The organism is Bacteroides sp. K03, assembly GCF_019734355.1.
Lineage (GTDB): Bacteria > Bacteroidota > Bacteroidia > Bacteroidales > Bacteroidaceae > Bacteroides > Bacteroides nordii.
Genome location: NZ_JAASHC010000003.1, coordinates 115,344 through 173,014, shown reverse-complemented (window position 1 = coordinate 173,014; position 57,671 = coordinate 115,344). Strand labels below are relative to the sequence as shown.

Annotated in this window: 43 protein-coding genes (2 of these 43 cut by a window edge); 23 read left to right on the top strand and 20 right to left on the bottom strand. The window is 39.6% G+C overall.

The genetic code is table 11. The annotated features are described in order from the left end of the window. Positions 1–330, top strand: the 3' end of a protein-coding gene (locus tag HCG69_RS03330; RefSeq protein WP_221648840.1) for a DUF4886 domain-containing protein. The gene continues 1,425 nt to the left of window position 1, outside the view; 330 of the gene's 1,755 nt are visible here — the last part of the coding sequence; its start codon lies beyond the left edge, outside the window; it ends in the stop codon at positions 328–330. A gap of 118 nt (positions 331–448) precedes the next feature. On the opposite strand, the gene HCG69_RS03325 is transcribed toward HCG69_RS03330, so the two are convergent. From HCG69_RS03325 to HCG69_RS03295, 7 genes are all read right to left on the bottom strand, one after another. After that, entirely contained in the window at positions 449–2,575 is a 2,127-nt protein-coding gene (locus HCG69_RS03325) for a S8 family peptidase (RefSeq protein ID WP_221648839.1), read from the bottom strand. Between the two features lie 89 nt (positions 2,576–2,664). Continuing rightward, positions 2,665–3,987: a T9SS type A sorting domain-containing protein gene (locus HCG69_RS03320; RefSeq protein WP_221648838.1), complete on the bottom strand. Its 1,323-nt coding sequence runs from the start codon at positions 3,985–3,987 to the stop codon at positions 2,665–2,667. 55 nt (positions 3,988–4,042) lie between these two features. Beyond that, a complete protein-coding gene (locus HCG69_RS03315) occupies positions 4,043–4,858 on the bottom strand; it encodes a hypothetical protein (protein WP_221648837.1) in 816 nt (271 codons plus the stop codon). A 37-nt stretch (positions 4,859–4,895) separates the two neighbouring features. Beyond that, positions 4,896–6,479 carry a RagB/SusD family nutrient uptake outer membrane protein gene (locus HCG69_RS03310; protein WP_221648836.1) on the bottom strand — a complete coding sequence of 528 codons (1,584 nt, stop codon included), beginning with the start codon at positions 6,477–6,479 and terminating at the stop codon, positions 4,896–4,898. 15 nt (positions 6,480–6,494) lie between these two features. Then, positions 6,495–9,932: a TonB-dependent receptor gene (locus tag HCG69_RS03305; protein ID WP_221648835.1), complete on the bottom strand. Its 3,438-nt coding sequence runs from the start codon at positions 9,930–9,932 to the stop codon at positions 6,495–6,497. Between the two features lie 60 nt (positions 9,933–9,992). Next, positions 9,993–10,970 (bottom strand): FecR family protein, encoded by a 978-nt coding sequence (locus HCG69_RS03300; protein ID WP_221648834.1) that lies wholly within the window; start codon positions 10,968–10,970, stop codon positions 9,993–9,995. A gap of 80 nt (positions 10,971–11,050) precedes the next feature. Continuing rightward, positions 11,051–11,665, bottom strand: a complete 615-nt coding sequence (locus HCG69_RS03295) for an RNA polymerase sigma-70 factor (RefSeq protein ID WP_221648833.1) — start codon at positions 11,663–11,665, stop codon at positions 11,051–11,053. A gap of 540 nt (positions 11,666–12,205) precedes the next feature. Between HCG69_RS03295 and HCG69_RS03290 the strand changes: the two genes are divergently transcribed. Next, positions 12,206–12,859, top strand: a complete 654-nt coding sequence (locus HCG69_RS03290; RefSeq protein WP_221648832.1) for a DUF2490 domain-containing protein — start codon at positions 12,206–12,208, stop codon at positions 12,857–12,859. Between the two features lie 186 nt (positions 12,860–13,045). Here HCG69_RS03290 and HCG69_RS03285 read toward each other — a convergent pair whose 3' ends face one another. From HCG69_RS03285 to HCG69_RS03265, 5 genes are read right to left on the bottom strand one after another with little or no spacing between them, the layout of a single operon-like run. Then, on the bottom strand, positions 13,046–13,609 hold the full coding sequence (locus HCG69_RS03285) for a DUF3575 domain-containing protein (RefSeq protein ID WP_221648831.1): 564 nt from the start codon (positions 13,607–13,609) through the stop codon (positions 13,046–13,048). Between the two features lie 16 nt (positions 13,610–13,625). Further along, positions 13,626–15,134 carry a hypothetical protein gene (locus HCG69_RS03280; protein WP_221648830.1) on the bottom strand — a complete coding sequence of 503 codons (1,509 nt, stop codon included), beginning with the start codon at positions 15,132–15,134 and terminating at the stop codon, positions 13,626–13,628. A gap of 19 nt (positions 15,135–15,153) precedes the next feature. Beyond that, complete coding sequence (locus tag HCG69_RS03275; protein ID WP_221648829.1) at positions 15,154–16,173, bottom strand: hypothetical protein; 1,020 nt, start codon at positions 16,171–16,173, stop codon at positions 15,154–15,156. A gap of 15 nt (positions 16,174–16,188) precedes the next feature. Next, positions 16,189–17,259, bottom strand: coding sequence for a FimB/Mfa2 family fimbrial subunit (locus HCG69_RS03270; RefSeq protein ID WP_221648828.1), 1,071 nt, complete (start codon positions 17,257–17,259; stop codon positions 16,189–16,191). A gap of 39 nt (positions 17,260–17,298) precedes the next feature. Then, the gene (locus HCG69_RS03265; RefSeq protein WP_221648827.1) at positions 17,299–18,162 is read right to left on the bottom strand and encodes a hypothetical protein; all 864 of its coding nucleotides are present in this window, start codon (positions 18,160–18,162) and stop codon (positions 17,299–17,301) included. Between the two features lie 1,000 nt (positions 18,163–19,162). Between HCG69_RS03265 and HCG69_RS03260 the strand changes: the two genes are divergently transcribed. The 6 genes from HCG69_RS03260 (at position 19,163) to hisB (ending at position 26,497) form a co-directional block, all read left to right on the top strand. Continuing rightward, complete coding sequence (locus HCG69_RS03260; protein WP_221648826.1) at positions 19,163–20,734, top strand: RHS repeat domain-containing protein; 1,572 nt, start codon at positions 19,163–19,165, stop codon at positions 20,732–20,734. A 14-nt stretch (positions 20,735–20,748) separates the two neighbouring features. Next, positions 20,749–21,240: a PaaI family thioesterase gene (locus HCG69_RS03255; RefSeq protein ID WP_221648825.1), complete on the top strand. Its 492-nt coding sequence runs from the start codon at positions 20,749–20,751 to the stop codon at positions 21,238–21,240. Between the two features lie 237 nt (positions 21,241–21,477). After that, the gene (gene hisG, locus HCG69_RS03250; protein ID WP_221648824.1) at positions 21,478–22,335 is read left to right on the top strand and encodes an ATP phosphoribosyltransferase; all 858 of its coding nucleotides are present in this window, start codon (positions 21,478–21,480) and stop codon (positions 22,333–22,335) included. Between the two features lie 549 nt (positions 22,336–22,884). Continuing rightward, the gene (gene hisD / locus HCG69_RS03245) at positions 22,885–24,177 is read left to right on the top strand and encodes a histidinol dehydrogenase (RefSeq protein ID WP_221648823.1); all 1,293 of its coding nucleotides are present in this window, start codon (positions 22,885–22,887) and stop codon (positions 24,175–24,177) included. 13 nt (positions 24,178–24,190) lie between these two features. After that, on the top strand, positions 24,191–25,228 hold the full coding sequence (gene hisC / locus HCG69_RS03240) for a histidinol-phosphate transaminase (RefSeq protein WP_221648822.1): 1,038 nt from the start codon (positions 24,191–24,193) through the stop codon (positions 25,226–25,228). 144 nt (positions 25,229–25,372) lie between these two features. Then, complete coding sequence (gene hisB / locus HCG69_RS03235; RefSeq protein WP_221648821.1) at positions 25,373–26,497, top strand: bifunctional histidinol-phosphatase/imidazoleglycerol-phosphate dehydratase HisB; 1,125 nt, start codon at positions 25,373–25,375, stop codon at positions 26,495–26,497. A gap of 90 nt (positions 26,498–26,587) precedes the next feature. Here hisB and HCG69_RS03230 read toward each other — a convergent pair whose 3' ends face one another. Next, complete coding sequence (locus HCG69_RS03230) at positions 26,588–28,516, bottom strand: NAD(+) synthase (protein WP_221648820.1); 1,929 nt, start codon at positions 28,514–28,516, stop codon at positions 26,588–26,590. 363 nt (positions 28,517–28,879) lie between these two features. Here HCG69_RS03230 and HCG69_RS03225 point away from each other — a divergent pair, with 363 nt between their 5' ends. The 3 genes from HCG69_RS03225 (at position 28,880) to HCG69_RS03215 (ending at position 30,655) form a co-directional block, all read left to right on the top strand. After that, on the top strand, positions 28,880–29,299 hold the full coding sequence (locus HCG69_RS03225) for a Fur family transcriptional regulator (RefSeq protein WP_122202093.1): 420 nt from the start codon (positions 28,880–28,882) through the stop codon (positions 29,297–29,299). 21 nt (positions 29,300–29,320) lie between these two features. After that, the gene (locus HCG69_RS03220; RefSeq protein WP_002561768.1) at positions 29,321–29,878 is read left to right on the top strand and encodes an NADH peroxidase; all 558 of its coding nucleotides are present in this window, start codon (positions 29,321–29,323) and stop codon (positions 29,876–29,878) included. A gap of 141 nt (positions 29,879–30,019) precedes the next feature. Beyond that, the gene (locus HCG69_RS03215) at positions 30,020–30,655 is read left to right on the top strand and encodes a SagB/ThcOx family dehydrogenase (protein ID WP_221648819.1); all 636 of its coding nucleotides are present in this window, start codon (positions 30,020–30,022) and stop codon (positions 30,653–30,655) included. 115 nt (positions 30,656–30,770) lie between these two features. On the opposite strand, the gene HCG69_RS03210 is transcribed toward HCG69_RS03215, so the two are convergent. After that, positions 30,771–31,241: a co-chaperone YbbN gene (locus HCG69_RS03210; RefSeq protein ID WP_221648818.1), complete on the bottom strand. Its 471-nt coding sequence runs from the start codon at positions 31,239–31,241 to the stop codon at positions 30,771–30,773. 2 nt (positions 31,242–31,243) lie between these two features. Further along, complete coding sequence (gene trxA, locus HCG69_RS03205) at positions 31,244–31,549, bottom strand: thioredoxin (protein WP_007484901.1); 306 nt, start codon at positions 31,547–31,549, stop codon at positions 31,244–31,246. Positions 31,550–31,717: 168 nt separating this feature from the next. Between trxA and HCG69_RS03200 the strand changes: the two genes are divergently transcribed. From HCG69_RS03200 to HCG69_RS03185, 4 genes are all read left to right on the top strand, one after another. Continuing rightward, the gene (locus tag HCG69_RS03200) at positions 31,718–32,524 is read left to right on the top strand and encodes a UDP-2,3-diacylglucosamine diphosphatase (RefSeq protein ID WP_221648817.1); all 807 of its coding nucleotides are present in this window, start codon (positions 31,718–31,720) and stop codon (positions 32,522–32,524) included. Beyond that, the gene (locus HCG69_RS03195) at positions 32,521–33,645 is read left to right on the top strand and encodes a glycosyltransferase family protein (RefSeq protein WP_221648816.1); all 1,125 of its coding nucleotides are present in this window, start codon (positions 32,521–32,523) and stop codon (positions 33,643–33,645) included. The genes HCG69_RS03200 and HCG69_RS03195 overlap by 4 nt, the downstream gene beginning before the upstream one ends. Further along, positions 33,642–33,824: a type II toxin-antitoxin system HicB family antitoxin gene (locus HCG69_RS03190; RefSeq protein WP_002561762.1), complete on the top strand. Its 183-nt coding sequence runs from the start codon at positions 33,642–33,644 to the stop codon at positions 33,822–33,824. The genes HCG69_RS03195 and HCG69_RS03190 overlap by 4 nt, the downstream gene beginning before the upstream one ends. 78 nt (positions 33,825–33,902) lie before the next feature. Further along, positions 33,903–36,569, top strand: coding sequence for a DEAD/DEAH box helicase family protein (locus HCG69_RS03185; protein ID WP_221648815.1), 2,667 nt, complete (start codon positions 33,903–33,905; stop codon positions 36,567–36,569). A 123-nt stretch (positions 36,570–36,692) separates the two neighbouring features. Here the strand turns inward: HCG69_RS03185 and HCG69_RS03180 are convergent, their stop codons facing one another. From HCG69_RS03180 to HCG69_RS03170, 3 genes are all read right to left on the bottom strand, one after another. Beyond that, positions 36,693–38,855: a S46 family peptidase gene (locus HCG69_RS03180; RefSeq protein ID WP_221648814.1), complete on the bottom strand. Its 2,163-nt coding sequence runs from the start codon at positions 38,853–38,855 to the stop codon at positions 36,693–36,695. 105 nt (positions 38,856–38,960) lie between these two features. Continuing rightward, positions 38,961–41,126, bottom strand: a complete 2,166-nt coding sequence (locus HCG69_RS03175; RefSeq protein ID WP_221648813.1) for a S46 family peptidase — start codon at positions 41,124–41,126, stop codon at positions 38,961–38,963. Positions 41,127–41,222: 96 nt separating this feature from the next. Further along, entirely contained in the window at positions 41,223–42,449 is a 1,227-nt protein-coding gene (locus HCG69_RS03170) for an anaerobic sulfatase-maturation protein (protein ID WP_221648812.1), read from the bottom strand. A 230-nt stretch (positions 42,450–42,679) separates the two neighbouring features. On the opposite strand from HCG69_RS03170, the gene HCG69_RS03165 reads away from it, so the two are divergent. The 4 genes from HCG69_RS03165 to HCG69_RS03150 all read left to right on the top strand — a co-directional run bounded on the left by HCG69_RS03165 (position 42,680) and on the right by HCG69_RS03150 (position 46,651). Continuing rightward, a complete protein-coding gene (locus tag HCG69_RS03165; RefSeq protein WP_221649083.1) occupies positions 42,680–43,408 on the top strand; it encodes a DUF4369 domain-containing protein in 729 nt (242 codons plus the stop codon). A gap of 44 nt (positions 43,409–43,452) precedes the next feature. Continuing rightward, positions 43,453–45,195, top strand: coding sequence for a tetratricopeptide repeat protein (locus HCG69_RS03160; protein ID WP_221648811.1), 1,743 nt, complete (start codon positions 43,453–43,455; stop codon positions 45,193–45,195). Between the two features lie 164 nt (positions 45,196–45,359). Continuing rightward, entirely contained in the window at positions 45,360–45,737 is a 378-nt protein-coding gene (locus HCG69_RS03155) for a DUF3244 domain-containing protein (protein ID WP_221648810.1), read from the top strand. A 14-nt stretch (positions 45,738–45,751) separates the two neighbouring features. After that, positions 45,752–46,651, top strand: a complete 900-nt coding sequence (locus HCG69_RS03150) for a hypothetical protein (RefSeq protein WP_221648809.1) — start codon at positions 45,752–45,754, stop codon at positions 46,649–46,651. Positions 46,652–47,928: 1,277 nt separating this feature from the next. On the opposite strand, the gene HCG69_RS03145 is transcribed toward HCG69_RS03150, so the two are convergent. Then, the gene (locus HCG69_RS03145) at positions 47,929–48,687 is read right to left on the bottom strand and encodes a 1-acyl-sn-glycerol-3-phosphate acyltransferase (protein ID WP_002561753.1); all 759 of its coding nucleotides are present in this window, start codon (positions 48,685–48,687) and stop codon (positions 47,929–47,931) included. A gap of 291 nt (positions 48,688–48,978) precedes the next feature. Between HCG69_RS03145 and HCG69_RS03140 the strand changes: the two genes are divergently transcribed. Genes HCG69_RS03140 through HCG69_RS03125 form a run of 4 tightly spaced genes read left to right on the top strand, consistent with a single transcriptional unit; the run spans position 48,979 to position 56,974 of the window. After that, positions 48,979–50,850 (top strand): HAMP domain-containing sensor histidine kinase, encoded by a 1,872-nt coding sequence (locus HCG69_RS03140; RefSeq protein WP_002561752.1) that lies wholly within the window; start codon positions 48,979–48,981, stop codon positions 50,848–50,850. Continuing rightward, positions 50,847–52,808 carry a HAMP domain-containing sensor histidine kinase gene (locus HCG69_RS03135; RefSeq protein ID WP_221648808.1) on the top strand — a complete coding sequence of 654 codons (1,962 nt, stop codon included), beginning with the start codon at positions 50,847–50,849 and terminating at the stop codon, positions 52,806–52,808. Before HCG69_RS03140 ends, HCG69_RS03135 begins: the two co-directional genes overlap by 4 nt. A 21-nt stretch (positions 52,809–52,829) precedes the next feature. Continuing rightward, the gene (locus tag HCG69_RS03130; RefSeq protein ID WP_221648807.1) at positions 52,830–54,086 is read left to right on the top strand and encodes an exonuclease SbcCD subunit D C-terminal domain-containing protein; all 1,257 of its coding nucleotides are present in this window, start codon (positions 52,830–52,832) and stop codon (positions 54,084–54,086) included. Next, on the top strand, positions 54,083–56,974 hold the full coding sequence (locus tag HCG69_RS03125; RefSeq protein ID WP_221648806.1) for an AAA family ATPase: 2,892 nt from the start codon (positions 54,083–54,085) through the stop codon (positions 56,972–56,974). The genes HCG69_RS03130 and HCG69_RS03125 overlap by 4 nt, the downstream gene beginning before the upstream one ends. Here HCG69_RS03125 and HCG69_RS03120 read toward each other — a convergent pair. After that, a protein-coding gene (locus HCG69_RS03120) for a metallophosphoesterase (RefSeq protein ID WP_221648805.1) crosses the window boundary here: on the bottom strand, positions 56,961–57,671 show its 3' portion. Its footprint extends 453 nt past the window's final position; 711 of the gene's 1,164 nt are visible here — the last part of the coding sequence; its start codon lies beyond the right edge, outside the window; its stop codon occupies positions 56,961–56,963. The genes HCG69_RS03125 and HCG69_RS03120 overlap by 14 nt on opposite strands.

The window sequence follows — 57,671 nt, the reverse complement described above, 5'->3', positions numbered from 1 at the left end:
GCTGATAAACGATTTAAAACGCTTTGGATGGAGAAGAATACTGAAGTAAAAGTGCCCATTGGCGAATGGTTTACTTTGGAGTATTATTGTAAAGAAGGAGATAGAGAGAATGGGCGTTTTTACATGACTATTGAGACAAAAGGGGGAGATAAACAAACTGTTTTTGATATAACAAATTATACACATAATAGTCAGGATCCATCACCTGACGGAATTACGGATTTTAATCCATTAAAACTTTATACTTCAAAAGAGATAGCCAATTATATGAAATCGAAGAATAAATATTTACGAATGTATTGGGATGACTTGAAGCTATGGGGAAGATAATTGGTCAGATAGTACTGAAAGAAGATGAACATCGCCTTGGACTTGATTAAAAAAATGTGCCAATTAGTCAGCGAATTTATAGTGTGGCTAATTGGCATAGCTCTTTTAATGTACAGTTTTAATGAAACACCAGTTTGATTGTTTTTGAAAACTTCGAACTTTGTACTCGCATAAAATAAACTCCTTTTGTATTTAATTCTATATGGAATTTATTATTAATGGGGTGATTGATTACTGATAGGATATTTCCTGATATAGAATATATGTGTACTTTTTCTACAGGATCAGGAGAGGTGATTTCTATTTCTCCACTATTTCTATCATAAATATAGTTGAATGCCAGATGTGTTTCTTGTTGGAGTGAGGTCATTTGTAATATATCATAAAGTCCGGCAATGGCATCAAGTTTTCCCATACCATACTTTGCATTAATAGTATTGCTTGTATTTGAATCATGATATGCAGTTTTTTCGATAATCTTTTTTACTTCTTTTAAAGTCAGTTCCGGACATGCTTCCAGCCATAGAGCGAGTGTACCTGTAACTACGGGAGTAGCCATAGAAGTTCCGTTTGCTATCCCCCATGAGTATTTTCTATTAGAAAAAGAATCTGTTACTTCTAAAGTTTTATCGGAAGGCCCTACGCTGTAAGATGCAGCGTATGAGTTGAAGGAGGATATCACGGTTGCGCCGGGAGCTACGATATCCGGTTTGATGCGTTCGTCATAAGTCGGACCTTTTCCTGAAAGAGGATAGAGGATTTCTCTTTCCCAATCCGATTGGTGAAGTGTGCCTGAGATGTCTTTATAAGTCTTTTTAGAAACATATGCTCCTACAGATATAGCTTCATGTCCTGTAGCTGTACATGCTATTGTATAATCTGTGGAACCATTGGTATAGTCATTTTTACCGGCAGATGTAAAACTTCCGTAATCACTGCTAATCATATATTTACCTCCGTCTGATGAGAATGATATTTCCCAAACTTCACTTTCCGGTTTGGTGTATATAAGGTTGATGTTAAAGTAAGGATTTTGATTAATGGGATTTAAAGAAGCAGAAATATTTAATTTGGAATTGTCGGACTTATTTAAACCGAAATTTTGAAAACTTTTACTCCATTGTTCGCCAGATGTGAAAGTTTCAGAAAATCGGTATGTATTTGTTAGTGTATCTTTTAAAGATATGGTTAGATGGCAAATGTGATCTGCCGTACCTTGTATGAAAAGGTTGTCTCTGCCATAAGAGGGGGGGATAAGTAGGCTTTTTACATTGCGCATTGTCGAATTGAATTTACCTGTAAGGGTAGATTTGCGATGTCCTTCATTTCCGGCAGCAATAGCTAATATTTTTCCTTTTCTATCTTTCATAAGGTGATCTGCCAATATAGAGAAGTTATCAGTGCCGTCTTTAAATCCCAAGATTGTTCCCATACTTAAATTGATGGCAAGGGGGCGATTGGCTTTGTCGGAATACTGCAATAGAAAATCGATTCCATCCAATATCCCTTGTTCTGTTTTGTTGACAGAGACAAGGACTATTTCTGCTTTAGGTGCTATACCTCTATATATATTGTTATAACTTCCGGCTGCTATTCCTGCTACATGTGTACCATGTGTATCGCCAGACATATCGTGTTTTACAGTTGCAATCTGTTCTGAAGTAGAATAAATAACTCCATAGCCATACGGAGAGTTAGAGGTGGTAAACAGATTGTTTTGATCCCATACACAAGTAATACGATTTTTTCCGTCAGCATCTTTAAAATTAGGATGTGTGAAATCAAATCCGCTATCTATTATTCCTATAATAGTTCCTTCCCCTTGATAAGAGTGGGAAAGTCCGTTTCCGGCAAATACCGGATCTATATTTGTATATATTCTCACAGAATCCATCATCATTCTGACTTCTGTGCTCGCATCGATATTCATTACTGTACTGTCCCGAGCGAAAGTTCTGAGCTGTTCCATTGGGATAATAGCCGTATAGATTCCACCAGCTCCGGTATTAAGTCGCACTCCGTATTTTTCATTTAGGACATTCGTGTCTGTTTGGGGGATAAGGCGGACATACGCAAATAGAAATTCATTATTGTTAACTCCACGTGTCGTTTTCGATTCATATTGTTGAAGTTGACTAACTGTTATAGCCGATAGTTTAGGTGAATAGTCAGTACATATTGTTTGGGAAAAGCAATGTACTGAAAATAAAAAAGAGAAAATAATTCCGGTGATTATAAATTTCATGAAGGTAGAAGATTTTAATAGAATACAGGATGAGGCTGAAATCAAAAAAAATATTTTGAGACAGCCTCATCCTCATTCTGTAAAGTTAATTATTTAATAACCACTTTGGACGTATATTGTTGACCGTTAATATTAACGGTTACAATATAAATACCACTGTCAGTTATATTGAGAGAGTTATTTTGTAGAAATGTTTGGCTATTGATTATTTTCCCGTTTAAATTGATTACATTCATTTGACAAGGTACGTTTTCGGAACATTCCACAACGATAGATTTGTCTACTACATATATATTACAATCAGTTTTTTCATTTGCATTCTGAATTCCAGTAACCGGACTTGATTGCCATACAAGAATGGGAAATCCTCCGTTTATATTTCTTGTGTCGGCAGTCCATGCTATTGGATTTTGTCCTCCATTAAGTAAGGTAATAAAAGAAGCTGCTTTCATCTCTTCAACACTTTTTTCAGATATACCATTTGTTATCTCTTCTCCAATATTTGTCAGCTCTTTTGAATAATAGCAATTTTTGATAACGAAAGGATCCATGTCTGTTGCTCCGACAATGGCATTGACGAAAAGTGGTCCGTTAGATATCATTCCAATGTTGTAGCTATTCGTTATTGTTCCGGCATACATAAGTCCGACAAGGCCTCCCACAAAAAGACCTGAAGCATTGATCATACCGCAGTTATAGCAGTTGTCTATAGTAAAGTTCTTATCAACATATCCTACGATACCTCCAACGTCACTTACTCCTTTCACCATCCCGGTATTATAACAATTAGCTATTTTACCATATTCTCCGACTCCTATTAGTCCACCGGTACCAAAACTACCCCCGATTCCTGTCACTAATCCTTCATTGTAACAATTTTCAATGATACCTCCTTTCATGTTTCCTACCAGTGATCCAGTGCCATCACCTCCTTCGATAATAGAGTTTTCTCCGATTCCTAAATTTTTTATTGCAGCTCCTGCAGAGATACAGGCAAACAATCCGGTACCACCAACTGATTGTTCATCAATGAAAAAGACATGAATATTATCTATCTTTTTATTGTTACCGTCAAATACTCCTAAAAAGTATTTCGAATCATCGACGATTCCCAGTTCTGGTTTTGATGAGTCGGTATACTCATCAAATACACCAATAGGAGTGAATTTATGATCAGCAGTTGCTCCCATATCCAAATCGTTGTTTAACTTGAAGAACTTATTTTTGTAAGTTTCTCCATTGCGTACTTGTTCGGACAGGTAAGCTAAATGTTGTCCATTCTCAATTAAATAAGGATTTGTACTTGTTCCATCACCTTTGGTCCATGTCATTGCAGTTCCATCCCATACGGATTGTGCATTGATGGTAAATCCCAACATTGTAAATAATAATAATACGTAACACTTTTTCATAAGTTGTAATTGTTTTTGTTAAACATTAATCTATAGTTCTCTGATAATTGTCTGTTTAACGGGCAGGAATAGTAAATTTTTCCTCAAAAGCAGCCCCTGATAATATTCCCCATTGCCCATCTTGTTCAACAAGGAACGTTAATTGCATTATGACGGTGTTGGTGGTTTTGTCCAAAAATCCTGTTCCTACCACATATACTATTCCATAGGCTTCAAGTCGAAAAGCCTTTTGTTGCTCGATGGTAACGTTTCCGTCATTATCCATATCCACACGAATATCTCCGTTTGCTACATAGCAATCTTTTATGATATAGAAAGGGGCTTCTTCGGCTTTTAGTATTGTAACCTCTTTCTCTGTATTTAAAAATCCTGAAGTGTAGATACCTTTTTCTTCAAATTGTTTCCAGGTAGGTTTACGGTTTAAAGACAGGGTCAATGCTGTTTTACCGAAAGTAGAAAAGGGGGCTGTTTCAGTAGCTCTCAGTTTTATCTGGGCTTTAGCTTTAGTCAGATAGTCTAATTGCGAAAGATTTATATTTAGTATTATATTACTAATATTTTCTCCATCTTTAAATTCTATTATGTTGTTCTCTAAAGATATAAACTCTCTTCCGGGGACCTCTGTACCATCTGGATTTTGTTGAAACAACAATTCGGCAATAACTGTCATTATTCCTTGCTTATTTTCGCGATAAACAGGGATAATCAGATTGTTTTCATCTTTTTCTATTTCTTTGTTTAGTTTTTCAGTACGAAAAGATACATAACAATTTGTGTCCGATTCATAAATTAATTTTTCATTATCAGAGTTACAGCCTGTTAGTAAAAAACAACTTAATAATGTGCTGGTTATATATGTTTTGAAATTCATCTTAATCTTTTTTTGAGGTTGGTAGTCAAACAATGGTTTATAATGGATTTTGATCAGCTATAGGATCCATGTTGATATTGCCGTCGAATTCCGTTTGTGGGATGGTTAATATAAAACCTTTATAGTCTGGCAAACGAGTATCGTCGTTTAGCTTAACTACGTGATTAGAGCCTTCATACCCACGATAATATCCGGTTTTTAAACGGAGTATATCGAACAAACGACCTGTTTCTCCCCATAACTCGATACGCCGTTGTAATAATATCTCATCCAAAAGAGTTTTGATTTCCGGAGTTGTACCGGTACCGTATACATCCAGCGTCAATGAATTGTCATCAATAACTTTATCGAGCCGATTGCGTACATAACTCTTTTCACGTATTGTACCGAATGTTTCCATAATACTCCTTGCTTCTTTATATTTTTTTAAATGACATAGAGCTTCTGCTTCTGTAAGGAGTAGCTCTTCTGCGCGCATATAAATATTATCTCCTAAATAGGAAGAATAATCACTAAAACGGAATTTCATTGTACAATAGCTTTTTTGTGCCCCTTGAGTACTCTCTAATGCAGGAGCGATACTTCCTTTCCACCAATTTACCCGGCGAAGATCCTGTAATCCCATTTGTTTGTATAACCATGCACTTATGCATTTGCGATCATATGATCCGTGCATGCCGGCCATAGCATCCATATGGCAAAAAAATGAAGCGTATGCACCGATCTGGTCACTTTTCTGAATTTCGGCTCCCCAAAGTACCGATGACATGTTGATATCGTTGAATCCTCCCACTAATTCGGAAGCATTGGCTGTTTTTAAATCAGGTTTTTTTAGTGCGAGTACGGCAGCATCTACTGCATCCTGCCATCGTTCTTGCACGAGTGCTATTCTTGATTTGATTCCGTTGGCTATATAATAGTCAATGTGTGACTTATGCTTTTGGGTTATACCTCCATCTTCTGCCTGTTTTAATAATTCTATTCCGTATTCTATGTCATTATTGATTTGCATGTATACATTTTCTACAGTACCTCTTGGTTTTCCCGGAGTAGAAGATGTAGTAGGGGTGGTGTATACTGGGACTCCCAAAGCTTGTTCGTGCCCTTTATAGGTTTGTTGATACAGTTGGATTAAATGAAAATAACACATAGCACGCAAAGCATATGCTTGCCCAAATAAGTTTGCCTTGTCTGCAGGAAGTCCATATAAATCATTCTCATGTGCAATTATATAATTTAAATTTGAGATCAAAGTATAGTAAAAATTCCATTCAGAATAGGGGCGGTATAATGTACTTGAATAGAAATTTCTTTCTTGCAGATTGTAATCCATCGAAAACCAACCTTTTACCGATGAAGATACAATCATATCATCACCCATAACCCCGGACACCAACATAGTTGACATATATCCGAAGGCATGTGTAGAGTTGTCCCCAGCCCAGCCGGATGAGTACATCATGCGGTACACGCCATTCATCGCTACCATTCCTCCTTCTACGTCTTTGAAAATGATGTTTCCCGATATCTGGTCGGTAGGATTGGTATTTAAGTTATCACTACATGAGCAAAAGGTAGATAAGAAGATAATAGTTAGCAGTGTATAATATTTTATTTTCATATCGTCTCTGATTTATTAGAATTTAATATCAATACCTATAGAATATGTCCGTGAAGGGGTATAAGTGTATCCCACAGTGCCAGTAAAGTTATATTGGGGATCCATTCCTTTGAGGTGACTGAATAGTGCTAAATTATTTGCTGTGGCATATATTCTGATATTGTCCATTTTGATTTTTGTTAGCCAGTCTTTTGGAAATGTATAGCCCAAAGTAATATTTTTGATAGCAAAGTAAGAGGCATTTATCAGATCTTTATCTGTTACACGTAATTGTTGATCCCACATAATTTTAGGGATATCGGTTATGTCACCCGGTTGCTGCCATCTACGGAGGGCATTTTTATGCCATACGTATCCTTTGTAACCTACATTCATCATACTTCCGTATACTCCATCCAACATTTCTCCACCTATAGAATAGGTAGTCAGTATTGAAAAATCGACTCCTTTGTAACTAAAGTCATTCGTTATGCTTCCATATATATCGGGGATACGGTTGCCGACAATTTCTCTGCTATTGGCTGTTAGGGTTACATCGTCTGTCTTGTACTTAGATACTATGTTATTATTTTTGTCGTGATCAACCCAATAGAGTTGATTACCGGTTAGTGGATCTACTCCTGCTGAAATTGGTAAATAAAATGAGTTGACAGTTTCACCTTCTTTGAAGATATTTGATCCTGAAATAATCTCCGGTTTGTCGGCTAATTTTAGAATTTTATTACGAATATGGCTTCCCATGGCTGTTAATGTCCATTTCAAATCAGAATTTTTAAGAATATCAACAGTTGCAGTGATGTCAAGGCCCATATTTCTCATACTTCCTATATTGGCCGGATATGCATCGAAACCGCTGGAGGTAGCTTTAGGCATATTTAGAAGTAGGTCTTTTGTGTGTTTATTGAAAAACTCGGCTGTCAAAGATAATCTATTAAACAAACGAGCTTCAATTCCGATATTCAAATTCTCGTTTTTCTCCCATTTGAGATCCTTATTTTCTAATGAATTAATTCCTGCACCGTTTAAACTGCCATTGGATAGTCCCATATTATATAAACTTTGGTAAGCATAATAACTACCGATATTGTCATTCCCTTGTGAACCAAAACTGGCTTTCAAGGTTAAATTGTTTACCCAGTCGTATTTTTTCATAAAATTCTCTTCTGATATTCTCCATGAAGTTCCTAATGACCAGAATTTTCCCCATCGGCTGTCTTTATGAAATCGAGAGGAACCGTCGGTTCGGAAACTGGCTGAGAAGTAATATTTTTGGGCAAAATTATAGTTTACGCGGCTTAGGAACGATTCGATAGCATATTTATCTGTTTGTGAGCTTGCCCCACTAAGAGTTGCAGCAGCAGACAGTTCGTACAATCCGCCAAACGGGAATCCTGTTTTTTGTGCTCCCAGAAACTGCTGTTTTAATTCATAATATTCATGTCCTATCATAACATCTAATGAATGGGAACGGATGTTGCGTTGATAAGTCAATAATTGATTAAATGTATAACTTAGTTGGCGCTGTACAGCCTTTGTTAAACTACCTGCAGTTGTTGCTGCATTACCGGTATAAGGATTGCTATAACTCATTTCATGAGTATTGAAATAATCTAATCCCAGGTTGGCCATCAGTGAGAAACCTTTAAATATTCCATATTCATCATCATTTGTAGATAATTGGATATAGGTTCTGGCACTCAAATTATCTCGGGTATTATTTTCTTTATCTTCATGTAATAAAGCTATTGCATTTGAATTGGCAAGGGCTATTCGGTTCTTTCCGTAATCATATATTTTATTTCCGTTAGCATCCGTTTTAACTGAACCATCTGTGTTATGTTCATATACGGGATAGATTGGAGCCATAATCTGACTGGTATACCATAGATTGGATATGACAGAACCAGAAGCACTATTGTAATTGGTACTAGTTTGAGCAAACGAAGCATTAAAACCTGTTTTGAACCAATTTTTTGCTTGGGTATCAATGTTAACACGCCCTGTATAACGTTCAAATTCAGTTGTCTGTAGGAGTCCTACTTCATCAAGATATCCCATTGATATCATATATTGGGTTTTCTTGTTCCCTCCGGTCACTGATAATTGATACTCTTGCCGGAGTGGGTTATGATTACTCAGCTCATCTTTCCAATCTTCATGATATTTTAGTTGGGCTGTCGGATTAATTTTACCAGTAATAGGGTTAATCAACTCTTGTAACGGCATGTTGAAAGGATTATATTCTTCATTATACCCTAACACTCCTTTGGCCATTCCTTTCATTACTTCGATGGCCTGTGTTCCCGCTAATAACGGATCGATTCCTTCTGTATAAATCAGTTCATTTTTGTATGCTTCGAAAGCAAGTTCCAAGTATTCCGCTTCGTTTACTGTTTCATATTTGGGTATAGCTCTTGAAGAAATCCCCCAATTAGCTTTTAGATTTATAGATATCTGATTATCATCTCTTTCTCCGCGTTTGGTTGTAATCATTACAACACCATTTGCACCTCTCGAACCATATAATGCTCCAGCAGATGCATCTTTTAGAACAGTTACTGATTCTATATCATTCGGATTAATTGTGTTCAATGCTCCGTTGAACGGTACTCCGTCTACTACATATAGTGGAGTGTTGGAAGCTGAGATAGAGCCAAAACCACGAATAACCATAGAAGCACCTGAACCCGGCTGTCCGCTTCCTGAAGTACTTTGTACACCGGCTACTGTACCTTCTAATGCTTTAGAAACATCGGCTACAACCCTTTTTTCGATACGATCTTGTTTGACTACTTCTGCTGAACCTGTGAATGAACTTTTTTTAGCTGTTCCATAGGCCACTACTACTATTTCCTCTAATTGTTTAGTGTTCTCCTTCATCACAATTTGCAGGTTTTTCTTTTTGTTTACAGGAATCTCTTCCGTATCATAACCTATATAGGAGATTATCAGTATTCCATTTTCCGGAACATTACTTAATGAAAATTGTCCGTTATAATCGGTAATTGTACCTATTCCGGTGTTTTTTACTTGAATACTTGCTCCGATGACTGGGTCTCCATTATTATCCTTAATGGTACCTGTTATATTTTCTTTTGGGGATTGAATCGGTTGCTTACTGTTTGTTTCCCAGTTGACTGAAATTGTGTTGTTGATTCGTTGAAAATTTAATCCGGTTTGAACGGAAAGCATGTTTAGTACTTTCTGTAGAGGCATGTCTTTCACGTTCAGTGTAACGGATGATGCTTTACTGAGAATAGCTGGATCATAGAAAAAATTGAGGTTTGTTTCTTTATTGATTCTTTTTAAAACTTTCTCTACTGATTCATTTTTTACATTAATGGTTACGGTGTTTTTCTTCACTTCCTGGGCTATACTTACAATTGATGTTCCCCATAGAAATAAAATCAGTAACATGGTACAAATAACAAATTTGTGCTTTTTTCTTGTCATAAATTAATACTATATGGTTAGATTGATTGGAGTGTTATCTTAATGCATTTATTGCTTTCGTTATTGATATAACATTATATAATCTTTTTCTTTTTTATATTTCACACCTGTAGCATGTCCTATTGATTTTAATACTGCTTGTAGGTTAATATTATCGTGTTCACCACTTAAACGATAATTAAACTGTTGATTGGGGGCAAACTTTATCCGACAATTATAGATGCGTTCCAAATCCTTAATTACATCATACAAGGGGGTCTTGTTATAATGTAATGTGTTTTGAAGCCATGCCATTGCATGTTGGTAACTCTCTTTTCTTTTTGTGTATTCATTAGATTGCCGATTTATCTGTAGTTGTTCATTGGCTACCAATTTCATCATTGCTTCTGGTAATTCCACCTGTACCTTTCCGCTTTTTACGCTGACTAATGATGTTTCGTTATTTTCATATGATTTGACATCAAAACATGTGCCTAGAACCTTTACATCAAATCCTGCTGTTTTTATGATAAAAGGTTTTTTATCATCTCTGTTGACTTGAAAAAAGGCTTCACCGGTTAGTTCAATTTTTCGTTCTTTTTCGGTGAATCGTTCAGGATATCTGAGGGTTGTACATGCATTTAGATTTACTTTGGAACCATCGGGCAGTGTCCATTCCTTCTTTTCACCAAATGAAGTTGAAATTTCTGTATACAACGGTTTCTCTATTTGGGTAAATCGGTAACTATTTACTCCTAACCCAATCATTATGATTAGAGTGATGCAGGCGGCTGTCCACATAATTTTTTTGTAGGAGGTGCGTTTGTTTATTTTTTTTAGAAGAGTTGCAGCCTCACGCCGGTATTGTTCATGTTCTATATCATAATGAAAAGGAGGTTGCTCCATGTTTTCCTCCCATAGTTCATCTGCAACTTCTTCGATAATATTTTGCATTTCAGGATTTTGCATATTTTTTAATAGTTCAGTAACTTCTGATTTGCAATATATACCATCTAAATAATGACGCACTTTTTGCTTTATAGCTTTCTCTTTTTTCATAAAGTTATGAATATAATATTCCTGCTTGTATATAGTTAATACACAAGAGAAGAAATAATCTAGGGTGTCTTTAACGTTTATTAATACGAAAAACTAACAGGAAGTATTAATAAGAGTAATAAAAGATCGGCGTACGGACCATTGTTTTTAGTGAAATAAGTTCGTATGATTTTAAGAGAAGTTGATATATGCTCTTGTACAGTATTCACAGATATTCCCAATGTCTCGGCAATTTCTTTATGAGACATTTCCCTGTTTCTACTCATGTTGAATATTTCCCGTTGCCGGGGAGTCAACTTTTGCATTGCCTGATTTATCAGTTCCATGAAGTCTTTAGAATGAATAGTTTCTTCAGTGCTGTCATTGGCATCTATTGCCTGGGCAAAGATATTATTTTTTAGTTGCTGTTCATTTTCCAGATCACGTAACGTGTTCAGAATACGATTTCGCATGATAGTATAGAGATAGGTAGAAAAAGATGCATCGGGATTTATAAATTTACGACTTTGCCAGACTACTGTAAACGTATCTTGAAATATGTCTTCTGCGAATACCTGCGATTTGAGAAACTTCATAGCAAAGTAGATAAGCCTGTTTCTATAAACTGAATATAGCTCACAGAATGCACTTTCATCATCATTAATAAGTCGTAATACGAGTTCGCGTTCTTGCACGGATGGGGTATTGAGATACATATAATAAAGTTTACTACTTTGCAGATTTTGTTCAATCTGAAATGCAAACCTATGTCTTTTTTTTGTAATACACAAATTGTCGATTATTAAAAAAGGTAAAATAATAGTTTCGAAAATAGTTGTTTTAAGCAATAAAAATACACCTTTTCCGATAAAATATTCTCGATAAGATAGCAGATTAAACGAATATTGGTAAAATTGTAATTTTTTTATAATAGAAGATCGTAGCTTATGAAAGGAGCATGTTATACATCTTATTTTTTAACTGTTATTGTTTCTATATTTTGATATACTCTTTGACTATGGTATGAGTGAGGATCTGATATTGCTTGAATTTAATATTATCTGTAAATGATGATTGATTGAGGCTGCTCTTTACGAAGCAATGGAATACTATATGATTACTTTTAAAAAGAACAGGAGTTATTAATATGACAGATGGTTTAATTTTGTGAAAATGGAAATGATTGTAACTATTTGGTGTTATTTCAAGATGTTTTCAGATTTTGCTTCTTATCTTTGTATTTTAAATTTTTTATAATGTACGAAGGAATATTGAAAAAATATAGTTTGTTTTTATTGTTGTTGTGCTACATGTCTCCAGCTTTGTATGCACAGTCAGACGACTTTACAACATGGACTACGATGAAAGTAAGCCATAAACTAACGCCTGACTTTAGTATTGCAGGAAAAGTGGAACTGCGTACAAAAGATTCAATGAAAATGATGGATCGTTGGGGAGCTTCATTATCAGGATCTTATCAGCTGTTCCCATTTCTGAAAGCAGAAGGTGGTTATGAATTGCATCATCGTAATAGGGGAACAGAAGGATGGAAATTCCGGCATCGCTATAATCTGGGAGTCACGGGAAGTGTGAAGTGGCAACGGATGAAGTTTTCACTCAGGGAGCGTTTTCAACAGACCTTTTCGGATGGAAATGCCGAAAATCGGTTACGTTCCCGGTTAAAAGTTGGTTATGAGCCGAAGAAGGGAATGCTTTCGCCTTATTTCTCTGCTGAATTGTATCAGGCAATTGGTGGTGCGGCTTTTTTTGATGTGGCACGTATGCGATACAGACCTGGTGTGGAAATTGAAATTTCTGACAAGTGGTCATTGGATGTTTTTTATTGCTATCAGTATGAACCAGATAAGAGTAAGCATATTGTAGGGATAGAATGCAGCTTTGCATTCTGAGAAGCTTCACCACAGAGTAACACTGAGTTTCACAGAGTACTATTTATCAGTTTTAGATATTAAGAACAAAAGAACATATTATTTGCATAATCCGTCTTTAAGCTCTTATCTCAGCTTTTTGTTCTTATGTCTAAAAACTCTGTGAAACTCAGTGTTACTCTGTGGTGAGATGACTTTTCAATTGAGCTATAAAATATAAATCAGACTAATTCCGAGCTTTGTGGGACCGAAATAGTTTTTATGTCCACTATTTAATTTAGAACCACAGTCGCGGCAATTATAGCGATCATAGCTGACACGTGCATATCCTACACCGATAGTGGCTTCCATACTCCATCTCTTTTTCAATATCCAGTGATAACCGTATGAAATTCCGGCTCCATAAAGATTTCCCTGATAACGGTGGCTTTCTAATCCTGAATAGAGTCCAAATGGTAATTTGATTCCTTTGGCATTGAATTCGGCATAATGTGCATGTATGCCGAAAAAAGATCCATTAAATGTCTCGCACATCCAATAGCGGAGTTCTGGTTGTACAAGCCAGTGTTTGAACTGTTTGTTTCCATTGAATTCCCACGGATTGTAGTTACCCGATATATCGAGGGTGAGTTTGGAGTCTAATGCTACTTCCACTCCCAGGTTAAGAGAAGTGGTAGCGTCGTAAAGCAGATTACTCTTTATTCCTACTACCTGACTATATATATTACAGGAAAGCAGGACGAATGCTAATAATATGAAGGTCTTTTTCATCTGTTTCTGGTTTTATTCAATATTTAGTTACTGCACTCCAACTACCCGATAAGGTCAGATTATCGACTCCTAATAACGGGAGATTAATAGGTACGGATACGACGATATTTCCTATTAGTCCCTTTACGACTCCATTAAGTAGCGGACCAAGTACAGGTATACCTGTTAATATTCCATTTAGATTGGCTATATCTCCCAACCGGACCGATAGTGTCAACGAATGATTACCATCTGTCTGTGCCGTATATGATTTCAGACCCAGATCTACAAATGAATAATCAGCTTTATATCTGTAATTAGTTTCAACAATGGCTTGTATAGGATCTGTGATATCAATAAATGCTCCGTTTAATAATAAAGAGCTGTCTATGATCTGATCAACAACTAACCCAGAGATAAGCCCCTGTTTAATAACGTTTATACGGCGTACATCAAATGTTCCGTTGAATCCTTTGATAAGTATATCCTTTTCGTCATATACACTACCTCCGGTGAAAGTATATCTGAAACGCTGGTCGCCGGTATAATAGTCTTTTACCGTCAGGTTGAAATCCATTGTTTTAGGAAAATTCCGAATGGTGACAATGGCTGTATGTGCCTCATTTGTGGCCCATGGATTTAATAAGACTCCCAAACCTGCCAAGGCTCCTTGCTGGTTGGCATTTCCGGTCAGTGCCATTCCTATCTGATTGGTAAGCTGCTGCAATAATAATGCATGGAGGGCACTGGTGACAGGAACCAGCAGGGCATTCTTTACAAGATTGACTGCCCCGTCCAAGCCTCCTACAACTGCATATACTACATTGCCTACAACACCTAAATCCAATGCTGTTTTCAATAATCCGGGAAGTGCCCCATTGACAGTGGTTTGAATAAGATCATCATATTTCATTTGAGTGATAATATTATTCTCCAATTTGTTCAATGCAGTTTGGGCATCTACAAAATTACGGTGTAAATTCAGCATACTGATGATTCTTTGTAATAATACAGTAGGTTGCGAAGAGGTATCAGAAAAGTTGATTTTTGCCCAGTAATATTCAGAAGTATCGGTAAACTCTGCATTAGGTAATACAATCCGGGCATCGGCCAAGATTGTTTTATAATTAGTCAGTACTTCGGCATAACTGCTACTTCCCCCTGTTCCGGGGATGGGAAACATCGTTTTTTCTACATTGGCCAGAAATACAGCTGTATATTGTCCTTTCGGTAGCGTATCTTTAACTGCGCTAAAAGGCCATGTAGGAACAGGGTTGACGGGTTGAAGTACTACTTTCTCTTTTACATATTCTCCTGTAGATTTATATATTACATAGCGGAGATGCCGGACTCTTCCATCAGGTCCGGTCACTGCCGCTCGGGTAACGTCGTCTTGTCCGGGTGAAAAGCTTACAACAAAATACCCTTCAGGAACATTATCTACTGTTTCTGTTGGTGGAAGTTGCATCTCTTCTGTATCTTTCTCACATGCTGTAAGTAGCGATAGAGAGAGTATACCTGTTGCTATGAATAGAGTTGTTCTCATCTCCGTTTTGTTTTAATAGTTATATAATTCCATCCCAGGCATTATCGTCCAGATTAATGATGCCGGACAAGATAAAAACCAGGCCACTGTTGGTAAAATTGCCGGTTATCTTTACCCAATGATTCGGAGAAAAAATAATCCGGTTGCCCGAAACTACGTTCGGCTCATTGGCTATCTGCATCGTATAACGTTGGGGTATACCTCCATAAGTAACATCCAGATAGAAAAGCGTTTTTCTTGCATCCGGTATAGCCAGTATATATTGGTTGAAATTCACTTTTCCGGCGATAGGTGTCCTACTACCGATAAGTTTACTACTGGCATCGCCGGCTGTTTGCCACACTGTTGGTATGCCGTCGGTGGCACGACTTGCAGTTACCAATTGTTCGGCGGTTAATGAAATAGAGGTGACATAAGCCGGAATATTGGTTATATCCAGTGTAAATCCACTGACAATGCGTTTTAATGTACCTTTGATACTGTTGACTTGCTCTGGTTTAAAGCTGGTTCCTATCAATTGCCCTTTCATATATCCCTCACTTATACAGGTAAAAAACTCCGGAACGACAGTAGGCAACATTGGTTGTAGATGAAAGTTTGCGAGTGTCACGGGTGTTGTAACCGATCCGATACTAAAGCTTCGGGAAGGATTACTTTGATTCGTAAAATCAAAGTCATTTCGATTGTATCCTATGATTAGTATCTTATAGGTTATTGCTGGTGTGAGAGTTAACTTTGTCACTACATTCGGGAAAGTGGCTACGTCGATCTGTTTTGCCGAACCGTATACAGGAATGAAATTAGCATCATCATTAGTCAGCCCTTCATTCGTTTTACGGAAAGGCAATATCAGGATACGGTTTACTGAAGAAGCAACATCTCCTGGTGCACGGGAGAATACCTTATAGTCTCTGATATTGAGCTCTATGGGGATTGTTTCCGTGGAAGCTACTCCGATAGCTTCGTCCTGAGAGCATGCACTCATCAGGACAGCTATCAGAGTGACTATAAGACCATAAATATGTTTTATACTATCCATTCCTTTAGGATTATTTTATTGTATGATCAGGTTATGGATCAGTTCCCAGGCGGGGCTAATGGTTACGACAATATTCTGGTCGGTCAGTAAGTCGATAGGATCATCGTCATCTCCCGGATCATCGGTACCACCATTCACATTTCCTGCCTGTGCTTTCATTCCGAGAGAATAGAAATGATTTGCCAGAATGTTAAAGGTTGTTACACCACCGGTGTCTTTTACACTCCATGTTTTGATAGCGTTTCCGTTGGCTTCATATAATCCGAGAGTAAATGTAACAGAACTGACCGGCATGAAATATGAACCATTCAGTTGCGAGTTGGCAACCTTTACTACCCCTTGTGCGGAGAGATCATTACCTGCGTATATTCCATTGGCTACTGTTTGGGCGGAGAGGTCGAGGTCAATGATGTTGTAAGCAGCCGGGCTGGTATTGACACCCACTCCATTTGTCAGATTCACTTGCTGGTTGGAGTTACTTACGCTCAGACGAAGGAACTTTACTGTTTTTCCGTCTAAGATTTGAGGCACATTTTTGAAGTATCCTAAAACGCCGGCTACTTTACGGGTCATTTCAATGCTCACGCGACTACCTTTATCCAGTACTTGTGCAGTAGTGGTGCCTGAAAAAATTTCCGATTCATTTCCACTCTGAGTAATTGTTGCCATCATGCCGGAGTAGGACTGTCCTGCAGAAGGAGTTGTGACAGTAAACTGGTCTGTAGCATCGCGCCCAATGGCTAAGAATTTGTAATCACCTGCGGGTAGTTTATCACCCTCGGCCACGACATAGCGTTTAAAGGTAGTACCGTCCGACCATCCGCTAATATCGTATGTTTTAGCGTATACATAGTCGGAACCATTATTAAGGAAAGCATAAACCGAAACACGGGTAACGTGCTGGGTGGCTTCTTGGCTGTAGACATTTCCACGGCTCATGCCGTTATTCAGCTTATTTACAGTGGAGATGTCGAAAACTACACTTCCTTCGGGGATGCTGTTGTCAACAATCGGTGAAGGGTCATCACTCTCGGAGCATGCGAACAGAAAAGCGCTCGCCATTGCAAGAAACATTAATTTTTTCATGATGTAAAGTTTAATTAAATGAATAGATAGAAAAACATATTATTTGATATCAAGATGATGGATCATATTCCATTCACCATTGATGAATGTCCATATTTCCCAGGCATTGCCTGGTGCATCATAGTCTACGGCGACAGCCGATATCTCATTACGACGCACCATTATGTCCATTGACGGGACGGTCAGTACGGGTTTGGCCGCACGGGTATTTGTAAAAAAGTTAAGGTCTAGTTTTGTAGAATTTCCCTGAGGGGTGGGAGCTACAAAAGTTTCATTAATTGTTTGAATTATTGTTGTTTTCTGTATGTTCGTACTTCCTTGATAGTTGAGAAGTGCGTCTGCTGATTGATATACAGGAGCAAGTGTCAGATTCATTTGACTAACTTCGCTAGGAAAATTACGACAGAATATAATTAGCTTTCCTTTTGCCCTTTCCAGTTCCAGGATTTGTTCCTGATTTTGTGACATGATTACGAGTCGGGTATATCCGGTATATATATCAGTATGTTCCAATCCGTTCTGGTGGAGAATTCCTAAAGGGATGTCTTTTGTTATATTTCCCCAGGCGGATAGTTCGTATTTTCCTTCGGGCAAATCGTTGAAGGAAAGAGAGAAGTCCGGAGTATTTCCTACCGGCACTATTATATCAGACTGACGTACTACCTGACCGGTAGTTGTGTTGGTTAAAATATAACAGATCGTTCCGGAGAAATGAGCGAAAGGCTGTGAGGAGTCTTCGGGAGACAGTTCGCTGAATTCTGCTATATTGAAATAATTAGTATCTTTGATGACTAACTTTACAACTAACTGAGGTGGGCACTCCGGTAGGGGATCCTTGATGCATGAACTGGTAATAAAAACCAGTAAAACTACCATGCAGAAACTATGTGCTCCTTTACTCATAACGTCACTTTTTTATATTACTAAAATAGTATAAAACAGAATTGCTAAAACATTTGCTTCCTCCGAATGATAGCCTTATGACCGCCTTGGAGTGATTCTCAAGCGTTGTCATGAGAGAACATAAAGCGTTGAGATTTGTTTTCGAAAACAGGATTATTTTTATGGTTAAAAAATGATAAGGACAAAAAGCTTCATAAAATAGTGGATAATTGCTGTTTAAGGTGGCTTTTTCTTTATAAATAATATGGTAATATATTGATCGGTTTTGAGTGTATTTTACCACAGAGTAACACGGAGTTCCACAGAGTTTAAATCTTTATTGAAACGCAGATTTTCGCAAAGGGAAACAAATGTATGATAAATAACTACAGTCTTTTAATCTGTGTTTATGCGATCATCCGCGTTTCATCAGATAAATAGTACTCTGTGGAACTCTGTGTTACTTTGTGGTGAGTTTTACTCATTTCCGTATTAGTAACGAAGATTATGGCCCTATCTTTTCGGTAGCGGAAGTAGCCCTAAACGGCATTAATCCCTTTGCCCGGTGTTGTACTTTGTTTTTCTCAGAAAGGAGCGTTCCTTTCCCCGGTGAGCAGTCTTGTTTTACATGTACATGTAAAGCTGCATGAGATGCACATGTCGTACTGTTCCACATGCACATGTCGTACTGCTTTACATGTACATCTAAAACAATGTTACACACCGAGGCTTCATACGTAACTCTACGAGATAGAGCTTTATCGATACCGGAGAAAGAGATAGATAGTAATGGTGGACAACATTTAGCGTAAAACGATACAGATATGAACAAAACTAATTCTTAACTGATTTCAACTACTGATTCGCATTATTATTTGAATCATTAATGAATCTTGTTTGGGTGTACTCTTCTATTGGGGAAACACTTTTAATCTCTATAATAGTATTTTTTCGGGATTATCATTTATATTTGTAACGCTCCGTCGTCGATGCGATGAGAGTCTGGCTAAAATAATACCATATGAAAAATCAAGTATCCTTATGTCGGAGGGGAGTATTCTTTCTCTTTTTAGGAATGGCTGCACTGTCGGCTTTTGCACAAACGCAACAGGAAGTTCCACTTTTTAAATCTACCCGCATTTCTACATATAAAGCTGTTCTTAAAGATACGGCATGGATTATCGGGCCTATTGTTTCTCAGATTCACTTTGTGAGGTATGATAATCAGGGACGGAAAGCGGTAGAAAACCTGTTGAATCCGGATGGAAGTGCTAAAAATAAACTTCTTTATGTATATGATAATGCCGGGAAGATAAAAGAGGAGATAACAGCCTCCGTAAAGCAGGGTGGGGTAACGAGAATTTATCAGTATGATTATGATGACCAGGGACGTTTAAACCGGAAAGTAACATTGGATGCTGACCGGAATGTAGTTGGCGAGATTGTTATTTTGCGTAATGAAGATGACAAAATAGTGAAGCGAATCTCTGAAGGTATATCGACAAGAATGAATGATGGAAAGAAAACGAAAAACCGTTGTGTGACAGAAATTGTTTATGATGAAGATGGGCGAATAAAAGAGGTACTGGAAGACGATTCTGCTTTTCCAAAGGTGGGTAGAAAAAGCCGTCCATTTGATAAAAGAGATACGATTGCTTTGAAACGTTTCTCTGAAGGAACTTCGATGCAACCCAAAGTTCCGAAAAATAAAAAGGTAGATTTTGATTATGATGCATATGGAAACTGGGTAAAACGTACGGAATATGACGGAGTGAATCCGGAATTTATTATTGTGCGTGTAATTGAATATGCCGGACAAGATACGGATTGGGAGAAGATGCTGCTGAATGGTCAGGTGAAATCAGTATCTCAGAGTTCATATGTGGCTATACCAAAAGGCCCAGGTAGTATTGATAAAGGTAAAAAACAGGGCACTTTTTTCCGCTGTGAATTTAATAATGAGGGTAGAAAGATCTTAGAGCAATCTTACTCTGATATAGGTGTGGCAGGTGAAGTTACAGAATACATTTATGATATGGAAGGGAATATCCTTGAAGAAATGATGAAATCTGCGACTGGGAAATTATTGAATACAGTTCAGTGGGTATATGATTCGAAGGGACGTTTGAAGAACAAATCGTTGAAGGATGTCGATGGTGAGGTATTACGCAAAGGTGTGTTCCGTTATGACATAGAAGGGAATTGTATTGGTGAGATGTGGTTCGGTAAAGAGGGGGCTAAGTTTAGTGAGTTTCGTTATAAATATGATTCTGCCGGTCAGCTGATTGCTAAAGATATTCTTTTCCACCAGGAAGAAGGCGAGGAGTATGAGCCGTTGAAGTATGAGTGGAACAGCCGTGGACGTATTGCAGAAGAATGGAGAGGATTACCTCAGAATATTCAACACTATACTTATAAGTATAGTACCCGTGGCGAAGTGATTTCAGGAACTGAACCTGCCCAAGGACAGGCAGACGTAGAATATGTCTATAAGTTTTATCATGATGAACATGGTAACTGGAAAAAACGGGTGAAATTTTTCAATGATGTTCCGGTACTTTACGAAGAACGTGAGTATGTATATTATAAATAATAAGGATAAATAATATGAAGAAGATTATTAACCCATGGAAGGGACTGAAAGGGTATAATTGTTTTGGCTGTGCTCCTAATAATGAGGCAGGTGTCAAAATGGAGTTTTATGAAGACGGTGATGAAGTAGTGAGTATTTGGAAACCACGTCCGGAATATCAGGGCTGGATTGATACACTACATGGAGGAATCCAGTCAGTATTACTGGATGAAATATGTGCCTGGGTCATTCTTCGGAAGTTACAAACGACAGGAGTAACTTCAAAGATGGAGACACGTTATCGCAAGTCAATCAGTACAAAAGATTCGCACGTGGTATTACGGGCATCTATTCGTGAAGTAAAACGTAATATTGTATTGGTAGATGCAAAACTCTATAATGAGGCAGGTGAACTTTGTACGGAAGCACTTTGTACATATTTCACTTTCTCGCAGGAGAAGTCGAAAGATGAAATGCACTTTTCTTCGTGCGAAGTAGAATCTGAAGAGATTCTTCCTTTAATTTGAAATTAAAATCGAACTTTTTGTGATAATTGTTTGGAGGTTTGAATGGAATGCTTTACTTTTGTCGCTGTAAAGAACAAAAAAATATGAAATATACTACACATCATCATCATCATTTTCCTAACGAATAACTCGGTGGGCGTGTATGATATTGTGTATATATAATATAAAAACGAGGCTTGCCGATGAGGTGAGCCTTTTTTTATTTTAATTGTAAATCGTAAAATAACAAATAAAATTATGGGTTTATTAAGAATTGCAGTACAAGCTAAAGGTCGTTTGTTTGAAGAAACAATGGCTCTTTTAGAAGAATCAGACATTAAATTGAGTGCTACAAAACGTACATTGTTGGTGCAGTCATCTAATTTTCCGGTAGAGGTGTTGTTCCTCCGGGATGACGATATACCCCAGTCAGTGGCTACGGGGGTGGCAGATCTGGGTATCGTAGGAGAGAATGAGTTTGCTGAAAAAGGAGAGGAAGCAGAAATTATTAAACGCCTCGGTTTCAGTAAATGCCGTTTGTCACTGGCTATACCGAAGGATATAGATTATCCGGGTGTGGAGTGGTTCAATGGCAAGAAGATTGCCACTTCTTATCCGGTGATTCTGGAGAAGTATATGAAGGAGAAAGGGGTAAGTGCAGAGGTACATGTCATTACCGGCTCGGTGGAGGTAGCTCCGGGCATTGGGTTGGCAGATGCTATTTTTGATATTGTTAGCTCAGGTTCTACACTGGTGAGCAATCGCTTGAAAGAAGTGGAAGTAGTGATGAAGTCAGAAGCACTGTTGATTGGTAACAAGAACATGTGTGATGAGAAGAAGGAGATTTTGAATGAGTTACTGTTTCGTATGAATGCTGTGAAAACAGCAGAGGATAAGAAATATGTGCTGATGAATGCTCCGAAGGATAAGTTGGAGGAGATTGTAGCTGTACTGCCTGGTATGAAGAGTCCGACGGTGATGCCATTGGCACAGGAGGGTTGGTGCTCCGTGCATACGGTACTTGATGAAAAACGTTTCTGGGAGATTATCGGAAAACTGAAAGCACTGGGAGCTGAGGGAATATTGGTGTTGCCGATAGAGAAGATGATACTATGATGGGGTGTACTTTTCTTTCGTCTTGATACGAAAGAAAAGATACCAAAAGAAAGGATCAAGGCTGCATTTTTTCTCCTACTCACTTCCTTCGTTCCGCTAAAGGGGCTCGAACTCGCTTCGCTCAAACAATCGCCCCTTTTTGACGCTTCACTGCGGGCGTTCGCTTGACGGAGAAAAAATGAGGCCGGAGGCCGTTCATCAGCGGATACTGAGGTTTAGGAAGGGGAAGAGATATATGATATTAAAAAGTAAGCATATTGCAATATGATTAATGTAATATAGCATGCTTCTTTAGTAACAAGAAGCATTGTATGCTATCATCCGAATGGGTCCCCCGGCCTCATTTCCGCAGCGTCAAACGGAACGGAGGTGAAAAGCGTAAGAAGGGGCGATTGTCTGAGCGAAGCGAGTTCGAGCCCCTTCAGCTTTTCACCGTAGTGCAGTAGCGGAGGAAATGCAGCCTTGATTTTTTCTTTTGGTATCTTTTCTTTTGCATCAAGGCAAAAGAAAAGTACATCCAATACAACATAACATTATAAACTAATAAATATGAAACAAATAAAATATCCTTCAAGAGAGCAGTGGACCGACATCCTGAGACGTCCCGCACTCAATACGGAGGACCTTTTTGATACGGTGCGCGGCATTATCAATCGTGTTCGTGCTGAAGGAGATGCAGCCGTGATAGAGTATGAAGCTACTTTTGATAAAGCAACTCTGACATCACTTGCTGTGACGGAGGCGGAGTTGGAAGAAGGCGTTGCTCTGGTCAGTGAAGAGTTGAAGGCAGCCATCTCTTTGGCTAAAAAGAATATTGAGACCTTTCATGCTTCACAACGTTTTGTAGGGCGTAAAGTAGAGACAATGGAAGGGGTGACTTGCTGGCAGAAGGCGGTAGGTATTGAGAAAGTAGGTCTGTATATTCCGGGAGGTACAGCACCGTTATTTTCAACAGTATTGATGCTGGCAGTTCCGGCCAGGATTGCCGGCTGTAAAGAGATTGTGCTTTGTACTCCACCTGATAAGAATGGAAAAATCCATCCGGCTATTCTTTTTGCAGCACAACTGGCGGGAGTAAGTAAAATATTCAAAGCCGGCGGAGTACAAGCTATTGCAGCTATGGCTTATGGTACGGAAAGTATACCTAAAGTTTATAAAATCTTTGGTCCGGGCAATCAGTATGTCACGGCAGCCAAACAGTTGGTTAGCTTGCGTGATGTTGCCATTGATATGCCGGCAGGTCCTTCGGAAGTAGAGGTCTTGGCAGATGATTCTGCCAATCCGGTATTTGTGGCTGCCGATCTGCTTTCACAGGCAGAGCATGGAGTAGATAGCCAGGCAGTACTGATCACAACTTCTGAGAAGTTACAGGATGATGTGATGAAAGAAGTGGAACGGCAGTTAGCGGAACTGCCGCGTCGTGAAATTGCGGAAAAATCTCTTGCCAACAGTAAACTTATTCTAGTGAAAGATATGGATGAAGCATTAGAACTAACTAACGAATATGCTCCTGAACATCTGATTATAGAGACGGAAAATTATAGGGAGATAGCAGAACGTGTAATCAATGCCGGTTCTGTGTTTCTTGGGGCGTTTTCGCCTGAAAGTGCCGGAGATTATGCTTCGGGAACCAATCATACGCTGCCAACCAACGGTTATGCAAAAGCATACAGTGGTGTAAGTCTGGATAGTTTTATCCGTAAGATTACATTCCAGGAAATCCGTCCGGAAGGTATGAAGGCTATTGGACCGGCTATCGAAATAATGGCAGCCAATGAACAATTGGATGCTCATAAGAATGCCGTATCTGTCCGCTTGGGAGATATCAATTGTAAATCGTAAAATAAATATCCGCATGAAAACATTGCAAGAATTAACCCGTCCGAATATCTGGAAGCTGAAGCCATACTCTTCAGCAAGGGATGAATATAAAGGGGCTACTGCCTCTGTGTTTCTGGATGCTAATGAGAATCCATATAATTTGCCCCATAATCGTTATCCGGATCCATTGCAGTATGAATTGAAAAAAGATTTGGGGAAACTTAAAAAAGCAGCTCCGGAGAATATCTTTCTGGGAAATGGTAGTGATGAGGCTATTGATCTTGTATTTCGTGCTTTTTGTGAGCCGGGTAAAGACAATGTAGTAGCTATTGACCCTACCTACGGCATGTATCAGGTATGTGCCGAGGTGAATAATGTAGAATACCGTAAGGTATTGTTGGACGAACATTTTCAGTTTTCGGCCGATAAGTTGTTGGCAGCCACAGATGACCGGACAAAGCTGATTTTTCTTTGTTCACCCAATAATCCGACGGGTAATGATCTGTTGCGTTCGGAGATAGAGAAGGTGCTGAACAACTTTGAAGGACTTGTAATACTGGATGAGGCATATAGTGATTTTTCGGAAGTTCCTTCTTTGCTTACCAGTCTGAAGGAATATCCCAATTTGGTGGTACTTCAAACGTTCTCTAAAGCATGGGGATGTGCTGCTATTCGCCTGGGTATGGCTTTTGCTTCGGAAGAAATTATTTCTATTCTTAATAAAATCAAGTATCCGTATAACGTCAATCAATTGACACAGCAACAAGCTATACAGATGTTACATAAACATTATGAGGTAGACCGTTGGGTGAAGGCTTTGAAGGAAGAACGAAAAGAGTTGGAAGATGCTTTTGCGGAATTGCCTTGCGTGCTGGAAGTGTTCCCTTCGGATGCTAACTTCTTTCTGGCCCGTGTGACGGATGCTGTGAAGATTTATAATTATCTGGTAGGAGAGGGTATTATTGTTCGTAATCGCCATAATATATCACTTTGCTGCAATTGCCTTCGCGTGACGGTAGGTACACGTGCTGAAAACGGAAAATTGGTAGAGGCATTAAAGAAATACGAATAATTATTGTAATAATGTGCCAATTAAATAATGTGCCAATATGCCAATTACCATGCGGCATATTTCTATAGCGTAGCCAATTGGCACATTGGCACATTATTACATTGGCATATTATTTAATTGACACATTATTACATTATCATTCCCATGAAGAAAAAAATATTATTTATTGATCGTGATGGTACGCTTGTTATTGAGCCTCCTGTAGATTATCAGCTTGATTCATTGGAGAAACTGGAGTTTTATCCTAAAGTGTTCCGTAATCTTGGCTTTGTTCGTTGCAAGCTCGATTTTGAATTTGTTATGGTCACCAATCAGGATGGTTTAGGGACCGATTCTTTCCCGGAAGCTACCTTTTGGCCGGCTCACAATTTAATGTTGAAAACTCTGGCGGGTGAAGGCATTACTTTCGATGATATTCTGATAGACCGTAGCTTTCCCGAAGAGAATGCCCCGACTCGTAAACCGCGTACCGGAATGTTGACTAAATACATTGATAATCCGGATTACGACCTGACAGGGAGTTTTGTGATTGGTGATCGTCCTACGGATGTAGAACTGGCCAGGAATCTGGGATGTCGTGCCATCTATCTGCAAGATTCTACTGAGTTACTGAAAGAGAAGGATTTGGAAAATGTCTGTGTACTGGCTACTACTGACTGGGATAAAATAGCCGAGTTTCTTTTTGCCGGAGAACGTAAAGCAGAGGTGCGGCGTACTACAAAGGAGACGGATATCCTTGTTTCTCTGAATCTGGACGGTAATGGTACTTGTGATATCTCTACAGGTCTTGGTTTCTTTGATCATATGTTGGAGCAGATAGGTAAACACTCTGGTATGGATCTCACTGTTAAGGTGAAAGGTGATCTTGAAGTAGATGAACACCATACTATCGAAGATACCGCTATTGCTTTGGGCGAATGTATTTATCAGGCATTAGGAAGTAAGCGGGGAATAGAACGTTATGGTTATGCTCTTCCTATGGATGATTGTCTTTGTCAGGTATGCCTTGACTTTGGTGGACGCCCCTGGCTGGTGTGGGATGCAGAGTTTAAACGCGAAAAGATAGGAGAGATGCCTACTGAAATGTTTCTCCACTTTTTTAAATCCCTGAGTGATGCTGCAAAGATGAATCTAAACATCAAAGCCGAAGGCCAAAATGAACATCATAAAATTGAAGGAATATTCAAAGCATTGGCTCGTGCGCTGAAAATGGCTTTAAAGCGGGATATTTATCATTTTGAACTTCCCTCAAGTAAAGGGGTGTTGTAGTAGTGATAAGTGATTAGTGATAAGTGATTAGTGATTAGTACGATGCAGCGTAATAGCGCAGCCCACTAATCACTACTCACTACTCACTACTCACTGTTTTTCAATTTCTTTCAGCCATGCTGCTGCCGAAGCATCACTTGGCATACGCCAGTCACCACGTGGACTGATAGAGATACTTCCTACTTTAGGACCGTCGGGCAAACAGGAACGTTTGAACTGCTGGTTAAAGAAACGGCGGAAGAAGATGAGTAACCATTTCTTGATCGTCTCTTCATCATATACTTCTTTGAATGCCAATGAAGCCAGCATGAATATCTTTGACGGACGAAAACCGAAACGCATGAAATAATAGAGGAAGAAATCATGCAATTCGTACGGACCTACCAAGTCCTCTGTCTTTTGTTTGATATCTCCATTTTCATCTGCCGGAATTAATTCGGGGCTGATAGGTGTGTCTACAATATCGAGTAGAGTAATACATGATGTCTCATCTACTTCGTTTTCTGCTACCCACTTTACCAGATATTTCACCAGGGTTTTAGGAACACTTCCGTTTACACCGTACATAGACATGTGATCGCCGTTGTATGTAGCCCATCCCAGAGCCAGTTCTGATAAATCACCTGTCCCGATTACCATTCCTCCTGTCTGATTGGCTACATCCATCAATATCTGTGTACGTTCGCGTGCCTGAGCATTTTCGTAAGTTACGTCGTGTACATTGATGTCATGGCTGATGTCCTTGAAGTGTTGAATACATGCTTCTTTAATACTGATTTCCCGTACAGTAATGCCGAGTGAGTTCATAAGAGAGATGGCATTGTGATAAGTGCGGTTGGTTGTACCGAAACCCGGCATGGTGACACCAATAATATTTTTGCGGGATAAGCCTAGTTTATCGAAGGTCTTGACACAGACAAGTAAGGCAAGTGTAGAATCCAGCCCGCCTGAGATACCAATAACGGCAGTTTTAGCGCCAGTATGTACAAGGCGTTGTGCAAGTCCTGCTACCTGTATTGAAAAAACCTCTTCACAGCGTTCATTCAATGCTGCCCCTTGTGGGACAAATGGATGCATCTCAAATGTACGTGTCAGGTTCAGTTCTTTGCTGTTTACAAACTCCGTAGCAATACGCACAGGCTTTTTATCTGCCGGAATATTTCCTTTACTTGCTGCAAATGTTGTGTTAATACGCCGTTCGGCACGCAGATGTTCTACATCTATTTCACTAATAACCAGTTGCTCTTCAAAGCTGAAGCGATCATTGTGTGCCAATTGGTTACCATTTTCATAGATAAGCCCGTTTCCAGCAAAGACTACATCGGTAGTAGATTCTCCGAATCCACAGGAAGAGAATACATATCCTGAAATACAACGTGCAGATTGTTGGCTGATAAGCGAACGGAGGTAACTGTTTTTACCTATCCCTTCATTGTCGGCAGAAAGATTAAATATGATTTCGGCCCCTTGTAGCGCAAGTGTTGAGCTTGGAGGTATGGTAGACCATAAGTCTTCGCATATTTCAATCCCGAAAATAGTGTCTGATGTTTCGAATAACAGATTTGTACCCATTGGGATGATTTGTCCGCAAAGTCGTACATTGGTTTCTGCTACTTGCAGGGCAGAGGTGAACCAACGCTGTTCGTAAAACTCTTTATAGTTGGGCAGATAGGTTTTGGGGACTACACCCAGTACTTTACCTTTCTGGATAACTACGGCTGCATTGATAACAGTAGAATTTACGATTACCGGCATTCCTAAAATAGAGATGATGTCCAGCTGGCGGGTATTATTTAATATTTGCATCAGTGCCATTTCTGCTTCTTCCAGCAAGAGCTGCTGGCCGAAAAGATCGCCACAGGTGTAAGCGGTAATACACATTTCGGGAAAGGTGATAATCTGTACTCCTTTGCCATCTGCAACTGCTATCAGGCTTTCGAGTTGTTTGGCATTGAAATTACAGTCCGCTATTTTAACGCGGGGCACTGCTGCCGCTACTTTTACAAATCCGTAGTTCATAATTGATAAATATTAAAATGTAATGTATTAACACATTATTATTTGCGTTGCAAAATTAGGAAATTGTTTTGATATATTCGTTTGATAGTATCTAAAAGGATATTCTAATTAATCTAATGCTTGCAGACTACGCCTTGTCTGCAAGGAGGCAAGGCGTAGTCTATATACCTCTTCCGGAAAACAACCTGATTGCACTTAAACTGGTATATTCTGACTACCTACTACCATAATCTGATTACTTGTAAAAAATGTAGCTATTTTTTATAAAATTTATTAGCCAATTATTTGCAGAAATAAAAGAAACCTTTATCTTTGCTTCAAATTTAAAATTGTAATGATTACAATTTTGTATAAATAGAGCCTATGAAGCCATATAACCGATTATTAGAGTACAACATAAAACCTTCCATGCAGCGTATTGCCATTATGGAATATCTGATGGAACATCGTACACATCCGTCGGCTGATGAAATATATACAGCTTTATCTCCCTCAATGCCAACGCTTTCGAAGACAACAGTATATAATACGCTAAAACTGTTTGCAGAGCAGGGGGCGGCTCTGATGCTCACTATTGATGAACGTAATGCTAATTTTGATGCAGATACTTCACCGCATGCGCATTTTATTTGTAAAAGGTGCGGAAATATATATGATTTGGAACTTCCTATTGAAATAAAGGAGGTTATAGGTCTGCAAATGGATGGGCATGAGATAACTGAAATGCATTACTACTATAAGGGTATTTGTAAGAATTGCTTAAAAAATATACGTATTGACTAATTAATTAAAATTAAAGACAAAATGAAGAAATTTAGATGTACTGTATGCGGTTACGTTTACGAAGGTGACGCAGCTCCTGAGAAATGTCCATTGTGTAAAGCACCTGCCAGCAAATTTGTAGAAGTGGTTGAAACTGAAGGTGGTGCACTTACTTTTGTTGACGAACACGTAATTGGCGTTGCCAAAGGTTGCGATGACGAAATGATTAAGGATCTGAACAATCACTTCATGGGCGAGTGTACAGAGGTTGGTATGTACTTGGCTATGAGCCGTCAGGCTGATCGCGAAGGTTATCCTGAAGTAGCAGAGGCTTTCAAACGTTACGCTTGGGAAGAAGCAGAACATGCTTCTAAATTTGCTGAGCTGCTGGGTGACTGTGTATGGGATACTAAGACTAACCTGGAGAAGAGAATGAACGCCGAAGCTGGTGCTTGCGAAGATAAAAAACGTATTGCTACCCGCGCTAAAGCATTGAATCTGGATGCTATTCATGATACTGTTCATGAAATGTGTAAAGATGAGGCACGTCACGGTAAAGGTTTTGAAGGACTTTACAACCGTTATTTCGGAAAGAAATAATAAATATATAGTTCACAAATGAAGAAAAGGCTTGTGTCTGTTTAACAGATGCAGGCCTTTTTTATTAAACTTTCTTAGAAAAAGATTGTAATCACTAAGATACGGTTATATTTGTGCATAAACTTTTAAAAACCACAGATTATGAGGAAAGTACAACTGCTATTATTGTGCCTGTTTATCTCAATGGCTACATTTGCTGCTGATAAAGTGATCCGGTTGCCTAAACCGAATTTGAACCGTAATAGTGAGGTGATGCAAGCATTTGCCAACCGTCATTCTACGCGTGAATATGCTGCGAAAGCGTTAACTCTTACTGATTTATCAGACTTACTCTGGGCTGCCAATGGTATAAATCGTCCGGAAGAAGGAAAACGTACAGCCCCTTCGGCGATGAACAAACAAGATGTAGATGTTTACGTAGTACTGCCTGAAGGTACTTATTTGTATGAAGCTAAAGCTCATCAGCTGAATCTGGTGGCTGAAGGAGATCATCGGGGAGCAGTGGCAGGAGGACAGGCTTTTGTAAAGTCGGCACCCGTTTCTTTATTGCTGGTTAGTGATTTGTCTCGTTTGGGTGATGCCAAGAATACCCATACTCAGTTGATGGGAGCTGTGGATGCAGGCATCGTTTCACAGAATATTTCAATCTTTTGTTCTGCGGCCAAACTAGCTACTGTACCACGGGCTTCAATGGATACTGCTAAATTGAAAAGTGTATTGAAACTGACTGATACTCAGTTACCATTGATGAATCATCCGGTAGGATATTATAAATAGTGATAAATGATTAGTGATAAGTGATTAGCTAGTTGCGTTATAAACGCTGATAGCACTAATCACTAATCACTAATCACTAATCACTAATCACTTTTCACTTATCATTTATCACTACTCACTGCTTCAACAAGAATTCGTCTATTGCTTTTTTGTAGGTGGCTTTATCTGCTGCACCACGGAAAAGTTGTGGCTCTCCATTCATTGGGATGAATACAAAGAGAGGAATACTTGTTGCATTAAACAAAGCTGCTAATTCCTTTTCTTTATCCACATTAACTTTATAAATTACGATCTTGCCGTCGTATTCCTTTGCCAGTGACTTCATGATAGGTGCTGTCATTCGGCAAGGACCACACCAGTCTGCGTATAAATCAATAATGGCAGGTTTATTACCTTTGTATTTCCATTCTTTGGTGTTCTCGTAATCAAATACATCCTTAATGAACATATCTTTATTCATTACGATTACTTCACCGCTTTTTACCTCTTTACCTTGTTGATCTGCATTTATCTTGCTTCCATCATTGAAAGCGTAAATAATTACGCTGACCATGACAAAAGCTACCATAGCTAATACCTTCTTCATTCTTAATTTTTATGTGAATACTGTTCAATAACTCCTGTTAATTCACTGGCGTGTATCATTCCGGAGTGACGCCATACAGCTTCTCCATTACTGAATAGTATGAATGTAGGTACGGCCTGTATACGGAATCTTGCTGCCAGTTGTTCATGTTGGTCCACATCAATCTTAGCGATGCGGGCTTTATCTCCTATCTTAGCTTTTACTTCTTCAAGAATTGGTTTCATTGCCTTACAAGGACCACACCATTCTGCAAAAAAATCTACTAAAACCGGGACCGGTGACTGTATTAATTCATCAAATTTTTCCATAATTTTCCTTTCTTAAAATGAATTGTCAGCCTCTTCGGGCTGCGAATATAATTACTATTTTAGATATATAACGCCGAAAAACTGATTTTGTTCATAAAATAGTAACTGTAAAGACATCAGCTTGTAATGTGAAATATGGACTTTTGCATATCGAAAAACTGAAATGTTATGCATTTACGCACGTATTATCCTACAGTGGTTCTTTCAGATATTCATCTGGGAACTCAGCACTCCAAAACAGAGGAGGTGACCCGCTTCCTTAAATCAATCAATTGTGACCGTCTGATATTGAATGGAGATATTATTGACGGGTGGCATCTGAAAAAAAGCGGTTTAAGTAAATGGAAGGCTAAACATACGGATTTTTTCAAAGTTATCATGAAGATGATGGAGAACTTCGGTACCCAGGTTATTTATGTTCGTGGTAATCATGATGACTTTCTTGATAATCTGGCACCACTGAACTTTTATAATATACAGATTGTTAAGGACTGCATCTACGAAAGTCACGGTAGACGTTATTATGTGACGCATGGTGACGTTTTTGATAGAATAACTACTCAAATGAAGTGGTTGGCTAAACTGGGCGATACCGGATATACATTTTTACTTTGGCTTAACAAAGTGTATAATGCCCGGCGAATGAAACAGGGAAAACCTTATTATTCACTATCCCAGTCTATCAAGAATAAAGTGAAATCAGCCGTTTCTTATATTTCTGATTTTGAAAAAGAACTGGTAATACTGGCAAAGGCCAGAAAGTGTGACGGAGTAATTTGTGGTCATATTCATCATCCTGCCAATACTTGTTATGGTGGAATTCATTATCTGAATTCCGGTGACTGGGTAGAGTCACTTTCAGCATTGACAGAAGATGAGGAAGGAAACTGGAGTGTGCGTTACTTTGATAATGTACTGACGCCGGAAAAAGAACAGGAAGAAGGGGAAACCAAACAAATAACAATAGCCTCATGAGATTTTTATTTATTGTTCAGGGAGAAGGGAGAGGACACCTTACACAAGCGTTGACTCTCGAAGATATGTTACGGCGCAATGGGCACGAGGTAGTAGAAGTGCTTGTGGGTAAAAGCTCGTCGCGTACTTTGCCGGGCTTTTTTAACCGGAATATAAAGGCTCCGGTGAAACGTTTTCTCAGTCCTAACTTTTTACCTTCGCCCGATAATAAACGTGCTAATTTGAAAAAAAGCTTAGCTTACAATCTTATACACTTACCGGAATATGTCCGTAGTATGTGTTATATAAACCAACGGATCAGGAAAACAGGGGCGGAAGTAGTAATCAACTTCTACGAACTTTTAACCGGGCTTACCTATATGTTCTTCCGTCCTTCTGTTCCGTACGTTTGTATTGGGCATCAGTATTTGTTTCTGCACCGGGAGTTTGAATTTCCGGAGAAAGATGTTGTTCAATTATTCATGCTGCGCCTCTTTACACGGATGACGAGCTTGAAAGCGAAGAAGCGTTTAGCTCTCTCTTTCCGTAAAATGCCCGAAGACAGAGAAAATAATCTTGTTGTAGTTCCTCCTCTACTCAGACAGGAGGTAATTGCTATTCGTCCCGAAACAGGAAATTATATTCATGGTTATATGGTCAATGCCGGTTTCTCTGATAGTGTGAAAGCTTTTCATTCTGTTCATCCGGAAGTACCTTTACATTTTTTCTGGGACAAGGCAGATACAGAGGAGGTGACTCGGATGGATGAGACGTTGAGTTTTCATCAGCTTGATGATGTGAAATTTCTTAATTATATGGCAGGATGTCGTGCTTATGCCAGTACCGCAGGCTTTGAGTCTATTTGCGAGGCCATGTATTTGGGTAAACCCGTATTGATGGTACCAGCCCATATTGAACAAGATTGCAATGCTTATGATGCAGCTCGTGCGGGTGCCGGTATTGTGGGTGACTCGTTTGCACTTGAACCCTTGCTTCGCTTTGCCGGCAAGTATTGTCCTAGTCGTGAATTTATTTACTGGGCACGTAGCAGTGAACGGCATATTATCTGTGAACTCGAAAATCTGATTGATCATCAGTCAGTAATAAATATACCAACACTTACTAATTATTTACCGATATGAAACTGGATAAAACAGATTATGTGCTTGAGCGTACATCTGATGGCGGTTATTACGCTTGGCTTGCCGTGAATATTCAATGTAATGCGTATGGAGATTCCCCTGAAGAAGCAGTCGATAATTTACAGCAATCAATGGAAGATTTGATTGATGAAATGTATCTGGTAGAAGAATTTATTTGACGGTTTATTACCTGTTACTCCTTAAAAAAGTATACCTTTGAAGGCATAACATGATACTTAATAAGGGTTAGCGACATTATGAATACATTTCCTTCCGGAATTAAATTTAAATATCCATGGCGAAATTATCAGGCGAGAGTTCTTGCCGAACTTGAAAACTTTCTGGATAACAACGCTTTGCATGTAGTAGCACCTCCCGGATCAGGAAAAACAGTACTCGGACTTGAGGTGATGTTACGAATCAATAAGCCTACTTTAATCTTAGCGCCGACTATTGCAGTACGCAATCAGTGGATCGATCGTTTCTGTGAACTTTTTCTGCAGACAGAGGTTATACCGGAGTGGATATCATGTGACATTAGACATCCTTCATTTCTTACTGTTTCAACTTATCAGGGGCTACATGCAGCCTGTAATGACTTTAAAGATAATTGTCGTTCGGGTAGTTGTATGAGGGAGATTGTCCGATTACTTCGTGAACAGGGAATACAGACCGTTGTTGTGGACGAAGCCCATCATCTGAAAAATGAATGGTGGACTACATTGATTAGTCTGAAAGAAGAATTGAAACCGACTCTTGTGGGACTGACCGCTACTCCACCTTATGATGTATCTGCCAATGAATGGCAACGTTATATTGAGTTGAATGGTCCGATTGATACAGAGATTACTGTTCCGGAACTGATTATCGAAGGAGACTTATGCCCTCATCAGGATTGTGTCTGTTTTTCGCGTCCTTCTGCCGAAGAATATAAAGTGATCGATAAATATCGCAATCAGGTATATGCGCTTTTTCAGGAGATCAAGCAAGATGAAGAACTGATTCGTGCCATGACTTCTCTGTCTGTATGGACTGAGCCGAATAAGAATCTCGACTGGATTTACAGTAATATGCCTTACTACTCTTCTTTACTTATATTTCTGAATACTGCCGGGCTCTCTGTTTCGTCCGAACATCTTGACGTTTTGGGAGACAAACATCCCGATTTTCCAGTCTTTGACTATCAATGGGCACAAGTATTACTTGAGTTTTATCTGCTGAAAGAAAGAGATAGGTTCACCGGATTTGAGAAACACCAGGAAGAACTTGAACACCGCTTACTACGTCATGGGGTAATGGAACATAGGCAGATAACTTTTTTGCAAAATAAAGAGATCACCTCATTGTTAGGCACCAGTATTGAAAAGCTGAATAGTATTTATCAGATTGTGAATTTTGAATATCGTCAGTTGGGACAAGGATTACGATTGGTAGTACTCACTGATTTTATTCGTAAAGAGTTTCTTGTCAATGCCGGGGAGAATACCCTTGAACTTAATAAGTTGGGGGTAATACCCATTTTTGAGAAACTTCGCAGAACGAACTCTGAACACATGAAAATAGGAGTGCTGACAGGGAGTATTATTATTCTGCCCGTTTCTGCCTGCGAGTTGTTTGAGGCTTGTGCAGAAAGCAGGGGAGTGACGAAACTTACTTATAATCCATTACCTTACGATACCGGATACATACAAGTGGCGCTGACTGAAGGGCTGAAAAACGATGTTGTGAAAATAGTGACGGATGTGTTTCAGAAAGGTGGTATAGAGATATTGATAGGTACTAAGTCGCTGTTGGGGGAAGGATGGGATGCACCGGTTCTGAATTCATTGGTATTGGCCAGCTTTGTCGGTTCTTTTGTGTTATCCAATCAGATGAGAGGGCGTGCTATTCGCGTGGAAAAGGGAAACAGAGAGAAAGCGAGTAATATCTGGCATTTGGTTTGTGTAGATCCCACAGTTTCAGATGGGGGAAATGATGTAGAAATGTTGAAAAGGCGTTTTCGCAGTTTTGTGGGAATATCTTATCTCGAAACAGGAGGTATCGAAAATGGAATTAGCCGGTTGGGATTGCCTGCTGACTTTTCCGATACAGAAGCCATAGATGCAGCCAATGACAGGGCTTTTCTACGTGCTTCTCAGCGTGAAAAATTGAAAGATCAGTGGGAACGGGCGTTGGGCAATGGTGTCAGTCTGGTAGAGGAAATAAAGATACCGCGTGATACAGAATGCAGGCATACACATGAATTGCAGCATTTGTATCTGAATCGTACTATATCTTATTTATTGAGCAGTCTTGCCTCCGGTTTATTGATGTTTGGTCAGGAAGTCTTGTATGGTTTGTTCAAAATACGTTTTCGGCGGGTGGAAGAGTTACAATTTGTGTTGGTGATTATAGGACTTGCCGGATTGTTTCTTTTCGGACGTGAAATGTGGAAGGCTTTCTGGTTGTACATCCGTTATCGGGATATATCAAAAGACATTCATAAGATAGGGCAAGCATTGGCATTGGCACTTGCCAGGGCAGGCGTGATAAAATCAGAGAAAGTGACTGTGGTTTCGGAACTCGATGAGGATGGTGCTGTGCTTTGCCATTTGGAAGGAGGTACGCGTTATGAAAAATCGATGTTTATTAATGCACTTTCAGAGCTTGTTTCTGTTGTGAATAGTCCCCGTTATCTTATTATTCGTAAAAGTCATTCTTTGTTTCACACGGCTCAGGTAGATTATCACTCTGTGCCCGAGTTGATAGGACGTAAAAAAGAGTGGGCCGCTTATTTGAGTACTCAATGGAGGAGATTGGTTGGAAATAACGAGTTGGTGTATACTCGTATACAAGATGGAAGGAAGATTTTATTGCAAGCTCGTATAAAATCTCTGGCAGCACAATTCGCTGATAAGTCGGAGACGGTGAGTAAATGGCGGTAGTAATAATGGTTCAATGTGCCAATGTGCTAATATGCTAATGTGCCAATATGCCAATGTGTCAATAAGCTGTGCAGTGTAATAGCGCAGCCCATTGGCACATTGACATATTGGCACATTATATAATTATTCTTTAATATCCAGCTCTTTGATTATATGTGAAGCTCCCGCATACTTTTCAATAATGAAGAGAGTATAGCGGATATCTACACAAGCGGCACGCTGAGAAGAGGGACGGAAGGCGATATCTCCTGTCAATCCTTCATAGTTACGGTCAAAGCCGGTACCTATCAGTTGACCTTTGCCATTGAATACCGGACTACCGGAATTTCCTCCTGTATTGTCAGTATCTACAATGAAGCAAACAGGCATTTCACCATTCTTCATAGCATAGCGTCCATAATCTTTTGCTTCGTATAATTGCTTCAACTTAGCGGGTACAACGAATTCCCAGTTATTAGGGTCTTCTTTTTCCATAGCACCTTTCAGAGTTGTATAATATTTGTATACTGCTCCGTCCGCCGGTTCATATGAGGCTACTTTACCATATGTCAGTCTCAGTGTAGAGTTGGCATCCGGATAAATAGGAATACCTGCTTCCTGACGCATATCCATCATACCTTTCACCCATACTTTGTGGGCAGCATCATAGTTTGTATTAGCATCATGCATTGCCAATGCTGTCTGCATCAATCCGTCGGTGATAGAATGTTTGAGCAGAATCATCCAGTCTTTGTCTATTTTGTTCAGGCTGGGTTTCTGAAGGAACTTTTCAAAATTCTCTTTATTTCCAAAGATAGAATACTTAAAGCAGGCATCTACAAATGCATCACTATCTCCTTTGAAACGGCTGTCTATCACTTTGAATATACTGATTCGCTGTTCCTGGGGTATATAGCCCATATAAGTTTTCAGCATTTGTTTACCTACCAGTTTCTCTACTTCGGGGAAAGGTACAGAAGCGAAATACTTTTCACCTGCGATTTTCAGTTCTTCAGTTGCCTTTTGAATTTCTTCTTTATTTTTTTTCTGTAATGCTGTTGACAGTGTTTTGGTTGACGGTATCTTCATAAAGTCCAGAGCTGTTACCAATGCTTCGTTGATGGCTTGTTGGTGATACATGGCGTCACGACGATGAGCAACGATAGAACGTATCTCGTCAAATGCTTTCTGGTAAGAATCATCTCCTTTATCACGTCCGCGAGCCAATAGTTGCTCTTGTTGTGCACGTTTCGTATCCAGTACTTTGAGACGGATTAACCCCTCGTTCATACCAATAGCATTCTTCCAGTAATTGGCGGATGAAGCATATTTACTGGCATAGTGAATGCGCACGGCAGGATCTTTCAACATTTGTTCCATTAATACTTCCTGACGGTCACCGCGTACATGCTGACGCATGAAGTTGGTGGTCTGCATACGTTCTTCTACCTCGTCGGAAATCATATAACGCCAGTTGCGTCCGGGGAATCCCATAACGAAAGTAAAGTCTCCTTCCTGTATTCCTGCAAGGCTGATTGTGAGATGTTTTTTCACTTTCAATGGAACATTGTCTTTGGAGTATTCAGACGGTTTACCGTCTTTATCTGCGTAGATACGAAACAAAGAAAAATCACCGGTATGGCGAGGCCACATCCAGTTGTCTGTATCAGCACCAAACTTACCGATGGAAGAAGGAGGGGCACCTACCATGCGGATATCACTGTACACCGTTTTAACAAAAAGATAATAACGGTTGCCTCCGTAGAAGGCTTTCAGTTCCAGTTTGGTTGCCGGGGTTACTTCGATATTTTCTGCTTTGGCAAAACGATCGGCTACTTTCTCCAGGTATTTGGGAGACAGGTAATTGGTACCTTCGGGATCTTTATCTATCTTCAATTGTTCGTTGACGTATGGTGTGACGTCCAGTATACGGTCGATAAAAGTAATTTTCAGTCCTTCGCAAGGAAGTTCTTCATCCCGGTTCATTGCCCAGAAACCATCTGTCAGGTAGTCGTGTTCCACACTACTGTGTTGCTGGATAGCACCATATCCACAGTGGTGGTTAGTCAATACTAATCCTTCTGCCGAGATAACCTCTCCGGTACAGCCGCCACCAAAGTGGACAACTGCATCTTTAAGTGCAATTCCATTAGGACTATATACTTCTTCAATCGGAATTTCCAGTCCGAGTTCTCTCATAACAGCAGCGTTCTGAGCCTGTAAGTCGGTCAGCATCCACATACCTTCGTCGGCATGTGCTGTAAGGGCCACAAGAGAGAGGGCAGCTATTAATAATTGTTTTTTCATTTATATATAATAATGTGCTAATTTGCCAATATGTCAATGTGCCAATTAGTTGCGCTGTTATGCTGAAGAGCAATTGGCACATTGGCATATTAGCACATTGAATAATTATTCTACAATTGTCATTTCATCAATTAAGTGTCCGCATCCGCCAAGTTTATCGAGGATGAAGAGAACATAACGGATATCCAGGTTGATACAACGTTGCAGGTCATTATCGAAATTGATATCCCCACTCAACGATTCCCAGTTGCCGTCAAAAGCACAACCAATCAACTCACCGTTCTCATTCAGCACAGGGCTTCCGGAATTACCACCGGTGATGTCATTGGTTGAAAGGAAGCAGACAGGCATATCACCATTAGGCATTGCATAACGTCCGAAGTCCTTCTTTTCGATCAGCTCTTTCAGTTTTGCAGGCACATTGAACTCGCGGTCTTCCGGGTTTTCTTTTTCCAGAATACCATCTGTTGTGGTATAGTATTTATAGAATACACCGTCTCTTGGGCTATAAGGCTTCACATTACCGTACGTCAGACGTAGTGTGAAGTTGGCATCCGGATAAGAAGGAACAGGGAGTTTCATTTCGCCCAGGCCACGGATATAGATCTTATGCAGTGAGTCCAGCTTTTCATCTTCAGCCTGAAGTGCTGATCTGAGTTCTATCAGTTTTTCATATTTTCCACGTGAATATTGAGTAGCCAGATCTTTTTGGATGGCTTTTACAGTTGGCTTTTTGATAAACTTATCAAAGTTAGCCTGGTTAGCCATAATAGAGGAGTCGTACATTGCATCAACGAACTTGTTATAATCTCCTTTATATTCTTTTTCAATCGTGTTGTAGAAGTTAGGGCGCTGTTCTGCCGGAATCATTTCAGCATAAAGCGGGAACAAAGCTTTGGCTACTTTACGATCTACTTCGTGGTCATAATCTTTGTCGTGAATCTTGGCAAAGACTTCTTTCAGAATTTTGATATTAGCGTTAACGGCAGAGTCATTCTTTTCTTCCAGTGCTTTTTCCAGTTTTTCCATGATCTGATAAGGACTTCCAAATTCAATGGCAGCAAAGAAAGCTTCTGTCAGGCAAGTACCTTGATAGGTGAGAGGAGCGGTAATGGCTATCGCATCATCAATTTCTTTCACTACATTCATGTAGGCTGCATTGTTTTTTTCTTTGGCAAATTGTGCAAAACGTGCTTCTTGTTCTGCTTTTGTACCCAGCACATCATTATCAATAATGGCTTTATTCATTCCGATAGAATTTTTCCAGTAATTGGATGAACCTGCATATTTGTTGGCATACTGGATACGGGTCTTATCACTAGCGTTCATTACTTCCTTCAATATGTTCAAACGAGCTGTACGTATACGAATACGTGGTTCGTTGATTGAGTTCATACGTTCTTTTACTTCCGAAACTGTGAGATAACGGCTGGTACTTCCGGGGAATCCCATAATCATGGCATAATCACCTTCTTTCAGTCCTTTCAAAGAGATAGAAAGATGTTTTTTGGTTTTCAAAGGTACATTGTCTGCACTGTATTCAGCAGGTTCGCCATTGGCATCTGCATAGATACGGAACATAGAGAAATCGCCGGTATGGCGAGGCCACATCCAATTATCCGTTTCACCACCAAACTTACCTACTGATGAGGGGGGAGCAGCTACCATACGTACATCCGGATATACCTTCTTATAAAACATGTAGAATTTGTTACCTGCATAGAACGGCAAAGCCTGTGGAACAATACCTGGCTTTTCATTCAGATCACTCTTTGCATAGAGATCTTTTGCAAGTTTATTAAGAAACTCCGGAGTAAAAGATTCAGCTTCTGTGATCTCTTTAGACTCTATCTTCTGGTTTACAAGATCTGTAATATCTTCAATTCGTTCGATAAATGTGAATTTTAATCCCGGAGTTGGTAATTCCTTATCTCTTGAAGTAGCCCAGAAACCGTCTGTCAGATAATCGTGCTCTACCGAACTATGCTGTTGGATAGACGAATATCCGCAATGGTGGTTAGTCAGGATAAGTCCTTCCGGCGAGATAATTTCTCCGGTACATCCACCACCAAAGATACCTACTGCATCTTTCAGAGATACTCCATTCGGGTTATAGAGATCAGTTGCTTCCAGCTTTAATCCCTGTTTTTTCATCATGTCGATGGAGTTTTGCTGCTGCATCAACTGTAACAGCCACATTCCTTCGTCCGCTTTAACGGAACAAACGATTAGCGCCATTAGCGCCAGTACATAAAGTTTTAGTTTATTCATCTTTTTGATTTATGATTTATAAATTATGATTTATTATTTACGAATGATGTTCAAAGAGCTTTTTTCTTCTCCCATCTCAATTCTCCCTTCTCCCTTTTATAACTCTCCCTTTTTTAAGGCTTCCATTATATTTGCCGGAGCACGTTTATTCATCAACTCTTTTTTCATGAAGTCCATATAGGGTGCTACATGCTGGAAAAATTGATAATAACCTTTGCAAAGGTAGTTCAGTCCGGGTTCTCCGCTTGCTGTTCTTACAAAACGGTTCTTTGGGCATTCTCCGTTACAGGCAAATAAGAACTCACACTCTTTACATTGAGTTGGGAGAGAGCTTTGCTTCATTTGTCCAAAGGCATTCTGCTTTTCGCTATACATCATCTCTACCAAAGTCTTGTTGTAAATATTCCCCAGTTTATATTCAGGGAATACAAAGTGGTCGCAAGAGTATACATCTCCATTGAATTCCATTACTCCGGCATGGCCGCAAGTCTTGGCCATAGAGCAAACACCGGGTTGTTCACCAACCCAATTAGCGAGTGTTGAATCAAATAATTGTATATAGTAGTTTCCTACATCTTCTTTTACCCATTCGTCAAATAAGGTACATAGAAAGTTTCCCCATTGTTCCGGGGTAATGGAAAAGTCTGCAAGTTCACCACTTTCTTGTTCAGCAAGTGAAGCCAGGTGACGTCCGTCAGTGTGCTTGAAAATACGTTCTACGATAGGAGCAAACTGTATATAATGACAATCGAGCTCTTTGAAGAAACGGTAAAATTCCAGTGGATAGTCTGCATTATAGTCGTTTACTACCGCCATGGCATTCCACTCCACTTTGTGCTTTTTGAGCAGGTTGATACCCTGCATTACTTTTATAAAAGAAGGTTTTCCCTGCTTATTTTTTCGATATTCATCATGGAATTCCTGTGGACCATCGATAGACACGCCTACCAGCCAGTTGTTTTCACGAAAGAAATCACACCATTCGTCCGTCAGCATAGTACCATTGGTCTGTATGCAGTTATCTATTGTACGTCCTCGGGCATATTTTTTCTGTAGTTCCATTGCCCTTTTATAAAAAGATAAAGGACGCATTAATGTTTCTCCACCATGCCATGTGAAAAGTACCTGTGGCATTGTCTGAGAGTTAATATATTCTTCAATGAACTTTTCCAGAAGTTCTTCACTCATTACATGTTTGGGATTCTCTTTATATAATTTAGCCTTTTCCAGGTAGTAACAATAATCACATGCGAGATTACACACTGCTCCGACGGGTTTTAGCATCACGTAGAGCGGTTTGGCAAAGGGTGCGTAAGTTGACATTCTATTATATTATGAATTATAAATTATGAATCAGAACCGTTAATGTTGACTATTTGTCAAGTCATAGCTTGCAAATTTAGATAAACTAAATGAAAATACATACCCAAAACTGGTGTTTATAAGGATTATTAAAGAAAAGAGTCTTACAAGTTTTAAATATTGATAAAATGTTTCATTCAAATCTGAATCCGTTGTACCTTTGCAACATGAAAACCTACAAACAGATGCGTGTGAGTAAATTTTTGCCTTTATTGCTTTTGCTTCTCGTCTTTACTTCCTGTGGTCGCAAGTATAAGATAGAAGGTTCGTCATCGGTAAGCAGCCTTGATGGAAGAATGTTGTTTATAAAAACATTGCAGGAAGGAAAATGGATAAAGCTTGATTCGGCAGAGGTTATTCATGGATTGTTTTCAATGAAAGGTGCTGTGGATTCTGTGGTGATGGCTACTCTCTATATGGATGATGAGGCTATTATGCCTTTAGTGATTGAAAAAGGCGATATTAAAATAACAATTACCAATACAGAACTGGCTGCCAAGGGTACTCCTCTTAACGATGCTCTTTATGAGTTTATAGATAAGAAAAATGCCATGGATGTGAAGATTGAGGAGTTAGAACATAAAGAAGCTCGCATGGTAATGGAGGGTGCTGATCTTGCTGATATTCATGAGCAGTTGACGAAGGAGGGTGAAGCACTGATCAATGAGATGAATCAGTATGTTAAGTCGTTTATATCTGATAATTATGAAACAGTGTTAGGTCCCAGTGTCTTTTTGATGCTCTGTAGTAATCTTCCTTATCCCGTAATGACTCCGCAAATAGAGGATATAATGAAAGATGCTCCTTATTCTTTTAAAATGAATAAAATGGTGAAGGAGTTTGTATCTAAGGCAAAAGAGAACATGCAACTTATTCAGGAACACCAACGCTTGGAACAAAACGCTGCTGTAAGTAACTGATCTAAGAGTTTTTTGTGTATTTTTGCACAAAACTCAATATAGACATGTTACGACGTACTACTTATCATTTTTTGTCTTTGCTCATTCTATCCTTATGGGTAATTTCTTGCCAGACGACTCCCGATTCAGTCGTTCAAACACTATCTTTGGTTGAAAAATGCATGGAGGTAGCCCCGGATAGTGCTCTTAATCTTCTAAAACGTATACCCAATCCTGAAGTTTTACATGGTAAAGCCCAGGCAGACTATAGCTTATTGATGACACAAGCTATGGACAAAAACTACATTAAACCGGAATCGGATTCTTTGATTGCAATTGCAGTAGGATATTATGGTTCTCATGATGAGAATTGGATAGCTAAAGGAAAGGCGTTCTTCTATTATGGTAGGGTAATGAAAGAGCTGAATCGTCCGGAAGATGCCATGAGGTATTATTTGAAGGCCAGAAGTATATTCGAAGGGAGCAAGGAGTACAGAATGTTGGGACTTATTTTAGAAGAAATGGGGACATTGAACTGGAACCAGGATCTTGCAGACGAATCTCTTTTAAATTACCAGGAAGCTCTGAGCTGTTATCGTATAATTAAGGATACTTGTTGTATGAGCTATGCATTAAGGAGTATTGGGCGATATTATCTTTCTATAGGTGCCAGTTCTGATAGTGCGTATATCTATTATCAAAAAGCTTTGGAGTTAGCTCATCGTTCTAAATGTAAATCGGAATTAACTATTCTTCAGGAATTAGGGTTGTTACATCGTATGAAAAAAGATTATCAGAAAGCAGAATATTATCTGTTGCAGGCTCTTGAACTGGACGGAAAAACATCTCTTTTCTCTGAGATATATCTTTCTTTGGGTTATAATTGTCTTCTAATGAATAATAAAGATGAAGCTGAAAAATATTTGAAAAGGGCTACAGAGGCTACTAATATTTATACACAAGCAGATACTTATAGACTACTTTTTGAATTAGAAAAATTACGTAAGAATCCTTGGGAAGCTATAGGATATAAAGAGAAGTCTGATTCATTAAATAGAGAAATTCAAAAAGCAGAGATAAGAGAAACGGTAGCGAGTTTACAGAAGAAATATGAGAATGAGAAATTGCAAAACGAAAACCTTCAGTTGAAGATTAAGAATCAAACGATTGTTTGGGTTTGTTTCTTATTGTCCTTTTTGGTTTTTCTTGGTGCCTATTATTTTTATTATAGACAGCGCCGTAATAAGAGACGAATCCAAGAGATTGAAAAGCAGATCGTTGAAAACAGAGAAGAGATAGCACTCTATCAGGAAGAGTTGGTAAATTACCAGGAATTGCAAAGTGAATCAGAAGATTATCGTACTAAGATTGGAGAATTGAATGGAAAAGTTTTGCTTCTGCAAGGACAGAATAAAACGCTAACAGAACGTTTGAATACATTGGGTGGTGATATTGATAATTCCTGTTCTCCTATTGATGCGAGGTATATATCTACATTCCGTATGTTACTTTCGTTAAAGTCTGGTGCTGTGAAAGGAGAACTCTCCCGCCCGGATTGGGAATGTTTATTTGACTTATTTAATTATTTGTATTCGGATATGCTTATTCGCCTGCAGGAGGAATATCCTGCATTGACTAAACATGATCTTGAAATTTGTTGTTTATTGAAGTTTGGTTTTACTAATGATGCGTTAAAACGTGTCTTTTTCACTACATCTGACTCTATAACTAAAGCTAAAGGTAGATTGAAAAAACGCTTAAATATATCAGCTCAGGAGGATTTAGACCATTTTATACGAAATTACTAAGAAAATAAATTTCCAATTGTCCGGGTCGATAATTTTTTATTTTCTATAATTGTTTGATATATAGTTGATTATCTCTTGTTGGACTTACTCAAATTGTCCGGGTCGTTTTTTTGCTTTTCTCGCCAGTACATCGTACATTTGGAGAAACAAAAAACAGTATATTTATGAAATCACGTTTGTTTATGTCATTATTGGTAGCATTGTTTATGATGAGCAATGTTTTTGCTGGTACTCCTCTTGAAGATGGGTTAGTATTAAAAGGAGAATTCTCTCAGATTGGCAGTCGTTCGTTAGATCCTGCTATTCCTATTGAAGCAACTTTCGAAGGAAATGTTTTGATTGTTGAATTTACTGCTCCTGTAGGTGATGTGAATATAGTAATAAAGGATGCCGCTCAAAATGTGTACACCTCTTCTATAGAGGTAACTGCTTGCGGGCAATCACTTGCTATTCCTGTAGAAGATTACAATGCTGGTACTTATACAATAGAATTTAGAAACTCAAAGGATGGTTATGTTTATGGCAACTTTACATTAATGTAATCCATAAATATAATATGAGGAAAATTCTATTTTCTGCTTGTTGCAACACATATACACAGCAAAAGACCTGTGAAGGTTTGATAAAGCTGTTGAAAGATGGACGTTATCAAGTGGACATGGCAGGCGATGTTGCCAAGGAGATGTGGCTTTCTTATAATCTTGCCTTTGCTTTTAATAGAAGAGGTTATGAGAAAATACAGACATTACGCCCTGCCATTCCAATTGTTTATTCGATCTTGGCAGATGATTATGAAGATGAGTTTATAGAAGGTGCTGCGCAGTATGAACATTTACTGCTCATTGCACCGGAAAAAACTTATTCCTGTGATAGTTGTGTTACAGCTCTTCCTTTTCCGTGGAACGGAGAAGTGGACAGATATCTTAAATATCCGTATTCAAAGCCAACTATTCTTGTTGGAGTGGGTAATGGGCGTTCGGCATTAAGAACATTTATCGTTTTGAACACACTGACTCAATATAAGATTAATATCATTTATTCGGGAGAACAGGAACTTTATGATATAGGATATGCATCTCATGTAACTGTACGTGAAGAATTTGAGTTAGATACATTGATACAAAATGCCAGTCTTGTAATAGGTCATAAATATGTGGCTCTGCAAGGAGCTTTGCATAAAAAGCCTGTTATCGTTATTGGTGATTATGGATCGGGTGGTTTGTTGACTTCTGCCAATGTAGTAGAACAATATCATAACCACTTCTTAGGCAATGTAGGTGGAGAATTGGACGAATACTTTTCTTTGGACCAATTGCAAAAGGAAATAACAGCAGCTTCTAAACTTCCTGTACGTGAGTTGGAGGCTATTTCAGAAAAATTGAAAAAAGAAATGTCAGAGAATAATAGAAAAGTATGGAACATTGTTTCATCTTATTCGATAATACGAAATTCCTAAATCTTACATGTTTTCTAAATTGTAGTAATTAGATTTGATTTGTATAGATTAATACACGATTGGTTGGGGTGTGGGGTGCGTGAGTATCCCACACTTGTTTTAATATATAAAAAGAGTCTGAATCTATTATATATATCTGTAATACAATACGTTAAAAAGTACGTACTTTATACGTATAAAGTATGCATTTTAACGATGTATTAAATAGGTAATTAACACATACTTAAATACGTACTTTTGTAATATAAAGAATCTATCCCCGATATATTGAAAAAATGATATATCTGTTTTCGCCTAATTTGTATGTTTTTGATGTTTGGTTGAGTGTAATACGGTTGTTTATGCTCATGATCAGTATTTGTTTAGTGGTATTAAAGGGTAGGGACCCTAATAATTTTTTAATGTTGGATAAAGCTTTTAATCAATAAGCAGGGGGTAGTTGTGGATTATGGAACATCACTGCGTCCCAGTATTCCACGAACAAAGGCCAGGATAGATGAAATGTTGAAATAATGATGATTTTTCTTTTTGTAAGATTATTGTAAGACTTTTCTTTTGTTTTTCTTTTGAGATTTCTTCATTTTTGTATCCTTGATGATGGGGTACTACTTTTATTCTATGAAACAATCGTTTATGATAGGAATTATATTCGGCAGGGATGAATATTGGTAGCTATTTCAGAAATCTAAAGAGGGTATAAACGGGAGGTACGCAAGCTGAAAATATTATACATCTTGTGTAATTTTAACATTTTGATTATCAATGCTATAGCTATCCCATCCCCCTTTTTTTCTCTCTACAAGGAACGGGTCGAAACTCTAAGGAGATCGGGTCGATCTCCTTAGAGAAACGGGGTGAAAGTTTATAAAATAGACATTAAGTGCAAGGTATAAATAAAAATATCAAGTTTTATTGTAATGAAAAAAGCGATTAGTTTAAAGCAAAAAATAAAGGTGGGTCTTACTGTTATGCAAAAGTGTACACTCTTGTGGTGCAATATTGTACATTCTTGTCATACAAAAGTGTACAATGTAGTATGACAAGAATGTACACTTTTATAATTGCTGATTATCAGATAGATACAATGCCAGGTGTCGACTTCCATCCTTCCTTTGCGGTGAACACTTACAGTCGTTTCAAACAATAAACATTTTAATTATGCCAGTTACAGGTACTTTAACAAATTGACTATTTCTACCGGATTACTTTAAACTCTATCATTTTATGACTTTATAACTCTACCATCACCTGTCACACACACCTCATACAGTGAGTACTCAGCGATCCTGATCTTCATTATTTACCATGCCTTTGTGTTTTTCCGGCAAAGCACTTTCTACGGCAGCGTAGGCTTCTGCCATTGTCTCTTTTATGTTTTCTATCCCTTTGCCTTTAGGCGGGATAGGATCATGGATTGTCAGGATCATGCGGTGAGGGTGAATCCATTTTCCCGTACGGGGAAGGATTTCAAATGAACCATCTATGGTAACCGGAACCACTGCCAGTTGCAAATCGTCTGCCAACTGAAAAGCTCCTTTCTTGAAGTATCCCATATGTCCCGTGAATGAACGTGCCCCTTCGGGGAATACTACCAGTGACACTCCGTCTTTCAATGAGTTTTTTGCTTGCCGGATGGTTTCAAGTACCTTTTTCGGTCCCGAACGGTCTACGAAGATATGTCCTGCACTTTCGCACGCTTTACCCACGAAAGGAATCTTTCGCAGACTCTTTTTCATCATCCACTTGAAGTTACGTCCCAGAAAACCATAGATGAGGAATATATCAAAAGACCCTTGATGGTTAGGCACAAATATATAAGACGTACGTTTATGTATCTTTTCACGCCCGTGTACTTTTACCGGAATCAGCAGGAACAGACAGATGAGTTGTGACCATATTTTGCCAGGGTAATATCCCCAGAAGTGTGCTCCACCCAGCAGAGAACCTACAGTTGTGACTATGGCTGTGAGAATAGTCAGCACTAATAATATAGGTAATGCAATGCAAATCTGATAAATATAATACAGTATTTTCATAAGCGTTGGATTTTCGGAGGACAAAGATACAGAATCTCTTTCTATTGTTACGTCTCAAAGTGAATAAAAAATCAGCCAATATCCGTAATGCTGGCAGTTATATGTACCATGGTTGGATTTTACATTTTGATTGTATACTAATAGTTAACTTTGAGAGGGACGGTAGAAGCATTCGTGTTTTTCTTGCTATTTTAAATAAAGTTACTGCAGAAGTTTATTATTTTTTATGTATGTTTGCAAACATAATTATAAAAAAACGATGCAAACAAAGCACCTCTTTTGGGTTATTTGATGAAAAAACTACTGAAATATCTATTATTTGTTTTTTGTAACTTACTTTGGGTGAGTAGCACGGATGCTGCTGTCGATATGAAGGAGAATGCTATTTTACAGAAACAAATCATAGAGTCTTTTCGCAATAGTCTTGGTTTTAGTGTGTTGGAGGAAGGAGACAGTACAGTTATTTATAGTGATAGTCTGCTCTCTGTTCTTGAAAACAGTAAACAATATGATGCCTATTTTGAATTGTCCCGCATCATTATAAAATCTCAGGTACTAAAAGGGGAAACCCGGATGGCCATCGCACATAGTGATGTGATGTACTCAAAAGCCAAAGTACAAAATCATTTTTTAGGATTGGCTCTTTCTCTCAGCGCTATTGGTGAGGTGTATGCTGCTGTTGGAAGAAACAAAGAGGCAGGTGATGTTTATGAGCGTTCTTTAGAAATCTTCGAACGACACAAACTGGATGAGGGAATGAAGAAAACGTTGCTTGTGGAGCTGATCGAATATAATATTCGTATGGAGAATACAGGTGCTACTGCAAAATACCTTGGGCTACTGAGCCAGTATTCTACAGGTAAACAATCAGAGTTGGAACTGGATATCCTGCGCATCTTTAATGCTTATTATAAAACTCAAATCTGGAATTTGGAAGAAGCCGGGCAGTACCTGACCGAAGTACGGGAGCATCAGCAGAAACTAATACCCGCCCTTCAGCAGTATTTTATAGTTGCAGAGGCATTTTATCTGAAGAGAATGGGGAAATTAGAAGAAGCATTGAAGGCATACGACCGTTTTTTCAATCTGGAACATGCCAGTGATAATTACGCATTTTATGTCAGTACGATGAAAGGAAAAGCAGAGTTACTGGAAAAGATGGGACAAAAAGAAGAGGCTGCCAGCTTGTACAACACGATCTATTCTTATATAAACTCTGTGTTCAAGGCAAACTACCCTAAAGAAATAGATCAGCTTTGTGCCCGTTTTCAGGCAGACCAGCTGGCTTATCATATTGAGCGTGCCCGTACTCAATCTCTCCGTTATTATGTAATGGCTGTTGTGGGATGTGTATTGATACTGGCACTATTTATTTTTCTTAGCTGGAAGAAGATATTTCATTTGAGGCAATCAAAGAAGAAACTGGAAGATATGAAACTAAAAGCAGAAAATGCCATTCGTAAAAAGAATCTGTTTCTTTCTAACATGAGCCATGAAGTACGTACTCCTCTGAATGCAATTGTTGGCTTCTCTACACTGATGGCATCCGAGGAAATGGAAGTGGATGAGGTTTCCAGAAAGGAATTTTGTGAGATAATCAAGGTTAATTCTTATCAGTTGTTGAAGTTAATCAATGATATTATTGATTTCTCCGATTTTGATGGTGACAATATCAGTATGAATATCAGGGAATATGACGCCGTGAAGATTTGCCATGAAGTAATAGATACAGTTGCCGCTTCTTATCGGTTACAAGTTGAGCTACGCTTTGATACTCCGCTGAAATCTCTGATGATAGATACCGATGACTCCCGGCTGCGGCAGGTGCTCATCAATCTGATAGTGAATGCAACGAAGTTCACTTCCGAAGGCTCTATTGTCTTGCGGCTGGAACGATGGGACGATGACCGTAATATGGCTCTGTTTTCCGTGACGGATACAGGATGTGGTATTCCGATAGAGAAGCAGAAACTTATTTTCGAACGGTTTGAGAAACTGAATGATTTTGTACAAGGTACTGGATTGGGACTTTCTATCTGTCTGTTGATTATGAAGAGGTTCAAAGGCCGGATATGGATTGATGAAAGTTATACGAAGGGAGCGCGTTTCTGTTTTGTACATCCACTGAAAAGCGGAGCCGACTTATATACCGCAGGTTTATGAAAAGGTTGATATTTGTCTTATATATTACTCTTCTGCCATTGACCTTGTTTGCCGAAAATGATGCAAAGATAGTTTACCGTGACAGTATCTTGGCTGTGGCAGAACGTATACTTTCGGATACCGGCAGGATCTCTTATCTTCAGAAGACGGCTTATTGTCATCAATATCTTCCTTATAATAAGTATTTTGCAGCAGCCCTTTATGAGGAAGCAAAACTTCGAAAGAATCTCTTTTATGAAAATGAAGGAGCTTATTATATGGCCGGCTATTATGATAAAAAACACGATCCGGATAGTCTGGAGTACTGGGTAGGGCAACTGAAAGAACTTGCTTCCCAGGCAGGAGAATATGACTATTATCTGGAACGGAAAGCAGCCCTCAGTCGTGCACTGGCTTCTAAAAGGTTGATAGAAAAGGCGGTATATGTAGCCAAAGAAGTGTTGGACGAAGCTATTGAACGTAAGAGCAATAATGGGAAAATTGCCGCATACAATAGTCTGGGATGTGCTTATTCCGTATCTAGTCGTCATGAGCAGGGACTGGAGGTGCTTTTGAAAGCATATCGGGAGTTTACTCCTGATACAAAGCCCTTTCTGAAAGTAGATGTGCTTTCGCGTATCGCTCAGGTGTATGGGAGTAGAGGAGATGATAAATCAAGAATGGTTTATTTACGTAAAATGAAAAGTCTTCTGCAGGAAATGATGACAAACGAACCGGAAGCACGGGATAATTGGACCGATCTGGCAATAGATTGTGAAGTGAAGCATGTGTTGCATTATATGGATCAAAAAGATTTTGAACAGGCTCAATTATATATTGAACGTGCACAAGCTTTGCTCAGTCCACATGTCGATTCGGTGTTCTGGCTGAATATACAGCTCATACGTCTCCAATATTTTTCGCGTACAAAAGAGTATGATAAGAGCATTGCTTTAGTGGATGAAGTTACTCCGATTGTATTGAAAAGTTATGTCTCTACATTTGGCAATCTGATCAGCCATAAAGCAGGCACCCAGCAGCGTAAGGGGGATATAGATGGAGCACTTGAAACGTGGCGTTATCTGATATGGGCACAAGACTCGCTGAATAATGCTTTTACTGCCAATGAGTTGCAGCAGGTAAAAGAGATTTATCATATAGATGAACTTCTTTTAGAGAAGCAGAAGATACGGAATACGAATTACATATGGGTGTTCGGTACATTGCTTGTACTCTCAATATTGGCTCTTTTGTTTTATATCTACACGCACTTCCTTTCCGGCAAGATAGCTTTGGCTGAACGGGCGGCAGCCGAAGCGGCAGCCCATTCCGAAGCGGATAACATGGCAAAAGAACGCTTGAAGATGGAAATTAGCCACGATGTTCGTACTCCATTAAATGCGGTAGTGGGGTTTGCAGAACTGTTGTCTGAATCCGAAGAACTTGACAAAGAAAGTAAACTGAGTTATGGGAAGATTATTCAGGAGAATGCAGAACAGTTATTAGGATACGTGAATAATATATTGGAGCTTTCACGGCTCGAATCCGGAAAGATACAGTATGAACAGGAACAGGTAGAGGCCATTTTGTTGAGTCGGAATATCATTCGGCTTGTCAATAGCCAGGAGCCCGGGGAGGATAGGATTGTTCTGAAAACAACTCTTGAAAGCCAGATGATTTGTACGGATAAGAAATGGCTGGTGTCATTGTTGCGCGGAGCATTGGCTCGTGGGGATAGTAATATGGCTTGTGAGACAATCGTTTGCATTGAGTGGGACAGAGAAGCAGACGTACTGGTTTTCCGTATAGCAGGCACTTTGTTGGCACAGGAAAATTTGAAAGACAAAAAGATATTGATCCGTAATGAGATTAATTCCCATTTTATTCGTTACTTTGGCGGTACTTATACAGTAAGTGCAGAAGCGGATGAAGGCCCGACAGTCATTTTTACTTGTCCGTTGTCTGCACCGGGTAATTGATTTATAATGTAGATATTTTGAATGATACGTATATTGCATACAGCCGACTGGCATCTGGGACAGACCTTTTTCGGTTATGACAGGGTGGAGGAGCATACGCACTTTCTCCAATGGTTGGCCCGTGAGTTAAAAGAAAACAAGATTGATGTATTATTGATTGCGGGAGATATTTTTGATGTTTCCAATCCTTCCGCAGCATCCCAGCACATGTTTTATCGTTTTATCCGTCAGGTGACGGAAGAGAATCCGAAGTTGCAACTGGTAGTTGTGGCAGGCAATCATGATTCTGCTGCACGTCTTGAAGCACCCTTACCTTTGTTGCAGGAGATGCGTACGGAGATTAGAGGTATTGTCCGGAGACATGAAGGAGAGATTGATTATGATCATTTGATTGTAGAGTTAAAGAATAGTGAAGGAGAAGTAGAAGCCCTCTGTCTGGCGGTTCCTTTTTTGCGGCAGGGAGATTATCCGGTTGTTACAACAGATGGTAACCCGTATGCCGAAGGTGTGAAAGAACTTTATGCCCGATTGCAAGAACGGGCGCTGCAACGGCGTAAAGACGGACAGGCTCTTGTGGCAGTGGGACATTTGCAAGCCACAGGGTCAGAAATTGCCGAACGTGATTTCAGTGAACGAACCATCATCGGAGGGTTGGAGTGTGTCTCTCCGGATGCTTTTACAGAGCAGATTGCTTATACAGCCTTGGGGCATATACACAAGTCTCAACGAGTGTCGGGCAGGGAGAATGTACGCTATGCCGGTAGCCCTTTGCCGATGTCTTTTGCAGAGAGGGAGTACCATCATGGAGTAGTGATAGTGACTCTTGCAGAAGGGTGGGCGGTAGAGATTGAGAAGCGGGAATACATTCCGCTGGTAGGTCTTTTGAGTGTACCGCGAGGAAAGGCTGCTACTCCCGAAGAGGTTTTGGAGGAGCTTGCACATTTGCCGTTGGCTTCGGAAGAGGCAGAGGGAGAACAAACAGAGAGAAGTTTACATTTTCCTTATTTAGAAATAAAAGTCCTTTTGACAGAACCGGAACCAATGCTTCGTCAACAAATAGAAGAGGCAATTGCCGATAAGGCGGTTCGCTTGGCACGCATCGTATCTGTTTATCGGCAGGCAGAAGAGAATACCCTGGAAGAAGAGGTGTTAGCTGCCGGACTTCAGGAAATGAATCCGTTACAGATCGTGAAAGCGACTTTTGAAAATATATATCAATCTGAGATGCCGGAAGAACTGGAACGTTTGTTTCAGCAGGCGATGAGGGAGGCGGAATGAAAATACTAACAATACGACTTAAGAATCTGGCTTCTATCGAAGGGACTTTCGAGGTGGACTTCACTGTTGAACCTCTTCGGTCAGCTGGTATATTTGCAATTTCCGGTCCTACGGGAGCCGGGAAATCTACGATATTAGATGCTTTGTGTTTAGCTCTTTATGATAAGACACCCCGTTTCGCTGCTTCGGGAGAGAGTCTTTTTCTTTCGGATGTAGGAGAGAATCAGGTGAATCAGTCTGATGTAAAAAACATTCTTCGCCGTGGGACGGGAGAAGGATTTGCGGAGGTTGATTTTCTGGGGGCGACCGGACGGCGTTACCGTTCCCGTTGGTCTGTCCGGCGGGCACGCAGTAAGGCCACGGGTTCTTTACAACCTCAGACGCTTCAGGTTACTGATCTGGATAAGGAAGAGGATTTGCAGGGTACAAAGACTGAACTTCTGGCGCAACTGGTTTCTCTGGTTGGGCTTACCTACGAGCAGTTTACCCGTACGGTGTTGCTTGCCCAAAACGATTTTGCGACTTTTCTGAAATCCCGTGAATCCGCCAAAGCCGAATTATTGGAGAAACTCACGGGTACTGAGATTTATTCCCGCATATCACGAGAGATATACACTCGTAGTAAAGCGGCTGATGAAGCAATGAATCTTCTCAAAAACAGTATCAGCCTTATTGAGCTTCTCCCGGAAGATGAATTACAAAATCTGCAAAAGGAGAAAGAACGATTGATTCAACTTCGCACTACAGGAACGAAGCGGCTTGCCGAGTTGAATGCACAATTCAATATTGTCCGTTCTCTTGTGGTGAAACAAGAACAACTCGCTAAAAAGCAGCAGGAGGAATCTGTAGAAACAGAAAAACTAAAGAAACTCCACGAAGGTCTGCTTGCACAGACTGGGTATCTTGCTCATTTTCGGGAACAGTGGGAAGCCCTGCAACCCGAATTACTGAAAGCACGTGAACTGGATGTTCGCCTGCAAAGTTTGCAAACTGATTACAAGCAATCTCAACAAACTCTGCAACTCACGCAGAAACAGGTTGCTGATCTTGAGAAAAGACATCGCGTCAGTAGAGAGGCACTGAGCGCTTCTTGTAGTGCTATTAATCGTCTTTTGAAGAGTGAGGATGCATTCAATCCGTCTCTGTCCACAGATCTGGATCGGATAGAGCATATTCTCGTCCGCGAAGAGCAGCAATTAGTTCTTCTTCAAAAGGAAAATGACGACCGTGTTTCCCGGCTTAATGCTTTTGGTATCCAGTCTGTAGGTGAGGAGCAGAATAAACTTTTGCAAGAACAATCCCGCTTGCAACATGCTTTACAAGCCAGTATATTGCTGAATCAGTTGCGTGAAAAACAGAAAGTAATATCTTCAGAGCTTGATACTTTAACTCGGCAATTGCTTGCCAAACAGGAGCAAACTGCCTCTTTGCAACGGCTTTACGAGAATGCCCGTATGGCTATGGGGAAAGATGTAGTGGCTTTGCGTCATGATCTGCGAGAGGGCGAAGCTTGTCCCGTTTGTGGCAGTCTTTCACACCCTTACGGGCAAGACAGAGAAATGGCAGACACGCTTTACCACTCCATAGAAAAAGAATACCGTATAGCTGTTGATGCTCATAAACAGCTCAATGACCGTTGTATAGCTCTTCAACGCGATGTTCGTAATATCATTGCCCAGGAGAAAACTCAAGAAGAGGTACTTGCTGCTTATTCTGAAACAGAACGTACTCCGGAACATTTTGATACTTGTCTGCAAACATTGCGACAACGCTTACAGGAACTGGAGGGTAGAATAAACCAGTATCAGCAACTATATGCAGAATGGCAGCAAAAGGATGAAGGATTGAAGAAGTTGCGCCACCATTGTGAATCGCTCCGTGAGGGAATCACCCGGTCCCGGTTATTGATGCAGCAAGCTGCTGCTATAGCCGAACAATTGGCCATGGTACAACAAACGGAAACGACACAACGCACCCATTTTAAAACAGTCAGTGAGCAGTTGCAGCAGTTACAGCAACAGCGTGCCACCCTTCTGAAAGGAAAACCGGCGGATGAAGCAGAGGCCGTGGTACGCCGTAAAGAGAAGGAGCTGAATGATGCGTTGGAATCGGCCCGTAAATCGGTGGAGCAGGTGCAAACCAATCTCTCAGGTATACAGGGAGAGCTAAAACAACTGTCCCGGAATATTCTTGAACTGAGTGAGCAACAAAAACAGATTGAGAATCCTGAAACATTGTCCGAAGCAATTGCTGCGTGCCAGTCTGCCAATCAGGAAACAGAGCGTCGGCTATCGACAGTAGAAGCCTGTTTGTTGCAGCAAGAGCAAAACAAGAAAAAACTGAAAGAGATAGAAGCTGAATGGAAAGAAAAACAGGCTGTTGCCGAGCAATGGGGGAAACTGAATAAACTGATTGGCAGTGCTGACGGAACAAAGTTTAAAGTAATTGCCCAGAGCTACACTCTCAACCTCTTGTTGCTTCATGCCAACAAGCACTTATCTTATTTATCAAAGAGATATAAGCTCCAGCAAGTATCCGGAACCCTGGCTTTACAAGTTATCGACTGCGATATGTGTGATGAAGTGCGTACTGTTTATTCTCTTTCCGGAGGTGAATCTTTTCTTATTTCTCTGGCATTGGCACTGGGGCTTTCATCCCTGTCGAGCAACAATCTGAAAGTGGAATCTCTTTTTATTGACGAAGGTTTCGGATCACTGGATGCCGATAGTTTGCGCACTGCTATGGAAGCATTGGAACAGTTGCAAATGCAGGGACGAAAGATTGGAGTCATTTCTCATGTGCAGGAGATGAGCGAACGCATCTCCGTGCAGATACAACTACATAAATCGGTAAACGGGAAGAGTGAAATAGTGATTAGTTCAGTGTAATAACCGTTATTTCGGGCCATGCGCCGAAGCGGAAAGGCAATCCGACAAATCCCAACCCTACGTTTACGTACAGGTTTCGCCCCTCTTCAGAATACATTCCGCTCCATTCCGGATAGACAAAAGAGGAAGGGGAATGGTGTCCCAATGCCATTTGCATGGCATGTGTATGTCCTGCCAGCATCAGGTCTATTTGGGATTGGGGCAATACTTCCCGCCGCCAATGTGTGGGGTTATGGCTCAACAATAGCTGAAACATACCTTCGGTTCCCTGCATTGCCTTGGTCAGATCACCATGTTGTGAGAAAGGCGGTTCGCCTTCGTTTTCTACTCCAATCAGGGCGATACTGTCATTGCCCTGATGCAGGATAACATGCTCATTGTTCAGCAATTTCCAGCCCATTTGTGCCTCACGCTTTTTCAGATCGGCGAGATTCTCGACTTGCGCACGTTGGCTCTCCCACTGGTGATAAGGTCCATAATCGTGGTTTCCCAAGATAGAGTAAACACCATCTTTTGCATGTAGTCCGGATAGGATTTGCTGAAATCCGTCCAGTTCTTTCGCCTGATTATTCACCAGGTCTCCGGTGAAAACAATCAAGTCCGGATGCTGGGCATTGACGAGATCAACCATACGTTGCAGTGCCCGCGCATTTCCTTCCCAACTACCTATATGTATATCTGATAGTTGAACGATACG

What these genes read in the sequence shown, in the direction of transcription:
- HCG69_RS03265 (WP_221648827.1), bottom strand. Translation starts at nt 18,162, where the DNA reads ATGAGTAAAGGAGCACATAGTTTCTGCATGGTAGTTTTACTGGTTTTT.
- HCG69_RS03305 (WP_221648835.1), bottom strand. Translation starts at nt 9,932, where the DNA reads ATGACAAGAAAAAAGCACAAATTTGTTATTTGTACCATGTTACTGATT.
- HCG69_RS03180 (WP_221648814.1), bottom strand. Translation starts at nt 38,855, where the DNA reads ATGAAAAAACAATTATTAATAGCTGCCCTCTCTCTTGTGGCCCTTACA.
- HCG69_RS03260 (WP_221648826.1), top strand. Translation starts at nt 19,163, where the DNA reads ATGAAAAATCAAGTATCCTTATGTCGGAGGGGAGTATTCTTTCTCTTT.
- HCG69_RS03200 (WP_221648817.1), top strand. Translation starts at nt 31,718, where the DNA reads ATGCATTTACGCACGTATTATCCTACAGTGGTTCTTTCAGATATTCAT.
- HCG69_RS03310 (WP_221648836.1), bottom strand. Translation starts at nt 6,479, where the DNA reads ATGAAAATAAAATATTATACACTGCTAACTATTATCTTCTTATCTACC.
- HCG69_RS03190 (WP_002561762.1), top strand. Translation starts at nt 33,642, where the DNA reads ATGAAACTGGATAAAACAGATTATGTGCTTGAGCGTACATCTGATGGC.
- HCG69_RS03130 (WP_221648807.1), top strand. Translation starts at nt 52,830, where the DNA reads ATGATACGTATATTGCATACAGCCGACTGGCATCTGGGACAGACCTTT.
- HCG69_RS03230 (WP_221648820.1), bottom strand. Translation starts at nt 28,516, where the DNA reads ATGAACTACGGATTTGTAAAAGTAGCGGCAGCAGTGCCCCGCGTTAAA.
- HCG69_RS03285 (WP_221648831.1), bottom strand. Translation starts at nt 13,609, where the DNA reads ATGAAAAAGACCTTCATATTATTAGCATTCGTCCTGCTTTCCTGTAAT.
- HCG69_RS03135 (WP_221648808.1), top strand. Translation starts at nt 50,847, where the DNA reads ATGAAAAGGTTGATATTTGTCTTATATATTACTCTTCTGCCATTGACC.
- HCG69_RS03220 (WP_002561768.1), top strand. Translation starts at nt 29,321, where the DNA reads ATGAAGAAATTTAGATGTACTGTATGCGGTTACGTTTACGAAGGTGAC.
- HCG69_RS03255 (WP_221648825.1), top strand. Translation starts at nt 20,749, where the DNA reads ATGAAGAAGATTATTAACCCATGGAAGGGACTGAAAGGGTATAATTGT.
- HCG69_RS03175 (WP_221648813.1), bottom strand. Translation starts at nt 41,126, where the DNA reads ATGAATAAACTAAAACTTTATGTACTGGCGCTAATGGCGCTAATCGTT.
- HCG69_RS03295 (WP_221648833.1), bottom strand. Translation starts at nt 11,665, where the DNA reads ATGTATCTCAATACCCCATCCGTGCAAGAACGCGAACTCGTATTACGA.
- HCG69_RS03145 (WP_002561753.1), bottom strand. Translation starts at nt 48,687, where the DNA reads ATGAAAATACTGTATTATATTTATCAGATTTGCATTGCATTACCTATA.
- HCG69_RS03280 (WP_221648830.1), bottom strand. Translation starts at nt 15,134, where the DNA reads ATGAGAACAACTCTATTCATAGCAACAGGTATACTCTCTCTATCGCTA.
- HCG69_RS03140 (WP_002561752.1), top strand. Translation starts at nt 48,979, where the DNA reads ATGAAAAAACTACTGAAATATCTATTATTTGTTTTTTGTAACTTACTT.
- HCG69_RS03170 (WP_221648812.1), bottom strand. Translation starts at nt 42,449, where the DNA reads ATGTCAACTTACGCACCCTTTGCCAAACCGCTCTACGTGATGCTAAAA.
- HCG69_RS03290 (WP_221648832.1), top strand. Translation starts at nt 12,206, where the DNA reads ATGTACGAAGGAATATTGAAAAAATATAGTTTGTTTTTATTGTTGTTG.
- HCG69_RS03160 (WP_221648811.1), top strand. Translation starts at nt 43,453, where the DNA reads ATGTTACGACGTACTACTTATCATTTTTTGTCTTTGCTCATTCTATCC.
- HCG69_RS03320 (WP_221648838.1), bottom strand. Translation starts at nt 3,987, where the DNA reads ATGAAAAAGTGTTACGTATTATTATTATTTACAATGTTGGGATTTACC.
- HCG69_RS03155 (WP_221648810.1), top strand. Translation starts at nt 45,360, where the DNA reads ATGAAATCACGTTTGTTTATGTCATTATTGGTAGCATTGTTTATGATG.
- HCG69_RS03215 (WP_221648819.1), top strand. Translation starts at nt 30,020, where the DNA reads ATGAGGAAAGTACAACTGCTATTATTGTGCCTGTTTATCTCAATGGCT.
- HCG69_RS03225 (WP_122202093.1), top strand. Translation starts at nt 28,880, where the DNA reads ATGAAGCCATATAACCGATTATTAGAGTACAACATAAAACCTTCCATG.
- HCG69_RS03195 (WP_221648816.1), top strand. Translation starts at nt 32,521, where the DNA reads ATGAGATTTTTATTTATTGTTCAGGGAGAAGGGAGAGGACACCTTACA.
- HCG69_RS03125 (WP_221648806.1), top strand. Translation starts at nt 54,083, where the DNA reads ATGAAAATACTAACAATACGACTTAAGAATCTGGCTTCTATCGAAGGG.
- HCG69_RS03325 (WP_221648839.1), bottom strand. Translation starts at nt 2,575, where the DNA reads ATGAAATTTATAATCACCGGAATTATTTTCTCTTTTTTATTTTCAGTA.
- HCG69_RS03185 (WP_221648815.1), top strand. Translation starts at nt 33,903, where the DNA reads ATGAATACATTTCCTTCCGGAATTAAATTTAAATATCCATGGCGAAAT.
- HCG69_RS03300 (WP_221648834.1), bottom strand. Translation starts at nt 10,970, where the DNA reads ATGAAAAAAGAGAAAGCTATAAAGCAAAAAGTGCGTCATTATTTAGAT.
- hisB (WP_221648821.1), top strand. Translation starts at nt 25,373, where the DNA reads ATGAAGAAAAAAATATTATTTATTGATCGTGATGGTACGCTTGTTATT.
- hisG (WP_221648824.1), top strand. Translation starts at nt 21,478, where the DNA reads ATGGGTTTATTAAGAATTGCAGTACAAGCTAAAGGTCGTTTGTTTGAA.
- HCG69_RS03270 (WP_221648828.1), bottom strand. Translation starts at nt 17,259, where the DNA reads ATGAAAAAATTAATGTTTCTTGCAATGGCGAGCGCTTTTCTGTTCGCA.
- hisD (WP_221648823.1), top strand. Translation starts at nt 22,885, where the DNA reads ATGAAACAAATAAAATATCCTTCAAGAGAGCAGTGGACCGACATCCTG.
- hisC (WP_221648822.1), top strand. Translation starts at nt 24,191, where the DNA reads ATGAAAACATTGCAAGAATTAACCCGTCCGAATATCTGGAAGCTGAAG.
- HCG69_RS03275 (WP_221648829.1), bottom strand. Translation starts at nt 16,173, where the DNA reads ATGGATAGTATAAAACATATTTATGGTCTTATAGTCACTCTGATAGCT.
- HCG69_RS03150 (WP_221648809.1), top strand. Translation starts at nt 45,752, where the DNA reads ATGAGGAAAATTCTATTTTCTGCTTGTTGCAACACATATACACAGCAA.
- trxA (WP_007484901.1), bottom strand. Translation starts at nt 31,549, where the DNA reads ATGGAAAAATTTGATGAATTAATACAGTCACCGGTCCCGGTTTTAGTA.
- HCG69_RS03210 (WP_221648818.1), bottom strand. Translation starts at nt 31,241, where the DNA reads ATGAAGAAGGTATTAGCTATGGTAGCTTTTGTCATGGTCAGCGTAATT.
- HCG69_RS03315 (WP_221648837.1), bottom strand. Translation starts at nt 4,858, where the DNA reads ATGAATTTCAAAACATATATAACCAGCACATTATTAAGTTGTTTTTTA.